The following is a 46,358-nucleotide window of genomic DNA, read 5'->3' on the forward strand; positions in this document are numbered from 1 at the left end:
GATATTGAACACGATTTTAGTGCCTTAAAGCGAGCCAGAATGTATGCTCCTGCTGGCACATCTTTAGATGAACTTATCTGTGCCTACTGCGCTCAATAGTGTCTCTTTTTTATTTGAAATGACTATAAATGCAGAGGGACAAGTCATTCGGTTGTTTGGCACATCCCAAGACATTACGGATCTGGTATTGGCCGAAACAGAACTCAGAGAAATGAGTACAGCCCTTGCTAATGCCGTGGAAGGCATCTCGCGGCTGGATCAACACGGAACGTATATCAGTGTTAATCAAGCCTATGCCAATATAGTGGGTTATCAGCCTGAAGAAATGGTTGGTATGAATTGGCAGAAAACGGTTGTTCCAGAAGATCTGGAAATGATGCTAGTGGCTTATCAAAAAATGCTAGCCGGAGGCCGAGTGGAAGTTGAGGCTAGGGGTATTAGGAAAGATGGCTCGATCTTTTACAAGCAGGTGGTCATGGTGACAGCCTGCGACGATCGCGATCGACCGATCGGGCATCACTGTTTTATGAAGGATATCACCGATCGCAAACAAGCAGAAGCAGCATTGCAACAAGAGTTCGAGCGTCAGGCTGTGGTGATTGCCACCCAACAGGAAATCGCCATCCGCAATCCCAATCTCGATGCAGTAATGGCGGTGATTGCAGAGAGGACTCAAGATTTGACCCGCGCCGATGGAGCAGTGATTGAAATCGTGGAAGGGGATGAAATGGTGTATCGGGCAGCCAGCGGTATCGCCACCAGCTATCTTGGATTACGGCTCAAAGTAGGGACAAGTTTATCGGGAAAATGTATTGCGACCGGCCAAATCATGATTTGCGAGGATTCAGAAACCGATGCACGGGTGGATCTGGCTGCCTGTCAGCGCATTGGTCTCCGGTCAATGGTGGTTGTTCCCTTGTTCTATCAGGGCGATCGGGTTGGCGTCTTAAAAGTCGTTTCAGCTATACCCTCTGCCTTTACAGAGTCAGATATCCAAACTTTACAACTAATGGCGGGGTTTATGGCCGGGAGCCTGCATCTGGCTTCGGAGTTTGATGCTAAAAACAGTCTCCTGAGTCAATTGCAGGAAAGCGAGGAACGGTATCGTTCTGTGATTACTACCATGACCGAAGGTGTCGTACTTCAGCTAGCAGACGGACAAATTACTGCCTGTAATGCTAGTGCTGAAAGGATTATGGGGCTCACAGCAGACCAAATGATGGGGCGTACATCCGTAGATTTAGACTGGCGAACCGTTGGCGAGGATGGCTCCCCGTTCCCGGGGGAACAGCATCCGGCAACGATCACCCTACGCACGGGAGAAGCGCGATCGAATGTGGTGATGGGCATTCACAAATCGGATCAAACCCTGACTTGGATTTCGATTAATTCTCAACCGCTGTTCCATCTCAATCAATCTCAACCCTATGGAGTAGTGACCACTTTCGCTGATATTACAGAACGCCAGGAGGCCGAGGAGATTCTGAAAAACCGGGCGGAACAAGAAAGATTAATGGCTATGACAGATGGGTTAACCCAAGTAGCAAACCGCCGCTGTTTTGATGAGCGATTGGAGTCGGAATGGCACCGACTGATGGAGGGCAAACAACAGTTGTCATTGATTATGTTGGATGTGGATTATTTTAAGCGATATAACGATTGCTACGGACATCAAGCTGGGGATATTTGTTTGGTGAAAGTGGCGAAAGCTGCGGCGGCTGCGGTTAAACGTTCGACGGATTTGTTTGTGCGCTATGGGGGCGAAGAATTTGCTGCTATTCTGCCAAATACGGATGCTGCAGGGGCGATCGCAGTTGCTGAGTCGATGCGAGATGCGATCGGAGATTTGGCCATCCCTCACGAGCAATCTGAGGTGAGTGCGATCGTGACTGTGAGTATGGGAATTGCTAGCATAGTTCCCTGCTGTGGCGAATCGCCGGATGAATTGATCGCCACAGCCGATCGAGCATTGTATGATGCGAAACGACAAGGGCGCGATCGCTACGCCTGTGGCGCATACCAGATGACAGTGCCAGATGTCAATCCAGTTGTAGAATAGGTAAAATATGTCGATCGCGCCAAACTTCATCCCTAAGTGCGTGTAAGCCGGGGCGTAGCCATCGCACAATTATCACAAGGACAGCCACAGTGCATCTCTACCTAGTCCGTCACGGCATCGCAGCGGAACCCGAAGAATACGATACAGACTCAGAAAGGCCCCTGACTAAACAGGGCGATCGTAAAACCAGAAAAATCGCCCAACGGCTCTACGATCTCGAAATTCAGTTTGATCTGATTCTCGCCAGCCCCCTACTGCGGGCCCAACAAACCGCCCAAATCCTGCTGTCACTCGGTTTGAGTTCCAAAATAGAAGAATCCGCCGCCCTCGCACCTTCAGCAGACATAGGAGACTGGCTGAGGTGGTACAAGCAGTGGCAGGAAACAGGCAACCGCAGCTTAGTCTTGGTGGGCCACCAACCAGATTTGGGTAATTGGGCAGAAACTTTGGTTTGGGGGCGATCGCAAGATGCCCTGATCCTCAAAAAAGCAGGTATCATCGGCTTAATCCTCCCCGAAACAGGCTCCCCAGTCGGCCGCAGCCAAATGTTCTGGCTCACAGGGCCCAAGTTTTTGCTTTGCTAGAAACAGCGAATCGGCCCCACAATCACAGGGCGCGCCAGCCCTCTTTGACCGGCATTCTCCGACTCCGCAACCGGGCGTGAGGAGATAAAATATCTAACGGTGCGATCGCAAACTCTATGGAAAAATCTCGTTTCTGAGCATCCTTGCGCCTCAGTAGCGAGTAAATGATTATTTGTCAAGACGGTGACACTATCTTGCTTTCTGGTAATGTAATTTGATTAGATTCAACTCACACAATACGGTATCGCAATGGTCGTCGGCGAATTCAAACCAGGTTTAGAAGGTGTTCCCGCCACCTTGTCCAGTATTAGTTATGTAGATGGACAAAAAGGGGTGCTAGAATATCGCGGGATTAGCATTGAGGAACTAGCTCTCAAAAGTTCCTTTGTGGAAACTGCATATTTATTAATCTGGGGCGTACTTCCGACACAGGAAGAACTAGAAGCTTTCGAGCATGAAATTCGCTATCACCGCCGGATCAAATATCGCATCCGAGATATGATGAAATGCTTTCCCGAAAGAGGACATCCAATGGACGCGCTGCAAGCTTCAGCAGCGGCCTTGGGGTTATTCTACTCGCGCCGAGCTTTGGCTAACCCAGCATACATTCGAGAAGCTGTAGTGCGGCTGCTAGCCAAAATTCCCACAATGGTGGCGGCGTTCCAGCAAATGCGACGGGGTAATGACCCGCTGTTGCCGAGGGACGACTTAAACTACTCGGCTAACTTTCTTTATATGCTCAACGAGCGAGAACCAGATCCGCTGTTGGCTAATATTTTTGATGCTTGTCTGACTCTCCATGCGGAGCATACAATCAATGCTTCTACATTTTCGGCAATGGTAACAGCTTCGACACTAACAGACCCTTACGGGGTGATTGCTTCTGCAGTTGGCACTTTGGCGGGGCCGCTGCACGGGGGAGCAAATGAAGAAGTGATTGATATGTTGGAGCAAATTGGTTCGGTAGAAAACGTGCGGCCTTTTGTCGAGAAGTGCGTTGAAAATAAGGAAAAGATCATGGGCTTCGGCCACCGAGTTTACAAGGTGAAAGATCCCAGAGCAACTATTCTTCAAGGGTTAGCCGAAAAGTTGTTTGAAAATTTTGGACATGACGATTATTACGACATTGCTATCGAGTTGGAAGCAGTGGTTGAGGAAAAAATGAGTCATAAAGGAATTTACGCAAATGTAGATTTCTATTCGGGTCTGGTTTATCGGAAAATGGGAATTCCGACCGACTTATTTACGCCTGTTTTTGCGATCGCCCGCGTTGCCGGCTGGCTGGCCCACTGGAAGGAACAGCTAGAAGCAAATCGCATTTACCGGCCTACTCAAATCTATACAGGGACTCACGGCGAACCTTATATTGCGATCGGGGACAGAACCGCATCCTCAAGCATAGCGATCGACCCAGACCGGTAAATGGCGATCGGACTTGTTTTTCATGCTTGAAGTTTTGAAGAAAAAATTGCTTTCGCCCTGCGAATTAGGAACCAATTTCTGTCTGGCAAAAGCTCTCGTGCTGGGTTGTACCCCTCTTGTCGGTTGTGCTGTTCGTTGGCGACAATAGTCACAAGTGACGATTTTCAGGAACTCCGGGCCTCAGACTTGCGAGTCTGAGGTTTTTTATCAAAAACCCGGTTTCTGCTTCCAGGAATATTGACCTGCCAAAAACGGAAACCGCCAACGCTCGCCTTGTAGATGCTCCCAAAATTGTAGGCTTCTGTTCTATTTCCGCTAATTGCTAACAACCAATCCGGGGCGGTAAATCCCTAAATTTTGCAAATACATTTGTTCTAGTTTGGGCATCGACGATTCCACGGAACCGCCAAAACGCCGAAAAGAAGGCCAGATGTAAGCGAGTTTTCTCACTGCTGACTCCAATCTACCCGCTTCTATATCTTCTAAAGCACCTTTTTCTCGGATTAACTCTACAGCTACCAGGTCTTGATTTTGGGGACTGAAATCGGTGAGGCTAAATTTTTTGGCGAATCTGTCCCAAGTTGTGCTCAGAAACTGATAACGCCCGGCCGCGTCGGAACACAGCTTTTTGCCGTAGCGCTGGCCGCATCTCATTTCTCTGGGATGGTCGCTGAAACTGACAAATGTGGTGCCTGTGTACTGGGTGCGATAGCCGTCGGGGCTAGCGGTGCCTTCGGCGGTGGCGATGGTGTCGAGAAAGGCTTTGACTCGATCGCGCTCAATGTTATTCTCTCTTCCGTCTGGTGAGTTGATAGCCCCAACTAACGGCGTGCGTTTAGGAGGCTCCGAGATTTCTGGCGAGATAGTTTGTCCCCACAACTTCGGGGTCATCCTACCCAAAAAAAACGACAAACAGATGCACAAACTCCACGAGACTTTAAAACGGAGGCGTTTTGACGGCTTGCTGCGCTGTCGCACCGGCCACTCCTGCAGGGGAATGGTTGCGGGTAAGATTCTTGTTTGCTGGCCGAAGGCGAACAAGGATTTGAGTGCTAGTAAAGTTTGCTTGTAGAAACGGGATCCAGCTTGGCGGGCCCTCATGGCTGCAGCGAAAGTCTGGACATCTGTCAGAGTTACTTCTGCCAGCGGTTTTGCTACAAACATCCGAAAACTATTGGCCGCCTGCCAGCTAAAGCGCTTGCTGCGGCTGGATTGGCGCTCCACCCACAGGCGAATTAGCTGGATGTCGTCCATGGGTTGCAGATGGCTTCCCAGATTTTCTGGTGCGTACAAGATTACCTCCTGATATCGCTTTTAGTTGAAGGTTCCCAGTTAGAATGGTTGAAATCCACAGGGATCAATGGAAACTCGCTTCAACCATACTAAGTGATACTATTAAGCGCTCACGGGGTCAAGTGTAACGGCCGATTTTTGTTCGAGGAGTTCAGCAAACCCGACTTAGTTGGGAGGCTACACCGTCCCTAATTCTTCAACGATGCTGCCAATCCTCCCGCGCTCTTGTCGCTTTCCCCACGCGCCAGCCACCGCCGACGATCAGTTTTAAATCGGCCTTGCGTAGCGCTGACGCAGGTAAACATTTTGTCCCCCCGCTTCTTCTTTGCCAATTTCCACAGCGGGCTCGCCCTGTACAAAGCTGGGGGCGATAGTTTTTTTTGCTAATGAAATCATGATTTTTACCAAAATTTAAAAAAATGCAGCAGGTGAAAAGTATAATTTTGGCGACTGCGGGGGGAATAAAGGTTAACTGCTAATTTTTATTAAAGTCAAAGCGCGCGATCGATAAATCAGCCTTCAGGGATAAATTGCCAGATAAATTTGAAATACGAGTTCCTTCTGCTGGCAGAGACCAGCCGCAGCTAAAACTCTGGATAATCTAAATGGCAATAAACGAGGGTGAAGGAAATTGCCCGGATTTGGGCTGGCATCTAACTCGAACCTGCTTTCAGCTTGTGGTTGGAGATGTTCCCCTCAGTCCGAGGCAGGATTTTTAACCCTTGCGATAAATAGGTATAAATTTGGAGAAACCAGAAGTAAATCGTCCCGAATAAATTCTGTATTCGGGACGCATCCTATTTCAAAAGCCAGATTTGTTCATCTGACTTTCTCGAAGAACAGCCACGATTTTTAAAGAAATCAGGTTTTTTTGACCTCAATCCTAAGAATGTGAAAAGGCGATCCTCTCCGAGGGCTGCGCTAACGAAAAAAGCAAAATTATTGCCTTCAAGCTTTGTTATTTTTTCCGCCTTTTGCCTTCTTGTTTTAACTAGAATTTTTGTATCAAAATTCGGTCTTTTAACCGCAAATTTACAGCGGATAAACACAGATAAACGCAGATCCATTCGATGGAGTCTGCGATTGAGTTCAATAGTTCTACTAACCTCTGTTAAATTAGTTAAATCTGCTCAATTATGTACACCGCAACGGCAGCAAAACTTCCTGATTCTGTCAAACCAGGAGTTGTACCTTAACCTCAAATTTCCTGTTGGTCTAATCTTAGGAATTGTTCCGATGTTTGGGTACAAAGGATTCATTCCCCGTTTTCGATGTTGAGAATCTTGTTTCGCGAACTTCGCATTTTGGAACCGTATCGGTTAGCCCAAACTTGGGTAAACTCGGCACCCAAAAACAGAATTTGAGCGGAATAATTAATCCAAAGCAGGATAATCACGAAGGAACCTGCTGCACCGTAGGTAGAGGCAATACCGCTGCTTCCGAGGTATGCTCCAATTAGGGATTTGCCAATCGTAAACAGCAGAGAGGTAATTGCTGCGCCAATCCAAACATCATTCCAGGCAAGATCGACATCGGGCAATAGTTTGTAAATTAAGGCAAAAAGCATCGTGACTACGCCAAAGGAAAGAGCAAAATCTACAATTTGCCAAAGGCCTACTGGTAAATGCAGCAAACCGTTCAACCACGAGCTGATGGCTGCTAAAACAGCGCTAATTACTAAAGATACTAGCAAGAGAAACCCTATACCTAAAATCATCGCAAAAGACAATACGCGGTCTTGCAGAAATCCCCAAATGCCACGTCCGGGAGGCGGTGAGACATTCCAAATAGTATTGAGGGCATCTTTGAGATTAGTAAATACGTTGGAAGCGCCCCACAAAAGTGTAGCGAGACCGACTAAAGTAGCGATCATGCCTGACTTGGGTTCGGAGGCTTTGAGGATGAGTTCTTGGACGGTTTGAGCGCCATCTTTGCCGATTAAACTTTGGAGTTGGCCGACGATTTGACCTCGGGCTGCGTCTTCACCAAAGACTAAGCCGACGATCGCAATTACGATAATTAGCAGCGGGGCGAGGGAGAAGACTGTGTAATAGGCTAGGGCGGCGGCTAGGGTTGGGGCTTTATCTTTTTGCCATTGAGTAAAAGTTTCTTTGAGCAGCGATATGCCTGTTTTTAAGTTCACGGTTTTGGGTTTCCTCATACTTAGTGTTTACCAAGGGATTATAATAGATTAGGGTCTTTTTAGCGTCTCCCACAAGTTAGATCGAGCGATTAGCAAATTCGGAAAATTACTTTTATGTCAGATTCCCACACAACTGTTAACAACACTGATATCAAATCTCCCAAAAAAGCAATTTCTTGGGCAAAACTGAGCGCATTAGTAGCAGCCGTCAATTTCTTGTTGGTGATTTTCCATTTCAGTTACCCGCAGATGCGCCCTGTTTATTTGAGCTATTTTCCGGCTTTAGTTAAAATTTACGATCCGATTAAAGGCATTGATTCGAGTTTGCCAAAGGCGGAATCTTTGCAAGCCTCTGACCAGTTTTGGCGAATTGATGCGTTTTTTATAGGTTATTTTTGGGCGGAATTTTTCATAAAAAGTCTGTTCCACAGCCGTCGCAAGCCGGGGGTAAGTTGGTTGGATTTTGTGCTGAGGCGCTGGTACGAGGTGTTTCTGCTGATTCCGATTTGGCAGGGGTGGCGGATTCTGCCGGTATTGCTGCGGCTGCACAAGTCGGGTTTGGTTAATCTCGATCGCGCCGTTGCTCAAATTACCTACGAACCGGTGGCTTATTTAGCCGATACGATGTCGGAATACATGATGGTGCGGTTTATCAATCAAGCTCAAAGTTCGATCGAACAGGGCGACGCAGCGCGGGTACTGCTAGATCCGCAGCAGCCCTACCTTCACGTCAATCAGGAAAATACGATCGAACGAATTACCAAGCGGATTTTCGATCTGACAATTTACAAGGTTTTGCCGCAGGTGCAACCGGGTTTGGAAGAATTGCTGCACCACAATTTGGAAGCGACAATCAAACAGTCGGATTTTTATCAACTCCTGCAAACTTTCTCTCCGATTAATATTTTGCCTGAAGAAATGACCGAACAGCTAGCCAATTATCTGGCTCAAACTGCTGTTGATGTGGTAGCAACTACTTACGAAGACGATAAGGGGCGAAAAATTATCGATAATTTCAGCCAAGAATTTAATCAAAGTTTGCGGCGGGAGTTGCAAGACGAGAAAACTCTCGGAGAATTGCAGTCGTTGCTGTCGGATTTGTTGGAAGAAGTTAAGTTGAATTACATTCAAGGCGGGTTGAATTCCGATCCGGAGCAAACTTTTACGGAAATTCACTCGTTGCGGGGGGTAAGGGAGGGTTGATCCAGCAATTAGTTTCGGGTTTGTGAATTGGATTTTTTTAACGAACCGCGAAGGCGCTAAGGGCGCGAAGGGGGAAAAGAGAAGAGTAAGAGTTCACAAGTTCTACGGGTAAGGTGCACAGTGCGCCTCCTACAAATACGGGTAGTGCGGATATCCGATGTCAATTTATCTGAATGGCTAAGCTAAAATAAAGGCGTTAGTCAAAAACATCTATCGTATTATTTATCTATTTTGAACAACTTTACTTCCCTGGAAATAGAAGTCGCCCAAACATTGCTGAGGTTAGCAATGTTGCTGGGATTAACACTTTTAATCGCGTTTTTCGTGGCGTCAGAACTAGCATTAGTATCAGCCGATCGCCATCAAATCCGCCAACTCGCCCAGTTGCGCGATCGCCCAAACGCCAAAACCGCCGAACTCGTCCACCAAGCGCAGAACAACATACCGCATTACCTGTCGGTGACTCAAACAGGCACAACGGCAGGGAGCTTGCTGTTGGGTTGGTTGGGTGAGGGTGCGACTGTACACTGGATTGAGCCGTGGATCGACAAATTGCCGATCGGTCATTTAGCCGCCTGGGTGAGCGCTCATTCGATCGCAATTCCCGCAGCATTTATATTAGTAACTTACGTCGAAATAGTATTAGGAGAACTAATCCCCAAAGTATTAGCAACCCACGCCCCGGAACGCACCGCTTTGCTGCTGATGCCAGCCATAGAAATCTGCTCAAAAATACTGTGGCCGCTGCTAGCAATTCTCAACGGTACTGTGTGGCTGCTGACAGGTTGGATTACCAGCCAAAAGTCGGAGCCCCTGCTGTCAACTTCCGAAGCCACTATCATTCAAAAAGATGCTCATTCAGCACTGATTTCCGGCATCTGGGAAGTGACAGCAGTTAACGAAAAACTCGGCTTAAACCTGCCTGCGAACCAAGCGTACCAAACAATCGCCGGATTCGTGATTCACAATTTAGGTAAAATGCCAACTCAGGGCGATCGCTTATTGTGGGGCGAGTTAGAAATAGAAGCAGAAAATGTAGTAGATGGCAGTTTAGAAACAGTGCTACTGCGCCAAGTAACACGCCCCTTATTTGAGACTCAACATCCACAACTCGTATTGAATTGAACTACTACAAGTAGGAACAATGATTTCTCAACTCTCGATCTTTCCTTCCATTTTCTTCCTTAGCGTACTTTGCGTCTTCGCGGTTCGTTTCAATCCTGAGATTTGAGACTAACAAATAATCCCAAATCTCAAAAACTGCACCTTTCTCACCCAACAGCAAGCTCGATCGCACCCCCAACCAACTGCTCGTAATCCTCCAACAACCAAGAAGGCAAACAACTATTCGCATCCTGAACTTGCAACTGCCCAGGGCGACAAAACAGCATCGCCGCCAACAAATTATTCACAGCTTCAGGCGCTCCAAAACCTTTACTCAACTCAGCAACCAACGAATTGAAAAATGCGCGATCGCTCTCATTCAAAGGATCATTCACAAACCCGCAGCCCAGCAGAGCCTTGTAACCCTTCCCGAAATCGCTCCGGTACAAAAGTTCTAATTGTTCGCCAGAAACCCTCAGCCACAAATCAGCAATTTGCCTGCGAATTGACCGCAAATCTGCTATTACCAATTCCGCCGTCGGGTCAATTTCATAAAGATTGACCGCAGCAGTTAATTGATTGAGCAACTGCGGCAAATAATCTTGTTTCACAATTGTTTGTTCCGATGCCAACAATGCGCTTTCAAACACATTTTCGTAATCCTCAATCAGCCACTTGGGCAAGCGGGTGCGAGGGTCGGGAACCCGCATTTTTCCCGGCACAAAATACAGCATCGCACCAAGCAAAGCATTGATAGCTTGAGGATTCACTAACCCTTTACTAATTTCAGTTAATTGCTGCAAAAACTTCTGTTCTGCTTCCGTCATTGACTCGGATTGCAACCCGCAGCTAAGTATTGCTTGATATCCCTTACGAACTTCGCCTCGGTAAACTGTTTCCAGTTGTTCTGAAGGAACAATCAGCCAAAAATCAGCCAGTTGTTTGCGGATTTGGCGTAGTTCTAAAACTACCGATACGTCAGAAGGATCTATGCGATAAAGATTGACGCATCCTAACAGTTGATTGGCAAATTGCGGAGATTGAATGTATTGCAATAACAAGTCAGAACTTGACTCGGACTTGACGGCAGCTTCTGTCTCAAAAACTTGTTCGTAATCTCCAATTAACCAGTGCGGTAAACGGTTACGAGCGTCGGGAATCCGCATAGTTTCTGGTGGAAAATATAGCATTCCCGCCAGCAAGGCATTGACAGCTTTAGGATGGACTAATCCTTTGCTAAGCTGAGTTAGTTGCTGCAAAAATATTTGTTCGCTTTCTATCATTGGTTGACGTTGAAAGCCGCTTTTGAGCAGGATTTGATAGCTATTACCGGGGGCGCTTTGGTAAGCTGTTTCGAGATTTTCGGCGGGAAGGTTCAGCCAATAATCAGCGATTTGTTTGCGAATTTGACGCAGTTCGGATATTAGTGAAATGTTTGATGAGTTTCTCTGGTAAAGCTGGACGGCATTCGAGAGTTTTTCACCCAAGTCGGCTGGTTTGGGAATGCTATCCTGCAAGCTGCGGGCTGCTTCTAGGTGGCTGCTTTGCCAGTTGCTAAAGAGTTCTTGGAATAATTTCGCGATCGCCCCCGAATATGCCACACTATCAAAACAGGCGGGATTAGCCTGCATTCTTTCCTTAATTTCCTGCCTTTTTTGCAGCCGCAACTGCGGGTTAGTGCCGAGATTAACAGCTAGCTGAATGTAAGATGCTTCGTCACGCGCAATTAAATCGGGCATTTGCAATTCCCGCAACATCGCCGCACCTTGGCGGAAGCGCAAAGCATTTCCCTCCACAACCACCGCCGGCAATCCTACTTGCAAAGGATCGATTAACGATGTAGCCCCAGCGTAGGGAAAAGAATCGAGATAAACATCTGCTAGCTGCAAAAACTCTTTGACATCCGCGCGGCTTGGCAGTTGTTTCACGAACCGCAAGCGGTTGTTATTCACGCCGTATTTAGCGCAGATAGCGTTCATATTGTTAACAAAAGGTGTCACTGGATAAGTCCGAGTCCAAGCCGGCCCGAAGGGATATAAAATCAAGATTGAATTCGGTACAGCAGCTAGAATTTTTACCCAAGTTTCTCTCAATTCCGGCAGAATCTTGTAGAAGTTAGCGCCGGAGACAAAAACAGTTGTGCTGTCGGAAATTCCCAGACTTTGGCGCGTAGGTTTGACTGTAGCTACTTCCGATTCTGTAGCGTATTTGAAACAAAAACCGCTACCTTCGAGTACAGCCAACTGTTCGCGATATTGTGCTTGATAACTAGCATCAGGCGCGGTAAATTTGCCTGCGATGTAGTAATCCATGTGCCGGATGCCGGTGGTTGTTGGGGAACAGAAAGAGGTTGTTTGTACCCTAGCTAAACGGTGCATTGCTAGGGAACCAACGGGTTTGTTGATAGCTGTTAAATTCGTACCAAAAAACAGGATATCTAAGTCGTCGGCGCGGATGGTTTGGACTTGCGATGCAAAGTCTTTCGGGAGTGCAACCAGCTTGTCGGCGCGACTTTGACAGTATTGTTCTAATTGGTGGCCGCTGGTGTTGAGGGCGTACAGGTAAATCTCGAACTGGTTGCGGTTTAAATGCTCGAAAACCGGGATGGTGGCGAAGGTTTCGGTTTGCGGCGCGAAATGGTCGCTGATGATGCCGAGGCGGATTTTTGTCCGCGCGGGCGATCGCGCCGGGAAGATACAATCAATCGAACAACCGCGATTTTTCAGTGCAAACTCGATAATTTCTGCTCGTTTGGTATAAATATCGCGCAGGTTTTCCGTCGTAAAGTACAGCGGAATAAAATTAGCAATTTGCGCGAATAACACACTAATATTCTGCCACAGAGGCGACTCAGAATTTTTGAACAAATTCCTATGTACGTAATCAATCCATCCTCGAATAAATTGATAGTAACTCTCTGCTTCTCCTTTTGTTTGAAAAAGGTTAGGACAGGTGAACATGAATTTGAGATATTCGTTGGCGAACCAGTTAGGAATTGTCGCGCGATCGTAGTCGATCGGCAATTGGTCGGCGCGACGGTACAGCATCGCTGCTAGCAGGTAATTGATAGCTTTCGGGTCGTTAAATCCTTTCGCCACATTGGTGGCTAATTCCCTCGCAAAAGTCTCTTCTGCATCGGTTAGCGGTTCATCTCTAATCTCGCTGGCAAGCAGGGCTTGGTGCTGTTTTCCTGTATCCCCCGCAAAGGCACTTGCCACTTGTTCGGCTGATAAATTCAGCCAAATATCAGCAATTTGTTTGCGGGTAGTTCGAGTGTTTACCGCAGCAGATGTGTTGCTTGACTCTTGCGATTGCCGAGCGGTAGAGCTGGAAAATCCGGTGGAAGGTTGATGAGATTCACCAAGTAATAATAGTGAAACTAATGCCTCTTTTAATTGGGCCGATTGACTGCATTTGAGTCCTTCTCGAATTTGAGCGATCGCCGCCTCAGATTCTCCGTCTGTTAGGAGTTTTTTAGCTGTCTCCAAAGCATAGAAAGCATAGTGTTCTCGGGCTTGATTCGATAACTTATCGGCGATCGCCCTTGGCAAATATGATTGAGAAATGTCGATCGATCTTCGCACATCAGCAATTAGCCCGCCCGACTTCAGCAAGCGAGTATTGTCTGACGAAGTATGCTGGCGATACCAAGCCAGCGGTTCCGGTTCGTACCAAATCGGATAATGCACTGCAACTCGCTTCCACATCTCCCAATCAGAAGCAGCACCAGCTTGAGGGCAAAAACCTCCCAAACTTTCGTAAACACTGCGTTTAACTGCGATGGGAGAAGCTTGCAAGCGACACATCACAATAATCTGTTCCAACCAATCAGTCAGTACCCCTGGAGTTTCTCTTTCTAACCAAGATACCCAACGCTGATTTCCCGCTTCGTCTGTATAAATGTGGCGGCAAAAAGCTGCACCCACACTCGGTTCTTTTTCTATACCTTCTCGCAAGCGGCTGTAAAATCCCGGCAATACAACATCGTCGTCGTGCAAAATGTGCACCCACTCACCGCGCGATCGCTGAATGCAGAGATTAAAGATAGCAGTTTGACCGATATCTTGCTCTGGATGTCGGTAAAAATTAACTCGTCCACCGCCTACAGCATTAACAATAGCCTCCATTTCATCTTGGATAGATTGGTTCGAGCAATCGTTAACAACTTCTATTTGCATTTCCTCAGCATTAGGAGCCTGTTGCAGCACACTTTTTAACGCTTGCTCCAAATATTTTACCCGGTTGTAAGTAGGAATCATTACAGACCAAAAAGGTCGGTGAATATTAGAAGCAACAGGAGAAATTTGCGCCACTTCTAAAGCCGCAGCCGGAACAACAGGAACAGCAGTAACATTTACCTGCTGTTTTTTTCCTCCAGCTAACAGTTGCATCCAGTCTGCCGCTTGATTAGCATCACTCATCCGATTTTTAACTTCAGAGTTCAATAAATTAAAATACGAACTGTGTAAAATTTTCTGGTGCAATCTTTGGACATCTTGCACTATTTCTCCCTTCAGCAAGTTTTCTCTTGTCAGTTGATTGAGGTGAACGCGCCAGTTGGATAAACTTTTGTTGACAAAACCAATTTTGTAGTGGCTCATAATTCTGAACCACATTTCAACATCAACTAATTGCTGCAATTCTACATCAAAAAATCCGACGCGATCGAAAACATCCCTTCTAATCAAAACTGTACTCGGTTCTCCAATTTTATTAATCGGATTGTTCAACAGATTAGGATCTGCCAGCAGTGTTTTGCCATCTTGTACTCGCTGCAAGTTTGACCAGTTTTGAGATATTTCTAAAGCACCTCTACCGATTGCTTGGCAAGCCGCATCGGAGTTAGCGTCTCCTGCTAGCAAAACTCCCCGCCGCGAAAACACCAAACCTATTTGCTCGTCTTGTTCTGCTAAATTTACCAGTTCGGCAATACAATCCGGTTCTAGCAAATCATCTTGACATAACAGCTTAATATATTTCCCTTTTGCCTGAGAAATACAGTGATTCCAATTTTTAACTAATCCAAATTTCTCGTGCACAGAAAATTTGAACTCGCCGGGAAACTTGTCAGTGAGTGACTTAGCAATGGCCATTGTGCGATCGGTCGAACCGTCATCTGAAATAATAATTTCTAGATGGGGATAAGTCTGAGCCATAGCGCTAAAAAGTGCCTCGCTCAGATATTTCTCGCCGTTATAAGTAGGAATACAAATGCTAACTAAAGGCTGCATTCTTTCGATCGGGTTTAACTGTTCGTGCAGCTTTTTCACTAAATACTGGCTGAAGCAAGGATCGCGATCTATTAAATTTTTCCATCTTGATACCATTAATTTAGACGCTGCTGCTTCAATCTTTAACTGTTCTTCATCACTCAGTTCAAACGCCCAACTTTTTAATTCTTGATGCCAGACTTTGGTGTGACTTATATATATATTGTGATAGCCCTGAGCCATCATTTTTAAACATAAGTCAATATCGCTGAATACAATGGGTAAATTTTCATCAAAACCGCCGCTGCTGGTAAATACTTCCCGGCGACACATCAAGCACGATCCGGTAACAGCGGAGACATTATTAGTAAATCCTATGTGTACTATGTCCTCATACTCTAATACCTTCTTAACTCCCTTGTAGGCATGACTGGCAATCCCGTTCACACCTAAGATAAATCCTGTATTTTGGATAGAATTATCAGGATATAGCAACAGCCCTCCCACAGCGCCAATTGACTGTCTTTGAGCTTGCTCGACCATACCATTGAGCCAGTCTTTCTCCCTGATTTCGGTATCGTTATTTAAAAAGAGTAAGTAATCTCCTTGTGCTTTTTGTGCGCCAAAATTATTCAGGCGAGAGTAATTGAATGGAATGTCTAATCGGTAGCATTTAAACTTATTTGGTTGTAAAGTTAGCCACTTGTTGATAATATTATTTGTTTCAACTTCTCCACTGCCATTGTCTATTACCACCACTTCGTAATTAGGATACGAAGTTAGGGAAAAAATTGATTGTAAACATTTATTTAAAATACTCCCAAAATCCCTGGTAGGAATGATAATACTAACCAGTTTGTAACTCTCGATCGCGTACCGAACAGTATAGTGACCGGGGTAATTTTGATGCGCTATAACTTGTCCGGCTTCCCCTCTTCTGTTAATTGTATCTGTGATGGCTCTCGCTGCTGCTTCGTAGGCATAAGGTTTAGCATCCCTAGAAGCAGAGGCAGATTCGGGGTGAAATCTCCAGTGGTAAAGGATTTTAGGTATGTGGAATATTTTGTTAGTTTTTTCTGTAAGCCTCAAAACCAGATCGTAATCTTGACTGCCATCATAATCAGCTCTAAAGCCACCGATTTCGTTAATTAGCGATCGCCGATAAGTACCCAGATGGCAAGTATACATCCGAGACAAAAATGAATCGGGACACCAATCTGGCTTGTAACAGGGAAGACAAAAATTGTTGCGCTCGTCTACCTTATCTTCATCTGAATAAATCATGTCTGCATCGGGATGCTGGTTCAGCAGCATTACCACTTCCTGCAAAGCATCTGCTGTGAGCAAATCGTCGTGATCTAGCAGCGATATAAATTCACCAGTTGCTAATTGCAGTGCCGAATTTGACGCACGAGATATGTGACCGTTTTGACTTCTAATAATTCCCTTAATTCTTGCATCTTTTGCCGCATATTCTTCTAAAATTCGCTTGACATGAGGCTGGGTAGAAGCATCATCAGCAATGCACAATTCCCAGTGAGTGTAAGTTTGATTGAAAACAGATTGAATTGCTTCTCTCAAAAATTGCTCGGGTGTATTGTAAACTGGCATCACAATACTGATAAGCGGCTGATAGCTCAACTGATTTGTAGAATTCATTTCGGGGAAACCTCTGTGTTAAATAATTGATTTTGAGCTGGCTGGTGTTGAAAAATGCTGCTGTTAGCAGCCAATTAGCTAAGGTACGAGGGGAGCATCTCAGTTTGGATTTTATAGCGTGCGAGCTTAATATCTCGCACAGTAAATTTTTTCAATGAGATGCTCCCACTCGGTAAGCCAGCCAAAACCCGTTTCCTACCTTGCTGTCGGGATCTTCGGTACCTAGCAGTTGCCAATTCACAGCCGGAATGCCGTCATTAGCTGTTTTGAGATTCTCAAAGAATTTTCTTAGAGTTGTTGAGGTAAATTTCCAGTAGTGTCCGCCTTTACCACCATATAAATTCTCCGCTGGAGCAGTCTCAATCGTCCATTTTTCTCGGTGTGCTTTAATTAATTGCGCGTAGGTAGATAGGGGGCGATTGTCTCCGGCGAGAGCATCCGGCTGCGGGACAATCATCACCACATATCCCCCTGGCTTGAGAACTCTTTGCCATTCTAATAAAGCAGATATGGGATCGGGAATGTGTTCAAACACGTGGCTGGACAAAACAAAATCCTGGCTGTTATCTTTGACGGGAATATTGTCTGCTTCGCCGTACATATCGATTTTTGTCGGTTGCTCTCCCATGTTAACTTGGTTGTCTTGAAACAAATCCTCGTCAAATTTTGGAGCAACATTAATTGCATTCACTCCGTAGGGATTGTGCGAGGCTGCTCCCAGTTCGACTCCTGAGAGTCCTGTCAATAACTGGAGGGTTGGTTGGTGCAGTGGAAATTTCATGGCAATCTTTGACTTGCAGTACAATTTTAAATATTTAGCGTCGAATCAAGAATCCAGCAGTTGCAAAAGTAAAGCCAAATTTCTGTTCGCGCAAATCATCTCTTTGATAATCATCAGGGTAAATGGCAAAATATTCTTCCATTGCTTCGTATGGCCCTTCTCCCCATCCGGGCAAAACGGGGTGTCCGTTGATATTACTATCTTCAACTACGACGTAATCGCCTGTTTGCAGTAGCGGTCGCAGCAGTTGCATCTCGCCCAAAACGTGCTGCTTTTCATGGTTGCTGTCCAGGATAGCAAATATCGGCCCGGGAAATTCTCTGCGTAATTCGACTATTCTTTGAGAAACTTGAGGGGCGGTTGAGGATGACAGCATTAACTCGATGCGGGGATGATTTCTTACTTGGGGAGTGAGAGATGTATGGTCAATATCTACCGAAAACACTTGAGATTTGTTATTAATTTTTTCAAGGAGCGAGGCAAAGAATAAAGTACCTCCACCATAGAAACTGCCAAATTCTAGGATTAAACTAGGTTTTAAATCCCAGATAATTTCTTGGTAACTCCACATATCGCAGGGAGATTTTAGTGCTTTGACTCCTGCCCATGTGGTGGTATTCCAAATTTGGTTGTTGTAGTACCACAAATGATAGCGCAGACCTGCATCTGTTGTGGAAGCAAGCTGATTTTTTGAAAGTTGATATTTAATTTTCCCCAACAAACATAAAGCATCTGAATTGTCTGGCTGACTGTCAAGAATTTTGGTACAAATTAACTCTGCCTGAAAGTGGTCGCCACAATTATATAAATTAGTTGCCGCTATAATATTATCTGCGAGGTTGTGCATATCAGTTAAAAAGCTAGTTATTTCAATTTTCCTATGCGGCGTTTTTTCTGTGCCGAAGATGGCGATCGCCTCAAGTAAGCTTGGTAGAGTACATCAGCCAACCGCATCCGCACTCAGAAAATCTGAACTGTTGCCGCGCTGAGTCGGGTAGTTGCCGGGGCTTCACTACCGCTATACATTTGTTCTGCCTCAAAAACAGCAAGAGATTGCACCCATATTACCTCTAACTCAAGCATCGATCGCGATGCGCGCTTGATTGAGACGACGATCGTCCATCTCCCTCTTGGCCTAAACTCGTTACCCACTCAATCGGCACATTGACAAAAATCACTCGATCGTGTAGAGAAAAATTTACCTTTTGCGACGAAAGCATTTCATCACCTGACGCAGTGAAGCCACGTTCGGTTTCCACCACCATGCAAGCAAGATCGCCCTAACGGGGATTCCGCCCACACAAAAACAAGTTACAATTACGTTAAGATTGATGAACATAAATAAAAAATCCCAAACTGTAGGGACTAAATAATTAGGAGGATCGACCTCGGTGAATAAACGGTGGAGAAACGCTGGACTGTACGCACTGCTGGCTATTGTAGTCATTGCCCTAGCCACGGCATTTTTTGACAAACAGCCCCCAAGCCGGGAAGTTTGGAAGTACAGCCAATTCATTCAGGAAGTCGAAGGCAAGAGAGTAGACAAAATAAATATCAGTTCCGATCGCAGCAAAGCCCTCGTAACGGCTCAAGACGGCAACAAGGTACTCGTCAACCTGCCGAACGACCCCGAACTGATCAACATCCTGACCAAAAACAACGTAGACATTTCAGTTCTGCCCCAAAGCGACGAAGGTTTCTGGGTAAAAGCCCTCAGCAGCCTGTTCTTCCCGATCCTGCTGTTAGTGGGACTGTTTTTCTTGGTGCGGCGCGCCCAAAACGGGCCCGGCAACCAAGCCATGAACTTCGGCAAATCGAAAGCTAGAGTTCAAATGGAACCTCAAACTCAGGTGACATTCGGCGACGTGGCCGGCATCGAACAAGCCAAGCTAGAACTCGCAGAAGTCGTGGACTTCCTGAAAAATGCCGATCGCTTCACCGCAGTCGGAGCAAAAATCCCCAAAGGCGTGCTGCTGGTAGGCCCTCCCGGAACAGGCAAAACCCTTCTCGCCAAAGCAGTTGCTGGCGAAGCAGGCGTTCCCTTCTTCTCGATTTCCGGTTCAGAATTTGTGGAAATGTTCGTAGGTGTGGGTGCTTCCCGCGTCCGCGACTTGTTTGAACAAGCTAAAACCAACGCTCCTTGCATCGTATTTATCGATGAAATTGACGCGGTAGGCCGCCAGCGGGGAGCTGGTTTGGGCGGCGGTAACGACGAACGGGAACAAACCCTGAACCAGTTGCTGACCGAAATGGACGGTTTTGAGGGCAATACAGGCATCATTTTGATTGCTGCCACGAACCGCCCCGACGTGCTGGATGCTGCGCTGCTGCGTCCGGGCCGTTTCGATCGCCAAGTTGTGGTCGATCGCCCCGATTTCTCCGGCCGCCTGGAAATTCTCAACGTTCACGCCCGTGGCAAAACCTTGTCGAAAGACGTGGACTTGGAAAAAATCGCCCGCCGGACTCCTGGTTTCACAGGTGCGGATTTGGCTAACCTGCTCAACGAAGCAGCTATTTTGGCCGCCCGCCGCAACTTGACCGAAGTTTCGATGGATGAAGTCAATGATGCGATCGATCGCGTGCTCGCCGGCCCAGAAAAGAAAGACCGCGTGATGAGCGAAAAGCGCAAAACTTTGGTAGCTTACCACGAAGCCGGTCACGCTTTAGTTGGTGCTTTGATGCCCGACTACGATCCCGTGCAGAAAATTAGCATTATCCCCCGCGGCCGCGCTGGCGGTTTGACTTGGTTCACACCGAGCGAAGATCGGATGGATTCTGGCTTGTATTCTCGCTCTTACTTGCAAAATCAAATGGCGGTAGCTTTGGGTGGCCGCATTGCTGAAGAGATTGTCTTCGGCGAGGAAGAAGTCACGACTGGCGCTTCTAATGACTTGCAGCAAGTGGCAAGAGTAGCACGACAAATGGTAACTCGCTTCGGTATGAGCGATCGGCTAGGCCCTGTAGCTCTGGGTCGCCAACAAGGGAATATGTTCATGGGTCGCGATATCATGGCCGAACGGGACTTTTCTGAAGAAACCGCAGCCACGATCGACGATGAAGTCCGCTTGTTGGTAGAGCAAGCTTACCTGCGCGCTAAAGACGTGCTGGTTGGCAACCGCCACGTCCTCAACTCCTTGGCAGATATGCTAATAGAAAAGGAAACTGTGGATGCTGATGAATTGCAAAATTTGCTAGCCAACAGCGATGTCAAGATGGCAACAATTGCCTAATTGATTTGGGATTTAAGATTTAAAATTTTGGATGGAATCTAAAGTTTGAAATCAATAATTGGGGTGATTCTGGGATTGTCTGGAATCGCCCCGATTTTTTATAGTAGGGTGCGTCGCTGCGACAATTCTCGCTATTTGCAGTTATCCCAGAGGGACGCACCCTACCCCTATCTACTAAACCTTGATTGTCCTGCCTGATTTTGGCTGACGAGCTTTGGCAACAACGGCACTGCTCATACTTTTTACCATTAGCAATAACATGACCGACAAACCCAGGCCTACTACATCATTAAGCAAGAACAACCATAAAGGCTCTATTTCTGGACTCTGCCTCTGCATTCTTGAAAATTCACGGTTCAACATATTTGAGGCAATAGTTAAAGCATAGAACCCTCCGATCAGGGGATTTATATACTCGGCAAACTTTGCTAATTCTCCCCCTTCCTGATTAAATCTGTTGGCAAATGTTGAGAGTGCATTCCAAATTCCCCATATACTGTATATCGGTATGAGAAATCTTGCCATCGCTCCTCCTGGGGTGATAGGATAATCATTGAAAAGAACCTTGAGATCGACGTGCAAGCGATATAGCCAGACTAGAAAAAGCACGAACAAAATCGAGGCGACAAGAATTGTAACAATCCACAAAATCTGCTGCAAACCTTGAAGCGGCGCCTCAATCGTTGGTGCAATTGCTTTCACCGAAGTTAAAAGCAGGGAAACGATGTTTAACGAGACGTTAGCCCAAGCGAACTGCATTAATAATCGACTAACTCCGTGGGACTTGAGAGGAGTAGCTGCATCAGAATTCTTCATGAGGTCTCCCAGAAAATTTGCCGCAGGAGGCTGCACCCACAGCAGACACGACTATATTAGTTTACATTTTTTTGTAGAGAGCAGCAACGTGGAGATGGTGTTAAACTTAGATCGATTCAAGCCACATTCCGCACCCTACGGTGTCACACAGTATAATTACTCAGAAAAATCTAATTTTAAAGTAATAAATTATGCCTTTCCTAAAATTTACATCCGTCAATCTACGGTATAAAATTATAATTTATAGCTTAATTTATCCATAAAACTAAGTAAAAACCGATTGTGACAGTTGAGGGTGCGAAATGTGGGATTCAAGCCAGCAGTTGGCTGTAGCGATCGCACCTATTCATCTTTGGTAAACTTCTAGCCGAGGTACGCTGGGTCATTAGACCTCTTGCAAAAATCGGAAAATACCCTGAAATCATCTGCGTCAATCAGTGTTTATCTGTTTGATATCTGCGGTTTCTCTATCGAGCCAGTGACTTCTGCAAGAGGTCTATTGGTAATTGGCAAGCGATTTTGTTACTTAGATTGTCGGTTAAAAACTTAACGTGGCGCTTCTTGTAATTTGGTATATCTCGAAGTTAGTAATCAGTCTTAAAATCCTATGCGAGTCAGAACTATCTAAGTTACAAATTAGGGTGCGTCCTCAATCTAAAATCTAAAATCGCATGAATCATCAATCTTGGTTGACACTACTCAAAAAACACCGGGCGATTGCAGTCATCCGTTCCTCCGAAAAGGAACTCGCTTGGCAGATGGCATCGGCGGTAGCAGCAGGCGGATTTTTGTTTATTGAAATTACTTGGAACACTCACAAAGCTGCTGAATTAATTGCCGAACTCCGCTCGGAATTCCCTACTTTTAGTATTGGTACTGGCACTTTATTAAACTTAGAACAGTTGCAGCAAGCCATAGATTGCGGCGCTCAATTTTTGTTTGCTCCGCACACAGATGTAGCTATGATTAAAACAGCAGTTGATGCCGGAGTGCCGATCGTCCCCGGTGCTTTTTCTCCCACGGAAATTGTGACAGCGTGGCAAGCAGGCGCTACCTGCGTTAAAGTGTTTCCGATATCCGGTTTGGGAGGTGCAGCTTACCTGAAAAGCCTGCAAGGCCCTCTGGGACACATTCCTTTAATTCCGACTGGCGGGGTGACAGTGGAAAATGCGAAGGTATTTATTGACGCTGGGGCGATCGCCGTTGGTTTGGCGGGAGACTTATTTCCCAAACAATTAGTGGAAAATGGAGATTGGCGGGCGATCGGTCAAATTGCCCGAACTCTCACCCAAAAGTTAACAACTTGTTAAGCCCTCTTTCCCAATCTAAAATCTATAATCTACAATCTAAAGTAGTACAAGCTAATCTAAAATCTAAAATTTCAAGTCTAAAATCGTTTTGGGTGTGAGGAATGAACAGCATTATCAACTCAACTTACTTTCGCCGCGCCGGCATTTTCTGTGCCGGCTGCGCCCTCACAGTTACTGCATTTTGTGGCGGGCAAAATCCTGCAATTGCCAGTTCGCAGCACAACAAAATTGCCAATAGAATTATGCAGTTGCAGCAATCCAGTCAGCGCTGGATAGAAATTGATTTGTCAAGACAAAGATTAATAGCTTGGGAAGGAAATACACCCGTTTACGCGGTGGTTATTTCCAGCGGCAAATCATCGACTCCCACCCGCACGGGAACCTTTGCCGTTCAAACCAAATACCGCGTTGCTAGAATGACTGGGGATGACTACGACGTGCCCGACGTTCCCTATACAATGTATTACGACGGAGGAATGGCAATTCACGGCGCTTACTGGCACAATTTGTTTGGCAATCCCGTCAGTCACGGCTGCACGAATGTAGCAGTAAATCACGCTAAATGGCTGTTCGATTGGGCCTCGGTGGGGACACCGGTGGTGGTGCACAAATCTTAGGTTTAGGGTATGGGGCATGGGGCATGGGGCATCGGGCATCGGGCATCGGGCATCGGGCATCGGGCATGGGGCATGGGGCATAGTCGAACATGATTAGAACTTATGCACCGGTAGTCAGAAACCGGGTTTTTTTGCGAAATACTGCGTTACAGCCCGCAGATTCGGTCAAAAACCCGGTTTCTTCGATCGGAGTTCATCAGTTTTGGTTTTTTTTAGCTTGCTTACTTAACTGCGGCTTTCAACTACAATCCCAATTGTATAAAACTTTACTAAAATCTAATTGTCTGAGTGCTGATTCATCAATAAAAAAGTTACCTATACCACTGTCTCCCCACATGATATCTACTGTATCATTTTCATCAGTATCCATTTGGAATAGAAGAATATCTGGCTTTTTTTCCCCATCGAAGTTACTACCATATCTTCTTATGTCGCCTTGTGTAAAATCAGGATAACCACCTATTTTATGACCAAAAGGAGACGATATTTCTAGGTACTCATCCCTAATTTCATCATTTAGAAATAAATCATCAATTTCTTCTCCTAACAGTTCGGTAAATTTGTAGTCACTGGTACTAATCGGCGCATATTTTTTAGTAAATTGCAAGCCGCAACAGCCATCAATAGGAAAAGCTTCCGGTTTAGGCAAAAAATCATAATTGGTAATCATGTTTTCAACTGTGAAGTCTGGCTGAGGAAAATAGATTATTTTGAATCTGCCTTCGAGTGCGGGATTATCTACATTGGCGGGATTGCCCAAATTTAAACCATATGCGCCATCGTCGGCTATATAAAACTGCAAAATTCCCCGATCGGGAAAACCATCTAAAGGCGGTATTTCATCAAAGTTGAGTTGCGCTAGCAAAAATAAATATTTACCGTCAGGAGTTTTTGGATAGTCAAAGCCTTTAGGTAAATAGGGCAATCCCCCAAATTTACTCTGCCACCAATTAACGTCATCATTATTCTGGGTTTTAATTTCGATGTAAGGTTTAATGGTAGCTTCGATTCTGTCGCGATACTTTTCTAGTTCGGGAGAGAGTGGAAATTCTAGTTTATAATTCATCTGCTTTTAACAATCAATTTGTTTTGAATGCAATCAGTAGAGTGCGCCGAAGCGCACGTTACCTGTAAAGCCTATTCCTAACTTAGCTGCACCACTGGTTTATCCTCTAACAAGGTTTCATTGGTCAGCAAATCTTCCACGGTAATGCGTAAAAAGCGCTGTTCGTCAACGCGGAAGAAGATTTTGATGCGATCGCCCCCCGGATACCCAGGCGGTGTCAATTGCGCGATACTGCGAGCTCCGTCTTTGTCATTTAGCGGCTGTACCGAGGTTTGGCCGGCGATTTGGCGAGTAATCAGCCTGTCGCCATCAAAATAAATCTCCGTGCCCCCAGTTTCCGCTCCCAATTCGCCGATAATTAATTCTATACTCGGCTGATTTTCTAAAGAAGCTCCCAAGACTAATTCTACCGGTTCACTCATCGGATAAGACTGTCCCGATTTAATTAAACTGTGCCAACTGTGGCAATTTTCGCGGCGGTTCCAGTAACGAATTCCGTAACTGTGATAGAGAAAATCTTTGATTTCTATGCCTTGACTCAGTTGCAGAGCACCTTGGGCGATCGCCTCAAAAGGTTTGTCGCACCGAATCTTTGCCGGCTCGAAATATTGCTCAACCCAACGCTGCACCGCAGGAATTTGAACAGTACCGCCAACGAGCAAAACTGCATCGATGTCGCCAATTTCTAAGCCTTGGCGGCGCGCTTGCTGCAATACTTGATTCATGCACTCGTCGAGGTTGTCAAAAAACTGATGTTCGGCGAGGATAGATTCAAAGCGCGATCGGTCTAATTCTAATTCGTAACTCTCAAAATTTTCATCATCAAAATAAACTTCAACCGCCTGATTTACCAAGGATAACTGAATCTTTAACCGTTCTGCCAATCTCGTTGTAATCGGAGATTTGGCCAGTCCTTTTGTTTTGACAAAATAGTCAACCAGCCAATTATCAATATCAGAACCGCCCAAATTTTGTCCGGCTTTAGCCAAAACCCGAGCAACTTTTGCCTTTTGTGCCGAAGATTCAGCTAATAATTTTTCGCCCCATTTGAGCAGAAAACCCAGGGGCTTTTTGCCAGCCGAAATGTCGAGGCGCACTAAAGAAAGGTCGAGAGTTCCGCCGCCGAAATCAATGACTAAGAGAATTTCGCGATCGGCTAAACCGTAGCCCAAAGCAGCCGCCGTCGGTTCGTCCAACATCCGCACCTGTTCTACTTGCAGAGATTCAGACACTTTACCCAACCAATGGCGGTAAGCTTCAAAACTATCTACAGGCACTGTAAAAATTAAAGAATCTACCGGCAAGGGCAGTTCGCGAATTGAGCTAACAATTTTGCTCAAATACCACTCACCTACTCGTTCAAAATCCACAATTTGCCCGTCTAGTTCCGGCACAAAACCCTGAACCGAAGTGCCAATTCCTCGCTTGAAATTGCGAAAAGACCGAGAATCTCCACTCAAATCGAGACCTCTGTCGCGGACTTGTTGACCGAGTATTATTTTATTTTGAGCAGCGTCCTCAACGTAGAGCAAACTGGGAATTAGGGGCGGGTTTTGAGCCGAAATTGCCGACAATCCCGGTAATTTCAAAGTTTCTGGCTGCTGGATGGCCTGATTCCAGCGAGCGACGACGGTGTTGCTAGTTCCAAAGTCAATGGCGATCGTCATTGGGCCAAAATACACAGCTATTAGGGATTAGATTATATTATGGTATTTTGAGCCGCAAATGCAAAGAGGCGATCGAATTGTTCTTACATGAACATTTTGTTGCAACTGAAAAGGCACGCCACTTTGATAAGCGGCACAAAACTCCCCTGTCTGCAGCAGCCAAGCTTTTACCTTCGATCTCAATACAATTTTTCAAATGTCGCGTAAAAAATGCTGGATAATGGCGATCGCAAAACAGCACTCTTAGCTCTCACATTGCTTGTTCCTGCCGCCAGTATTGGTGCAGTAACAGCATTGTATATTGGCGGAAGCTGGGGACAAACACTGTCAGTTTTGTGTCAAGTTTGGTTGCTGGTTTTCCCGATCGCCTGGTCTGTTTTAGTCGATCGGGAAAAACTGCATTTATCCCTCCCCAACCGCCGAGAATTGCTGGCTGGAGCTATTTGGGGAATATTCATGTTTGCGGTGATTGTGGGTATCTACAGCCTTTTCGGTCAGCACTGGATCGATCCTGTAACTGCAAAAGAAAAAGCGCAGCAATTGGGTATTAGCAGCCCTAATATTTACTTGATGATTGAAGCATATTTTGTGCTAGTCAATTCACTAATTGAAGAATTTACTTGGCGGTGGTTTGTCTGCAACAAATGCCAGATTCTGATACCTGGAAAAAAAGCAATTTTTCTCAGTGCACTATTTTTCACCCTCCACCACATTTTTGTAATCGCAGCCTACAGCAATTGGCACGGTGTGATTTTAGGCTCGTTAGCTGTCTTCGTCGCCGGAATAATTTGGTCGCAGTGTTATCTGACTTACCGTTCGCTTTGGTCTAGTTATCTCAGCCACGCGATCGCCGATTTAGCACTAGCAATTATTGCTTGGCAAATTCTTTTTAATTAGCTAATTTTTTAGCGATAATCGCTGGTAATTATACAGGAAAATTTGACACTTTTTCCAACTCGCTCTCCCGAATATCTCCTCCCATCATCTGACATAATTTCTTTGCGAGTAAGCGATTTAAAGTTCCCAACCCGTACTGCCCTACCGCAGACTTGTCCCCAGGAGTATCTGTGTTTTGCAAAAAGCATTTTGGGAGCATCTGTGTTTTGCAAAAAGCATTTTTTTTATTATAGAACCCATTTGATATCTTTTGTAAAATCCTTACAGGGCAACTATTCTAGCCTAAATCTAGGATTCTACTGATTCGGCCCAAACCTAGTTGTGGTAATAAGTCTGGAATAGATGTCAAATGGGTTCTATAGTTATGAAAATTACTTTTGTCCTTCCTACCCTCGGTCTTACGGGTGGGATGAGGGGAATATCCTGTGGCGTATTTGCCGCTGCCACCTGGTACTGAGTATAATAAAGAACCTAGACAAGACCAACTCAAAGAATTTTACAGCAAATGCGATGCTTGGCTGTTTTCCAGCAGCTCCGAAGGCTTCGGTTTGCCAATTTTAGAAGCGATGGCTTGCGGTAGGTACTCCAGTCATCGCTACGACCGTTGGTGCAGCTCCAGAATTGCTGGCTGGCGGGGGCGGAATTCTGGTCAAGCCAGAAGACCCAGAGGATATGGCAAAGGATATGGCAAAGGCGATCGAGCAAATTTGTCAGTTATCTGATGCCGAATGGCGGGTAATGTCCGAGACTGCTTTGGAAACGGTGATCAATTATACTTGGAAGGATGCGATCGACCTGTTCTAGGCTGCACTGGACACTGCTCTGGAAGGTCAGCCACAATTAACGAAGAATGCGTAAAATTGAGGTGGATTTAAAAGCTCGGGGTTGGGCGATCGTTTAATCGAGAACTTCGATCGGGCAAATTGAGTTCTCTTTCTGCAATTTTACTGCAAAAAAAACTATGGTTGCATTAATCCCAATTGCTCTGTTCGGCTGGCTTCCGATCGTTTTTTATCTGTTTGTGAGGTTTCCGCCTCACCGGGCGGTAATTATCAGTTTTATTGTAGCGTGGCTATTTTTGCCACAAGCTTCTTATCCCATCCCCCTGTTGCCCCCTTATGACAAAGTTTCGGCATCTTGCTACGCGATTTTGCTGGCTACTCTGGTCTACGATACTTCGCGCATCACCACTTTTAAACCCGGTTGGTTAGACGTGCCAATGTTAATTTGGTGTTTGTGTCCCATTCTTTCACAAGTTACTAATGGCGGCAGCCCGATTTCTCCGACTTTCGTCCAAATCGTTACTTGGGGTCTACCTTATTTTGTAGGACGCTTGTATTTCGGTAGTTTAGACGGGCTGCGACAACTGGCGATCGGCATGTTTGCCGGTGGGTTGGCCTACATTCCTTTTACTTTAATTGAAGGGGTTAAAGGCCCAATTCTGCACCAAATGGTTTACGGCGTCAATGCCTTTGAGGACTGGGGTCAAGCAAGGCGTATGGGGGGGTGGAGACCAGTAGTATTTATGCAGCACGGTTTGATGGTGGGCGTGTGGATGATGACAGCCGCCTTAATCGGAGTTTGGCTTTGGCAAACTGGGGCGCTGAAAAAGTTTCAGGGCCGCAACATCAAGACTCTAGTAATTGTATTAACTATTGCTTTTTTCCTGTGCCGTTCTACTGGCGCTTACAGTTTATTTGTGTTCGCGTTAATCGTATTATTTTCAGCGAAATTCTTTCGCACCTCTTTGCCCCTGTTATTCATAATTGGATATATAGCATTTTATCTGTACATAGCAGCATCGGGTCAATTTTCGAGTCACGACGTGATTGACTTCATCACTCAAATATTTGGCGAAGAACGAGCATCCTCTCTGAAGTTTAGATTTGACATGGAAGAAATATTGGGGGCAAAAGCACGGCAAGCATTTCTTTTTGGTTGGGGAGATTCGGGTGGAAACCGCGTGTACAACGAGTACGGTAAAGATATCTCGGTGACCGACAGTTTATGGATTATTGCATTTGGGGTCCACGGTGTAGTCGGTTTAGCTAGTTTATTTTCTTCATTGTTGCTTCCTGTTGTCGTCTTTTGCCTGTCCAAGTATCCCGCCAGAACCTGGGTTCATCCCAAAGTAGCGCCCGCTGCGGTCTTGGCAGTGTCCTTAACTATGTACGTGTTTGACTGTGTTTTGAACGCTATGACTAACCCGATTTTTGCGGTCATTGCTGGAGGACTATCGAGTTTGCTTTTAAAAGCTCCAGAAAGTCTTAAAACCAAGAAAACCATGTCCCCGCCCAGAAGAAAGTCGTTGGTTCACCAAAAATCAGGATGATTTTGAGGAAGGCGAGCCGATCGCACTCACAGCTTAAATATATCTGGCATTCGCTGCATACACAAACTAAAAAACCTACCTTTTTTGCCTCAAACCTAGTTCGGGAGTTGCGCTCTATTTTTCAATTGCTCAACATTAATTTACAATCTTTTAACTATTCGCACGAAATAGTCTTGTTTAGAAAATTGTGCTGCGAATTGTAAACAAAAAAATGGCTTGATACACTTTTTGCTAAAATTAGGTGATTCTTTACACAATCTTTAAAATTTATTACTAGACAGGTAGGGTATACGGGCATATACTGAGTAAAGTATATTCACCCCCCCGCGACAAAAAAGTGAAAATACGAGGTTGCAGTGTGGGTTAGAGTTTGAGTTGCAGTTTCATATATAAAGGGTGAAAGGGAATAAGAAATGAAAACAGTTAATTTATTGAATGTGTCCATAGATAACCTGTCAATAACAGAATTGTTTGAAAAACTCGACAGCGAAGGTGGTGTCGTATTTACACCCAACGTAGACCACTTGATTAAGTTGCAGTATGACCGCGACTTCTATGAAGCTTACAATCAATCTAGTTATCGAGTATGCGACAGTCAAATATTGATGTATGCCTCAAAATTCTTGGGTACCCCAATTCAAGAAAAAATTTCAGGTTCGGACTTGTTTCCTGCATTTTATATGTATCACAAGGATAACGAGAAAATAAAAATATTTTTGCTCGGAGCAGCGGTCGGTATTGCGAAAAAAGCCCAGGAAAAAATTAATCAAAAAATTGGTAGACAAATAGTAGTTGAAGCACTTTCTCCTTCTTTTGGATTTGAAAAGAATGAGGAAGAATGCGAAAAAATAATTGACGCGATCAATAAATCAGGAGCTACAGTTCTGGCCATAGGAGTGGGTTCTCCAAAGCAAGAGAAGTGGTTGATTAAATACCAGAGCAAATTTACACATATCAAAATTTTCTTAGCCGTAGGTGCAACCATTGATTTTGAAGCTGGTTGCAAAGCAAGATCGCCCAAATGGATGAGCGAAGTTGGCATTGAATGGGCGTACCGACTGTTAAGCGAACCGAGAAGGTTGTGGAAAAGATATTTGATAGACGGTCTGCCTTTTTTTCGATTAATAGTCGAACAAAAATTAGGGTTTTATAAAATGCCTTTCTTTCATTGACAGCAAAAACATGAAGCTAGAATGGTAAGGATGCTCCTAAAAACTGGCTCGACAAATCATACAATTTTAGATTGAAGAATTGATGAAGAATTGGGAATGATTTACTAAAGATTAGTTTGGAGTTGGCCTGTAGTTGCATTTTTGGGAAAATTGGTATCAATAACGTCAATAAAGCTGAGTATGAGCTTTAGCGTTTGACTTCGGGTTTGTAAGAAAGATGCAAGCTGTGGATAGCCCGATCGCCCTTTCTGCCAAAAATCTGCATTTTTTGCTGGACAATGCCAGTAAAATCGGAAGGAAACCTTTTTTGGAAATCCCTAATTAGGGATGCAACGGATGAATCTGCCTTCTTTCTTGTGGTTGTGGAAAATAGCGGCTTGGTCAATGGGTATTTCCCTCTTAGCTTACCTGTTGCTGGCCGTTACTGGAACATGGATGTTTGCCGCCCGCAGTAGCAAACAGCAGCGCCCAAAATGGCTGCGTCCCTTTCATTTGGCGACTGGTACGGGAATGGCGACTTTGGTAATTTTACTGCTGGGAATTGGCGTAGTCGGTACGCTGGGATACTACGGAAATTTGGGTCACTCAGGTCATTTACCGGCCGGGTTAGCTGTGGTGGCTTTGGTGTTGGTTTCTCTTGGGAGTGGTTTGCAAATTGGCCCTAAACATCCTTGGGCGCGCCCCATCCACATTGGCACTAATATATTTTTAGGTGCTGGATTTGTGACTGTGTTGCTCACGGGATGGACGATCGTACAAAAATACTTACCGAAAGTTTAATGTTAGTAGTAAGGACGACCGTCCTCTGATAACAGATGCGGACGGTCGTCCTCATTACTAACCTGCTGCTTTAGCTGTGAAATCTAAGATATGTTGAGCGGTAATTTGCGGTTTTTCTAGGTGAGGAACGTGTCCGCAATCCGGTATCCAAATTAATTGAGAATTGCCGATCGCACTTTCAAACTTTGCCGCATCCGCCGTCCCCAAAATTCGGTCTTGTTTTCCCCACAAAATCAGCGTTTGCTGCTGAATTTGCGAGAGTTTCCCCCCAAAACCTCCGTAACCGCCGCTTTTGGTAAAAGCAATTAAAGCTTGATTCCAGTTAGGCGTTTCTAAGTGCAAAGCAGCGCAAGTTTGAGCATCCACCGTAGCAAAAGTTCGATCGAAATAAGCATTGACGCTAATTTTTTGGCGGATTTTAGGGTTTCGCAAAAATGAAGTTGCCAAATATCCTAAAGGAGGAATGAGAAATTTTCCCTTGTTAGAAGTGACGGCAAAACCTGCACTGTCGATCAGCACTAATTTTTTGACAGCTTCGGGATAATTGAGGGTAAAATCAATGGCGGCGGCACCTCCCATCGATGCGCCCACTAAGATTACAGGCTGCGAAATTAGCGATTTCCAAAAAGAGTAAAGATGAGTGCCAATTGCCATGGCGCTAAATGCCAAATCCGCCCCTCTTTCTGTAAAGCCAAAACCCAATAAATCGATCGCCCAAGTTTCATTTTTTTCAGCAAGCAGCGGCAGCAGGCGGCGAAATTCAAATACGGAACTGTCGAAGCCGTGAATTAGCAAAATCGGCGTGTTGCCACTCCCCTGACGCACGTAAGTGGTGGCTATTGGCTGCGGGCTCAGAGGGGTTGTAATTGCTGACTGTTGAATGCTTTGGGCTAAGGCGATTGAGGTAGATTCTGTGAGTTGTGCGATCGACTTTGGCAGAAAACTTGCTGGCATAATTCTTGATAAATTGTTAATTCCTAGCGGCGGTGTTCCCGCGATCGCTCGAACACTTAAGTATAGCCTTTCTCAAAAAGGTAACAAGTCAGTCGATTTTAGATTTTAGATTGGGGGATTGGGGAGATTGGGGGATTTAGCAGTCAATACCTCATTTTTCGCTCGAATTGGTATATGCTCGATCGGCTTCTAGGACTTGGGTCGATCGCCCTGTAGTCTCACTCCGTCCGGCTAAGGCTGAGTTTGTTAAGCAAATGCTAAAATATTTGACAATAGTTGCCAATAATTTCTTTTTCGTTTACTATGCTTAAGGACAACAGGTATTGGTTGCTAGTGATTGCAGCGCACATGAGTATCTAACGCGCATCTAACGCAAGAGACATAAAACTAGGGGCCCGCGAAAAATCTGCCTAATTATTAGGCCTGGAGAATAGTATTTTCCGAACTATGCAACGGGAAATAGTTCGCTAGAACGGGGAATTTCGCCCTGTCTGCGATCGCGAGCCGAGCGTATTGAGAATATATCTCAAGTTGCTGGACAAGCCAGTCCAAGCAAGAAGTTACTAAAGTCGATCGACTTCCAAAACAGATGAAACAACAATACAGCCAACAAAACCAAGAGTCAAACCCGCGACATTTCAAGGGTTTTACCTTTTATGGAGAAACAGCAGAAGCCTCAGAAACCGAAAACAGCACAGAAGCTCAGATAGAAGTTCAACCAGACTCAGCCAAGAGTAAATCATTCCCCCTAGCAATGGCAAGCGTCGGCGAAAAGCTGCGAATAGTCACACTCAGGGGTTCAGAAGGCTATGTGCGTCGCCTCATCGGCATGGGATTTGTCTCCGGTACCGAACTTCAAATTATCAGTCACTCCGGCGGTTCGGTAATTGTGGCAATTGGCGAAAACCGCATCGGTTTGGGCGCAGGTATGGCACAAAAAATTATGTGTACGAATTAGGAAAAGTGCCATAAATCTACAGCAATCCTATTTGATTTGCGAACATTTTTTTAACTGCCGGGGGCATCAGAAAAAATAGAGATATTCACAAATGCTGAGAGGGTTGCTGCCTTCAAAAAGTTGATTGAATTTGTACAAATTTAGGCTAAATCAAAACAACAAATGAACGACAAAATACAATTGGGAGATTTAGCTGTTGGTAGCACAGGCAAAGTGGTTGGCTATGAAAAAACAGCCCGCGGCTACAAAGGCAAATTGTTAGCAATGGGATTGACACCGGGAACCGAATTTACTGTCACTCGCCACGCACCTCTAGGAGATCCCGTAGAAATCCTAGTGCGGGGTTTCAAGCTCAGTTTGCGGAAAGATGAAGCCAAAACCCTATTTGTAGAGGAGATGAAATAATGGCCAAGCAAATTATTGGATTGGTGGGCAATCCCAACTGTGGAAAAACTACCTTATTTAACGCTTTGACAGGTGCTAACCAGCGAGTGGGAAACTGGCCGGGAGTAACCGTCGAACGCAAAGAGGGAAAATATACTCATGATGGTTTACCAATTACGATTGTTGACTTGCCGGGAGTTTATTCTATAGATGCCGAAGATGGAGATACGGGCCTTGATGAATTGGTAGCACGAGATTATTTGCTATCTGGCGAAGCAGATGTGATTGTTAATATTATTGACGCTTCCAACTTAGAGCGCAATTTGTATCTCACCACCCAAGTCTTAGAGATGCGCGTGCCGATGATTGTAGCGCTAAATATGATGGATGTTGCCAAAGAACGGGACATCCGAATTGATGTTAACAAACTTGCAGAACGATTGGGCTGTATGGTGGTGCCGATGAGTGCTTCGTCAAATGACGGAGTGTCTCTGTTGCGGGATGCTGTGAATAAATCGCTACAAAAGCCGATCGCACCATCTGCCTATGTCGCTTATCCGGCTGTGATCGAAGATGCGATCGCCCAACTCATCCCGCATATCGAACAACACAGCCCCAATCGTCAAGTTGATGCCCGCTGGACAGCCCTGAAACTATTAGAATATCAGGATGATGTCGCCCCAGAACTCGCAAACAAAGACTTAGAACAAATAGTCGTCCCCCACCGCCGCAGAGTCCACGAAACCCTCGATGACGACTTAGATATTATCATCGCCGACAGCCGCTACACCTACATCCGCACCCTCACCCAAGGCATAGTAGAATCTTCCAGAGAAGTCAAAACCAACATTTCCGATAAAATCGACCAAATTGTGCTCAATCGCTGGTTAGGCATCCCCGTATTCTTGATGGTGATGTACTTAATGTTCACCATTTCGATTAACGTTGGTGCAGTGTTTATTGACTTTTTTGACATTTTGTTGGGGACGATTTTTGTAGATGGTTTAGCTCAGCTTTTAGAAAGCCTCAATTCCCCTGGATGGTTAATCGGAGTGCTGGCAAAAGGTGCTGGTGGCGGCATTCAAACTACATCGACTTTTATTCCCCAAATTGGGATGATGTTCCTGTGTTTGTCAGTGTTGGAAGACTCTGGCTACATGGCGCGGGCAGCCTTCGTCATGGACAGATTAATGCGATTTGTCGGACTTCCCGGCAAATCCTTTGTACCGATGATGGTAGGTTTTGGATGCAATATTCCCGGAATTATGGCGACGCGGACATTGGAAAATAAGCGCGATCGCATGATGACGATTATGATGAATCCATTCATGTCTTGTAGCGCCAGATTAGCAGTTTACGCCTTATTTTGTGGCGCATTCTTCCAAGTCGGCGGGCAGAACATGGTATTAGGGCTTTATTTATTAGGAATTTTAGCTGCAGTCTTCACCGGATTAATCTTAAAAAACACCATCCTGCAAGGAGAAGCTGCACCCTTTGTTATGGAACTGCCACCCTACCACATTCCCAAACTCAAAGGCGTACTGCTGCGGACTTGGGACAGACTGAAGGCTTTTATCAAAAAGGCCGGAATTGCGATCGTCCTCATGGTAATTGTACTCGGATTCATGAGCTCCGTCGGCACCGATGGTTCCTTCGGCAAAGAAGATAGCAAAGATTCAATTTTGAGCGCAGTTGCCCGCTCAGCAACACCAATATTTACTCCGATGGGAATTACCAAAGAAAACTGGCCGGCCACCGTCGGATTACTAACAGGAGTATTTGCCAAAGAAGTAATGGTTGGCACCTTAGACTCTCTCTATACAGAACTAGCAGACGAACAAAAAGCAGCCAGTGCAGAACCGGAAAAAGAAGAAGAATTCAACTTCTGGGGAAATATCGGCAAAGCATTTTTCAGCATACCAGAGAATCTCACAAAACTTCCCGGTCAACTTTTAGATCCCCTCGGCTTAAGTTCAGCCAATATTACAGACCAAAAACAGGCAGAAGAAGATCAAGGTATTTCTAGTAGCACCTACGGACAAATGTCGCAAAGATTTGGTTCCAATCACGCAGCCTTTGCTTACTTATTGTTTGTATTGCTGTACTTTCCTTGTGTTTCGGCAACGGCTGCATTGTACCGCGAAACTAATTTAGGTTGGACAATATTCGCCTGTGCTTGGACTACTGGTTTAGCTTATTGGGCGGCGGTTCTCTATTATCAGGTTGTGACCTACGCAGAGCATCCAGAATCTTCAATTATTTGGGTAGTGAGATTGGCAATAGCTATGATCCTGACAATTTTGGGATTGAAAATGGCTGGTGCAATCAAGCCCAAACGGCGCGAAGCAATCAGTCAATAGTTATTCGGTACCATCATTTTACGAGTGCAGTGCGAGTGTCCCCGAAGAGCGAATTTCCCCCTCGCGAACGGGGACGATCGCACTTTCAACCCTACGCTAACAAAGAAAGGAGAAAAACTATGATTTTAAGCGACATCCAACAGTTTATTGCGGAAAACAAAAGAGCTTCTATCGCTGATTTAAAGCTCCATTTCCGCATGGACGGCGATGCTTTGCGCGGAATGTTGAACCGCCTAATTCGCAAAGGCCGCATCAGTAAAATGGCAGAGGCGAAAAAGTGCGGTGGATGTCACAGTTGCAGCGAGGATGCTACGGAGATTTATGTGTGGGTAAGTCCCGATCAATCAGCACCTGTAGAGGAACCAGTTTCTGCAAATTGCCATTAATTTAATTAATTAGAGATTTTAGAAAGAACTATGATAATGGGAGCATCTCAGTTTTACAAAAAGCATTTTTTTTATTATAGTGCGATCGCTTCAAGAACTGGCGTATTGTACAACTCGCGATCGGGGAGGCTCGCACTATATTCGATCGACTTTTGAAGTCTCGCACTGCAAAAGCTGCTTGATTTTCAACTTCCTTACGCACTCCTGTTTCGAGGCTGTTGGCAAATCCGATTTTTACTGTGTGCATCACCAATAGCAATAAGCTGACGGAAAAACCTCAGAACGGTACAATAATTCTCAGGCTCAAAGGTTCTTGGAAGTAGGGTTGCAGCTTTCTTGGGCTGTTTTTGCGTCCGCCCGCAGGTTTGTTTTTATTCATATGGTTACTGCAAGTAATACTCATTAAGTTATGATAATACATTCCCCGGTAATTGTCATGCTTGGAAGTGCGATCGCACCTGTAGTGCTTTCAAGCAATCGGTACCTCGTTAAATTGGGGAAATTAGGCAAGTAGATTGCTTTTCAGGCCAAAATCTGTTAATAACTTTGATTGATGGTAGCGATACACCCTTAATATCTAAAATCTAAAACCGGTTGGCGACTGTGTAGAGATAGCCAAAAATTCAATATTTCTTCCCCGACTTGTTCTGGATAGAAGTGATGGAAAAAATGCCGCCCGTCTGGACATTCCCAAAAGCGATCGCCTTTTTTAAGAAATTTTGACCAGCGGCGCATCACAATAGGAGATACCACAAAATCAGTTTTGCTGCTGCATATCAACAAAGGTACTTCTACACCCTCATCGCGGGAATTATTCATCTTAAATAAGGAGTGAGGACAAGGAGAACAGGCTAAGTCATCCTCAAAATATGGTATAAATTTTTGACTGATACTTTGATTTTGACATCCCAGCATATCGTCTACCATTTGAGTCAAAACTTGTTTGCTACTCCACGGAAAAGCTGCAAGATGCGTATAGTAATGTGCTTGCCAATTAACAGAAGATGGCAAACCGACAGCTAAAAGTCCCAAAGAACTAACTTTGTGAGGATAGCGGCGCGCATACATTAAACCGACTAATCCGCTGGTACTGTGGCCGATGAGATGAATTGGGCGATCGCGCATTGTTAAAAAATCGTGCAAAAGCTCAACAGCCATATCCAAAGAGCAACCTTCGTCTTCAGTTTGCTGGTATTCCCATACTTGCACAGGTACAGAATCATTTAAATAAGAAAGCAGCGAGCGATCGAAGCATAGCAAACTCGGACTTACACTTAACCAAAGCACATCATCTGAACTAAATTTCATCTATTTTCAGTTGGAGATAGAGTTATTTATTACTTAAGCATAACGTTTAAATGTAGGGTGCACCCGCGCACCTTACTTCAACTGCTAGGGCGTATTTTATTGCGTCCTTTATCTCCCCGACTCAAAAAAATAAGGGCGAAAATCCCCTCAAAGCGGTTCTCCTTAAGGGGGATTTAGGGGGATCAGGAGCGAAAAAATTAGTTTAAAAATACACCCTAACAGTCTACAATCTAAATTCTTTCTTGAGTTGAGATACCCAAGATTTAATTCGCGCTTCCGTCAGATCCGATTGATTGTCTTCATCAATAGCAAGACCCAAAAACTTGCCATTGACTACAGCTTTAGATTCATTAAAATCATAACCGTCTGTGGGCCATTGACCGACTGTTTCGCCACCTTGTTCAGAGATTTTTTCAGCCAAAATCCCCATTGCATCCATAAAATTATCCGGGTAGCCTTCTTGGTCGCCAGTTCCCAAATAAGCTACTTGTTTGCCGCTAAAATCAATATCATCCAGTTCTGGGAAAAAACCTTCCCAGTCGCTTTGCAGTTCGCCGATATTCCAAGTCGGACAAGCGATAATCAGACATTCGTACTCGGCAAAATCATCATTGTCAATGCTACCGATTTCGTGAAGAGTCACGATATCGCCGCCAAATTCATCTCGGATCATTTCAGCGATCGACTCAGTTTTACCAGTAGTAGTTCCGTAGAACAGACCAATTGCTTTTGACATTTTTACTCCGAATGTGAAATTTGATAGTGCTTGATATTTCTGGTTTTCGATTCACAAATTGGCATTTCTTGCCTGCAATTGAGACAAAACCAGTAGGTGCGATTGTGGCGAACCTGAGAAATAAGAGAGTCAAGGCAGCAAGGGCAATTTTTTTTCATTTGGTTAAAGTTGAAAATTCATTAACCAAGCTGATTCGCTCAGATCTGGGTCTGGTTCGCAGTCAATTAGTAACAAGTTCAGCATTGTTTGTACTTTGAGAGTGCGCGGGATCTCGGCGGGTACAAACACAAATACTCCGGGCTTTAAAGTGACTGTTCGATCGCCCACCGTGAGAGTTCCCACTCCTTCTAAAACCGCTAGGGTGATATCTTTGGAGCGATCGAGGTCGGGTATTTCAGAATTTTTACCCAAACTCATCAGTTTCTGGCTATCGGCTGGTTGTCCGTCGCTGATTCGCGACGCTGACGCGGAAACTATTGCTGCTGTCACGGTGATTGACCTCCAGGTACTGTTAAATTCCGGCAGTTATTGCAATTAATATTCAATAAGCTACCATGCAATTTAGATAAATTGTCAATAATTTAATATTAAGATTTGTTACAAGAGTTGACCGATCTAGATATACAGGCAGTAATTTTAGCCCGAACTTCAGGCGCGGCGGTAGTTTTGGGCGATCGGAGTGCAAGGGGCGATCGCACCCGCCGCCCAATACTTGCTAATTATTTGCAGTTAAATATAAAAAATCATCAGTTATTAGCAGCAGCTAACTAATAACTGATGACTGATGACTGATGACTAATAACTAATGACTAATAACTAATGACTGATGACTAATGACTGATGACTAATTATTCTTCGCCCCTACGCCAACATACATAATCGACGTATCCTCATTAATTTGGATTTTAAACAACCCAGACTTTTTGTAATCAACATAGTTAGCGAGATTAGAAAGTAGCACTTGAGAAACCTGTTGAAAACTCGCCAGGGAAGGAAATAGTTGTTTTCCCCCCGTCAGATTTTCCCAAAAACCGTGCATTTCGGTTAAAACATAACCCATTTCTCCAAACATATCAAAACCTTTAATTTCAATATTCCCAAAACCAGTATTTCGCATTACTGCAGACAGTTCCTCCGGGGTAATAAACTTTTCCCAATCGTGAACCCCCCGCCTAATTTCTTGCAAAATATTTTCCATCAGCCCAATCATCACAACTTGCGAAGAAAAAGTTCGGTTGATGGTATCAAAAAAGAAAAGTCCTCCGGGTTTGAGAATTCGGTGAACCTCTGACACAACCTTTTTGTAATCAGCAACGTGTTCTAAAACATCTACGCAGATGACGACATCGAAGGTATTGTCCGCGTAGGGCATATTTTCGGCAAAACCTTGCCTGTAGTCAATCTCAAAACCGCTGGTAACTGCATGATTTTGAGCTGCTACGATGCACTTGTCCGATCGATCTATTCCAGAAACCACAGCGCCCCTCTCGGCCATAAACTCGCAGGAAAAACCGCCGCCACACCCGACATCCAAGGTTTTGAGCCCTTGCCAATTAGTCGCGTGTCTGTCAAAAAACTCAAATCTGGGTTTATTTAGATGGTAGAGAGCATAGATTTTAGCATTTTCGTCCCACCAATTATCAGCATTTTCGTCGTAAAATTCTAGATCGTTTTTTACTTCTATTTTCGTTGGCACGATTTTTTTAGTCCTAATTAGTGGAAGATATAGATGCAGACAGCGGTTGAAACCAGGTTGACAAAAACTTTCGTTTGCGTCTGCAGACTGAACAAGACAACGTAATTTTAACCGCCCGGTATTCAACCCACTATGCTAGGGTTTGGTTCCTATAGACCTGGTTTTAACTGCCCGGTCTTCTGTTTTGTTGCGAATCGTCACAATGTTTTAGTATAATACTTTTGGCATGAATTTCAACCAGATGAATCGCGTTTCTATTATCATTCCCGCCCTCAACGAAGCGACTTGTCTGGAACGCACTTTGCGCCAACTCAGCATTCTCAATCCTCCGGCTTGGGAGGTGTTAGTGGTAGATGGCGGCAGTCAAGACGATACAGTGGCGATCGCACTTTCCGCCATCACCAGAGTTATTTCTAGCAGTATAGCCGGACGTTCCGCGCAAATGAACCTAGGTGCAGAAACCGCCACCGGTGAAATTCTGTGCTTTCTCCACGCCGATACTTTAGTTCCTGACGACATTGTAGCAGTCATCCAGAAAACATTGTCCGATGCTAAAATTGTCGGAGGCGGGTTTATCTCGCTGATGGCTGGTTCGCAGCAAACAAGATGGGGTTTTTCGCTGCACAATTATCTAAAAACTTACTACGCGCCGCTGTTATTTCGACCTCATTTATTTTTTAAAGGATTGCGCTTGTTGTTTGGCGATCAGGTTATTTTTTGTCGCCGTACTGTTTTTTGGGAAGGCGCGGGTTTCGATGCGGCGCTACCAATTATGGAGGAAGCGGATTTGTGTTTGAAGTTGGCGCGCCGGGGGAGACTTAAGTTAGTAAATCGGGTGGTGGAAAGTAGCGATCGGCGGGTGGCGCATTGGGGCGAACTTAAAGCAACTGCCATCTATCTGGCGATCGGTTTTTTGTGGGGTTTTGGGGTTTCCGCGAGGTATCTCAAACTGTTTTATGAAGACATTCGCTGACTGGTAATTGTGCAGGGCTAGAAAAATGCGCGTTAGCGAAGCCCTCGAAGAGGATCGTCCAACAAACCTTCAAAGAATTTCAACACAGTATCGACTTTTTCCTTAGCCTTTTCGATTACCTGTGGTTCAGGAATTCCCCATCCCATTATTTCACTGCTGAGGGGGTCAAGTCCCGGCAGAAGTTCGTTAACCGTGACCAATTCTACCATCTTCACAACTGCCAAATCTTTCGGCTCTTTCGGCAGCATTGCCGATTCGGGATACTTCGTTTCTAGATAGTCAAGAATTGCTAGAGACTCGACGACAGTGAAGTCATCAGCGACCAAAACAGGGATGCGGTGAAAAGGATTCATTGCCACAAATTCGGGCTCTAAGCGAGCGCCGTCTAAGTGATTTCTACTAATTCAAAGTTGAGGTTTTTTTCTATGAGGGCGATCCACACGCGGCGGGAGTTGGGGGAAATGGGACTATGATAAAGTTTCATAAATGGTGGGGGTGGTTATTGAGAGGTAATAAAAGCCACATTTTGATTATGCACCTTCACTGTCATTTGATTTATTTTATTCAACTTTATCCTCTCCAGTTTCATCGTCTCCACTGTCGTCTAAATTTTTACTTTCATCGGAAACTTCATAATTATCCATAATTTCGAGCAATAAACGCTTTAGATTCTGATCCGGTGGGCGTTTTTCAAATTCTGCGTGCGTGTAAATCCACAGCAACACAACTTCTTTTTTTGTAATATCTAACAAATATATAAGTCGCCCCTGTTCAGCGGCTCCGCGAAGCTGAGGCATTTTAAACTCCAATTTCCACAGTTCCCATCCATCACGGCTACTGCCTTTTGGCCAAGGTTCTAAATGTCCCAACGGTGGACGGGGACGGGGGTCAACGCTCAAAATTCTGAGGAATTTTTGGAGTAATTCGACAAATTTTACTAATCCTGCCTGATTTTTACGATAGCGATCGCGGATCAGTTTTTGCTGAGTTCTCTCAAAGTTCTTCGAGAGCTTGATATGAAATTGCTCTGATTCGTTCACAGGCCTCCTCCGCTGTCATCGCCTCGATAGTTTCTAACTCTGCAAAAGTCTGTTCCAGGGCTTCAGATAGTGCTTTTTGATAAGCAATATCTTCCCGTTCTACTCCACTCAAAATCGCATTAATAAGTCTATTAAAGGCGTTAATATAAGCTACAAAACTATCGAGTTCACCTTTAAGTACAATCCAAGGTAAAGCGATAGCCAAAGAAAAAAGCCCCACAAATTTAAGCAACCTCTCTTTAATTCCTTGAGGGGGTTCAATGAAAGCATAGGCAAAAACTTTGAGTAATTCTTGCGTTTCAGCAGGAATTTTTTCCCAACGGTCTTCAATTATTACAGCTAAATTGTTTGCTTTTTGAGCCAGTTCCCAAAACCTTGAAGCGCTGGACGTGCGGGGCTGAAATATCTGCCGAATTTCGCTGGGGCTAATTGTGATGGTGGCTGACATTTGTCTGACCTCTGCTCACTTTACGATTAATCAGTCATTCTCAGTATATCATCAAAACAAACTTCTGGAAATCCTGTAATTGGCTGATTATTTACTTATTGTGACTTCCTGACGCACAGATGCGGTAATCGCCTCTACTAGGAATAGTCGCTCGCTAAGTGACAAATTAAGCGTTAATTTCATTAATTCTTGAAATGATAATTCTTTTGCATATTCGGAAGAATTATCATTTCGAGCGGGCGAAAAAACATCATCAGAACTTAAAGGCTTGAATGAAGTATTATGCTCTAAAGTTGTCCTCATGTCTGCGTGGAGAACCTCTAAAAATTTAATATCATTCCCTATATCGGCAGCCTCATCCTCATCCTCATCTACATCTTCAATTACTTGAAAACGTTCTTTATAGGCATTTATTTGATGTTCAATGGCTTTTATAATAAATCTTAAATCTTTAAATGATAGATTCATATTATTTCCATTCCCAAGGACGAATATTTAGCAATCCCTAACTAGACGGTTGCTTGAAGAAGCATATCCTCTACTTGTCTAATTTGCTCCCAATCAATTGCTGCAACCCAAAGACTTTCCTCTTCAGAATATTTCACCACGCCATCCACTTCTAATTCTTCGCTATAGAGGGTGAGCAATTGACCATTTTGCAATTTAATATTTTGGCGGCTCAAATCTTCAATTGTACCAACACAATTCAGACGAAGGCGACTCTGTTCATCAGCATTATGAAAGTCTGCAAAGATTCTGGGATAACTCATATTTATTACTACACTTAAGATGATTTTTTTTATGGGGTGATTTACGCAACTGACTCACTTAGATGAGCTGGTAGGGTGCGTCAGACGAAGTGATGGATTAATATAACCAGGGTTTGAGGATCTGACGCACCCTAATCTATGTACCAGTTGCTAAGTCCTAGATGGGTTAGGAATCGTTGGTATCAGCAGAAGACTTGCTTGTTCTGGTGTTAAGCCAGTGAGAGTTGCATGATTTAAACTTCTGCCAGAAGTACGGATGACATCTCCACCTTCCGACCGAACTTTAGCCACTGTGGTAACACCCACTTGTCCATGAGGGATTCCTAATGCTAATTCTGCTATAGACAATTCTACTGCACATTCTACAGAAATTCCCGTTATGCCGCTGGGATGGGTTCCTATGGCACGTTGAATATCTTCTGGATGATTGCGACCACCACGAACTACTAAGGCTTCGTTGGGAATGATCTCTACATTTATTTTAGTCATTTTCAAATTTGATTAAAATTTCTAGTTTTAATGTCACCGCAGGGTTGGGCTATTAGGTTGTGACCTTGCGTTTTTAGTAAAAAAATATATTATTTAATATATCTGAAAAAAGTATTTAACCGATCTTCAGAGTTAAAGTTATGCCTACAGTAAAAGCAGTTCCCAAAATAACAGGGCGGGCCCTAAAGCCCGCCCCATCAAACTATCGATTATCGACTAGCGATTAGTAATCGAAGTCGCCGCCGCCCATGCCGCCGCCAGCGCCAGCAGCAGCGCCATCCTTCGGTTCGGGCTTGTCAACAACGATGCACTCGGTTGTCAGCACCATGCCAGCAATAGATGCTGCATTTTGCAGAGCAGAACGAGTTACCTTCGCAGGGTCAACGATACCAGCTTCAAACATATCGACAAACTCATTTGTCGCTGCGTTGAAACCAACGTTGAATGGCTTTTCTTTGACGCGCTCAGCGATGACAGCGCCGTTCAAACCAGCATTTTCAGCAATCCGCTTCAGAGGAGCAGCCAGAGCCCGGGCTACAATCAAAGCACCGGTCAATTCTTCGCCCTTGAGAGTGCTATTAGCCCACTCTTCCAATTGAGGAGTCAGGTGAGCCAAAGTTGTACCGCCGCCGGGGACGATGCCTTCTTCGACAGCAGCTTTGGTTGCGTTGATCGCATCTTCAAGACGCAGTTTGCGATCCTTCATTTCGGTTTCGGTAGCCGCGCCGACTTTGATGACTGCAACGCCACCAGCCAATTTGGCTAAACGTTCTTGCAGCTTTTCTTTGTCGTAGGAAGACTCGGTTTCGTCCATTTGACGGCGAATTTGTTCGCAGCGGGACTTGACGGCGACTTCGTTACCTTCGGCAACAATTGTGGTGTTGTCTTTGGTGATGGTGATGCGGCGGGATTTGCCAAGCATATCCAGCTTGGTGTTTTCCAGTTTCAAACCAGCATCTTCGGTGATTAGTTGACCGCCGGTCAATACGGCGATATCTTCTAACATGGCTTTGCGTCGATCGCCAAAACCAGGTGCTTTGACAGCAGTCACGTTCAACACGCCGCGCAGTTTGTTGACAACCAGAGTAGCTAAAGCTTCTTTCTCGATGTCTTCTGCAATAATCACCAGCGGGCGGCCGGAACGGGCTACTTGTTCGAGTACGGGTACTAAGTCTTGTACCAAGCCGATTTTTTTGTCTGTCAGCAGGATGAAAGGTTCTTCTAGAATCGCTTCCATCCGTTCGGTGTCGGTGACGAAGTAGGGAGAAATGTAGCCTTTGTCGAAGCGCATCCCTTCGGTGATTTCGAGCTCGGTGGTCATAGACTTCCCTTCTTCTAGGGAAATTACGCCTTCCTTGCCCACTTTGTCCATTGCGTTGGCAATCATTTGGCCGACTTCATCGTCGTTACCGGCAGAGATTGAGCCTACTTGGGCGATGGATTTGGAATCTTCTACTTGTTTGGCGTGTTCGGCAATTTTTTCGACCAAAAAGCTGGTTGCTTTGTCAACACCGCGTTTGAGGGCGATCGCATTTGCGCCGGCTGCAACGTTCCGCAGGCCTTCTTTGACCATTGCGTGAGCTAGAACGGTAGCTGTTGTGGTGCCGTCGCCTGCTGCGTCGTTGGTTTTGGAGGCGGCTTGACGGATCAAGGCAACGCCTGTATTTTCTACGTGGTCTTCTAGTTCGATTTCTTTGGCGATGGTAACGCCGTCATTGACGATTTGAGGAGCTCCGAATTTCTTTTCGAGAACTACGTTGCGACCTTTGGGCCCGAGGGTGACGGCCACTGCTTCGGCCAAAATGTCCATGCCGCGTTCGAGGGCGCGACGTGCATTTTCGTTGTAGATTATACGCTTAGCCATAGTTTTTGGGGATGAAAAGGTTTGAGATTTTTGATTGGGGAGGGATTTTAGTCATTTGTCCTGTGTCATTAGTTGTTTTGCGGCCTTGGCTTTAAACTGATGGCTGATGACGGCAGGACTGATGACTGATGATTAATTAGTTAACGATCGCCAGAATGTCTTTTTCGGCTAGCAAGACGTATTCGTCGGTGCCGAGTTTGATGTCGGTGCCTGCGTACTTCGAGTAGAGAACTTTGTCGCCAACTTTGACTTCCATTTCAACGCGCTTGCCGTCGTCATTGCGCTTGCCGGGGCCCACGGCCGCGACTTCGCCTACTTGGGGCTTTTCCTTTGCTGTGTCGGGCAGAAGGATGCCGCCGGCGGTTTTTTCTTCGCTAGCGCTTACTTTCACGAACACGCGCTCGCCTAAAGGTTTAACGGTAGAAACACTCAGTGATACTGCTGCCATAAATAAATCTCCAGATTACAGATCCTAGTCAGTTAGCCTGCCGGGGTCGCTATCAAAGCAACTGCCGACTGCTTGCTACTGACATATTAGCACTCTCGACTCCTGAGTGCTAATTTAGCTTTAGTTAGGGGCGATCGCAACTTATCTGTCTGTACGGGTTCCCGAACAGAAAATGAGGGGGAGAGGGGGAGAGATGGAG

General features: G+C 45.1%; 46 protein-coding genes and 2 pseudogenes. 21 read left to right on the plus strand and 27 right to left on the minus strand.

What is annotated here, in order from left to right:
• The 4 genes and pseudogenes from IQ263_RS13695 to IQ263_RS13710 all read left to right on the plus strand — a co-directional run.
• A pseudogene (locus IQ263_RS13695) lies at positions 1–99 on the plus strand (IS630 family transposase); the annotation flags it as partial.
• 19 nt (positions 100–118) lie between these two features.
• The gene (locus IQ263_RS13700; protein ID WP_228050034.1) at positions 119–2,059 is read left to right on the plus strand and encodes a GGDEF domain-containing protein; all 1,941 of its coding nucleotides are present in this window, start codon (positions 119–121) and stop codon (positions 2,057–2,059) included.
• An 89-nt stretch (positions 2,060–2,148) separates the two neighbouring features.
• Complete coding sequence (gene sixA, locus IQ263_RS13705) at positions 2,149–2,643, plus strand: phosphohistidine phosphatase SixA (protein ID WP_194067911.1); 495 nt, start codon at positions 2,149–2,151, stop codon at positions 2,641–2,643.
• A 249-nt stretch (positions 2,644–2,892) separates the two neighbouring features.
• Positions 2,893–4,065, plus strand: coding sequence for a citrate synthase (locus IQ263_RS13710; protein WP_194067912.1), 1,173 nt, complete (start codon positions 2,893–2,895; stop codon positions 4,063–4,065).
• 315 nt (positions 4,066–4,380) lie between these two features.
• Here IQ263_RS13710 and IQ263_RS13715 read toward each other — a convergent pair whose 3' ends face one another.
• The 4 genes from IQ263_RS13715 to IQ263_RS13725 form a co-directional block, all read right to left on the minus strand.
• Positions 4,381–5,358, minus strand: a complete 978-nt coding sequence (locus IQ263_RS13715) for a glycoside hydrolase family 24 protein (RefSeq protein WP_228050035.1) — start codon at positions 5,356–5,358, stop codon at positions 4,381–4,383.
• Positions 5,359–5,625: 267 nt separating this feature from the next.
• The gene (locus tag IQ263_RS29325; RefSeq protein WP_255515881.1) at positions 5,626–5,754 is read right to left on the minus strand and encodes a hypothetical protein; all 129 of its coding nucleotides are present in this window, start codon (positions 5,752–5,754) and stop codon (positions 5,626–5,628) included.
• 401 nt (positions 5,755–6,155) lie between these two features.
• Positions 6,156–6,425: a hypothetical protein gene (locus IQ263_RS13720; RefSeq protein WP_194067913.1), complete on the minus strand. Its 270-nt coding sequence runs from the start codon at positions 6,423–6,425 to the stop codon at positions 6,156–6,158.
• A gap of 188 nt (positions 6,426–6,613) precedes the next feature.
• Entirely contained in the window at positions 6,614–7,501 is an 888-nt protein-coding gene (locus IQ263_RS13725) for a YhjD/YihY/BrkB family envelope integrity protein (protein ID WP_194067914.1), read from the minus strand.
• Positions 7,502–7,615: 114 nt separating this feature from the next.
• Between IQ263_RS13725 and IQ263_RS13730 the strand changes: the two genes are divergently transcribed.
• Positions 7,616–8,704: a hypothetical protein gene (locus tag IQ263_RS13730; protein WP_194067915.1), complete on the plus strand. Its 1,089-nt coding sequence runs from the start codon at positions 7,616–7,618 to the stop codon at positions 8,702–8,704.
• A 231-nt stretch (positions 8,705–8,935) separates the two neighbouring features.
• A complete protein-coding gene (locus IQ263_RS13735) occupies positions 8,936–9,829 on the plus strand; it encodes a CNNM domain-containing protein (RefSeq protein WP_228050037.1) in 894 nt (297 codons plus the stop codon).
• A gap of 146 nt (positions 9,830–9,975) precedes the next feature.
• Here the strand turns inward: IQ263_RS13735 and IQ263_RS13740 are convergent, their stop codons facing one another.
• The 4 genes from IQ263_RS13740 to IQ263_RS13755 form a co-directional block, all read right to left on the minus strand.
• The gene (locus IQ263_RS13740) at positions 9,976–16,677 is read right to left on the minus strand and encodes a glycosyltransferase (RefSeq protein WP_194067916.1); all 6,702 of its coding nucleotides are present in this window, start codon (positions 16,675–16,677) and stop codon (positions 9,976–9,978) included.
• A 151-nt stretch (positions 16,678–16,828) separates the two neighbouring features.
• Positions 16,829–17,458, minus strand: a complete 630-nt coding sequence (locus IQ263_RS13745; RefSeq protein WP_194067917.1) for a methyltransferase domain-containing protein — start codon at positions 17,456–17,458, stop codon at positions 16,829–16,831.
• A gap of 34 nt (positions 17,459–17,492) precedes the next feature.
• Entirely contained in the window at positions 17,493–18,305 is an 813-nt protein-coding gene (locus IQ263_RS13750; protein WP_194067918.1) for a cephalosporin hydroxylase family protein, read from the minus strand.
• Positions 18,306–18,528: 223 nt separating this feature from the next.
• Positions 18,529–18,717: a hypothetical protein gene (locus IQ263_RS13755; protein ID WP_194067919.1), complete on the minus strand. Its 189-nt coding sequence runs from the start codon at positions 18,715–18,717 to the stop codon at positions 18,529–18,531.
• A gap of 132 nt (positions 18,718–18,849) precedes the next feature.
• Here IQ263_RS13755 and ftsH3 point away from each other — a divergent pair, with 132 nt between their 5' ends.
• Positions 18,850–20,688 carry an ATP-dependent zinc metalloprotease FtsH3 gene (gene ftsH3 / locus IQ263_RS13760; RefSeq protein WP_194067920.1) on the plus strand — a complete coding sequence of 613 codons (1,839 nt, stop codon included), beginning with the start codon at positions 18,850–18,852 and terminating at the stop codon, positions 20,686–20,688.
• 174 nt (positions 20,689–20,862) lie between these two features.
• Here ftsH3 and IQ263_RS13765 read toward each other — a convergent pair whose 3' ends face one another.
• On the minus strand, positions 20,863–21,504 hold the full coding sequence (locus tag IQ263_RS13765) for a hypothetical protein (RefSeq protein ID WP_194067921.1): 642 nt from the start codon (positions 21,502–21,504) through the stop codon (positions 20,863–20,865).
• A gap of 671 nt (positions 21,505–22,175) precedes the next feature.
• Here IQ263_RS13765 and IQ263_RS13770 point away from each other — a divergent pair.
• Both IQ263_RS13770 and IQ263_RS13775 read left to right on the plus strand, forming a co-directional pair.
• Positions 22,176–22,814: a bifunctional 4-hydroxy-2-oxoglutarate aldolase/2-dehydro-3-deoxy-phosphogluconate aldolase gene (locus tag IQ263_RS13770; RefSeq protein WP_194067922.1), complete on the plus strand. Its 639-nt coding sequence runs from the start codon at positions 22,176–22,178 to the stop codon at positions 22,812–22,814.
• A gap of 101 nt (positions 22,815–22,915) precedes the next feature.
• Positions 22,916–23,431: a L,D-transpeptidase gene (locus IQ263_RS13775; protein WP_194067923.1), complete on the plus strand. Its 516-nt coding sequence runs from the start codon at positions 22,916–22,918 to the stop codon at positions 23,429–23,431.
• Positions 23,432–23,669: 238 nt separating this feature from the next.
• Here IQ263_RS13775 and IQ263_RS13780 read toward each other — a convergent pair whose 3' ends face one another.
• Both IQ263_RS13780 and IQ263_RS13785 read right to left on the minus strand, forming a co-directional pair.
• Positions 23,670–24,497, minus strand: a complete 828-nt coding sequence (locus IQ263_RS13780; protein ID WP_194067924.1) for a YwqG family protein — start codon at positions 24,495–24,497, stop codon at positions 23,670–23,672.
• Positions 24,498–24,574: 77 nt separating this feature from the next.
• Positions 24,575–26,164: an Hsp70 family protein gene (locus tag IQ263_RS13785; RefSeq protein ID WP_194067947.1), complete on the minus strand. Its 1,590-nt coding sequence runs from the start codon at positions 26,162–26,164 to the stop codon at positions 24,575–24,577.
• Between the two features lie 210 nt (positions 26,165–26,374).
• Between IQ263_RS13785 and IQ263_RS13790 the strand changes: the two genes are divergently transcribed.
• The 6 genes and pseudogenes from IQ263_RS13790 to IQ263_RS13810 all read left to right on the plus strand — a co-directional run bounded on the left by IQ263_RS13790 (position 26,375) and on the right by IQ263_RS13810 (position 31,345).
• Complete coding sequence (locus IQ263_RS13790) at positions 26,375–27,061, plus strand: CPBP family intramembrane glutamic endopeptidase (protein WP_194067925.1); 687 nt, start codon at positions 26,375–26,377, stop codon at positions 27,059–27,061.
• 425 nt (positions 27,062–27,486) lie between these two features.
• Positions 27,487–27,588: pseudogene (locus IQ263_RS29330) on the plus strand (hypothetical protein); the annotation flags it as partial.
• 94 nt (positions 27,589–27,682) lie between these two features.
• Positions 27,683–27,865: a hypothetical protein gene (locus IQ263_RS28545; RefSeq protein ID WP_228050038.1), complete on the plus strand. Its 183-nt coding sequence runs from the start codon at positions 27,683–27,685 to the stop codon at positions 27,863–27,865.
• 157 nt (positions 27,866–28,022) lie between these two features.
• On the plus strand, positions 28,023–29,393 hold the full coding sequence (locus IQ263_RS13800; protein WP_194067926.1) for an O-antigen ligase domain-containing protein: 1,371 nt from the start codon (positions 28,023–28,025) through the stop codon (positions 29,391–29,393).
• Positions 29,394–29,806: 413 nt separating this feature from the next.
• Positions 29,807–30,565 (plus strand): WecB/TagA/CpsF family glycosyltransferase, encoded by a 759-nt coding sequence (locus tag IQ263_RS13805; RefSeq protein ID WP_194067927.1) that lies wholly within the window; start codon positions 29,807–29,809, stop codon positions 30,563–30,565.
• 336 nt (positions 30,566–30,901) lie between these two features.
• Entirely contained in the window at positions 30,902–31,345 is a 444-nt protein-coding gene (locus IQ263_RS13810; protein WP_194067928.1) for a DUF4079 domain-containing protein, read from the plus strand.
• Positions 31,346–31,402: 57 nt separating this feature from the next.
• Here the strand turns inward: IQ263_RS13810 and IQ263_RS13815 are convergent, their stop codons facing one another.
• On the minus strand, positions 31,403–32,299 hold the full coding sequence (locus IQ263_RS13815) for an alpha/beta fold hydrolase (protein ID WP_194067929.1): 897 nt from the start codon (positions 32,297–32,299) through the stop codon (positions 31,403–31,405).
• Positions 32,300–32,450: 151 nt separating this feature from the next.
• Positions 32,451–32,582 carry a hypothetical protein gene (locus tag IQ263_RS29335; RefSeq protein WP_255515878.1) on the minus strand — a complete coding sequence of 44 codons (132 nt, stop codon included), beginning with the start codon at positions 32,580–32,582 and terminating at the stop codon, positions 32,451–32,453.
• 306 nt (positions 32,583–32,888) lie between these two features.
• Here IQ263_RS29335 and IQ263_RS13820 point away from each other — a divergent pair, with 306 nt between their 5' ends.
• The 4 genes from IQ263_RS13820 (at position 32,889) to IQ263_RS13835 (ending at position 36,387) form a co-directional block, all read left to right on the plus strand.
• Entirely contained in the window at positions 32,889–33,257 is a 369-nt protein-coding gene (locus IQ263_RS13820) for a FeoA family protein (protein WP_194067930.1), read from the plus strand.
• A gap of 162 nt (positions 33,258–33,419) precedes the next feature.
• Positions 33,420–33,662, plus strand: coding sequence for a FeoA family protein (locus IQ263_RS13825; protein WP_194067931.1), 243 nt, complete (start codon positions 33,420–33,422; stop codon positions 33,660–33,662).
• Positions 33,662–36,001, plus strand: coding sequence for a Fe(2+) transporter permease subunit FeoB (gene feoB, locus IQ263_RS13830; RefSeq protein WP_194067932.1), 2,340 nt, complete (start codon positions 33,662–33,664; stop codon positions 35,999–36,001). The genes IQ263_RS13825 and feoB overlap by 1 nt, the downstream gene beginning before the upstream one ends.
• A 119-nt stretch (positions 36,002–36,120) precedes the next feature.
• Positions 36,121–36,387, plus strand: coding sequence for a FeoC-like transcriptional regulator (locus tag IQ263_RS13835; RefSeq protein ID WP_194067933.1), 267 nt, complete (start codon positions 36,121–36,123; stop codon positions 36,385–36,387).
• Between the two features lie 28 nt (positions 36,388–36,415).
• Here the strand turns inward: IQ263_RS13835 and IQ263_RS13840 are convergent, their stop codons facing one another.
• The 4 genes from IQ263_RS13840 to IQ263_RS13855 all read right to left on the minus strand — a co-directional run bounded on the left by IQ263_RS13840 (position 36,416) and on the right by IQ263_RS13855 (position 38,920).
• Positions 36,416–36,634, minus strand: coding sequence for a hypothetical protein (locus IQ263_RS13840; protein ID WP_194067934.1), 219 nt, complete (start codon positions 36,632–36,634; stop codon positions 36,416–36,418).
• Between the two features lie 323 nt (positions 36,635–36,957).
• A complete protein-coding gene (locus IQ263_RS13845) occupies positions 36,958–37,695 on the minus strand; it encodes an alpha/beta fold hydrolase (protein ID WP_194067935.1) in 738 nt (245 codons plus the stop codon).
• A gap of 223 nt (positions 37,696–37,918) precedes the next feature.
• A complete protein-coding gene (fldA, locus tag IQ263_RS13850; RefSeq protein ID WP_194067936.1) occupies positions 37,919–38,431 on the minus strand; it encodes a flavodoxin FldA in 513 nt (170 codons plus the stop codon).
• A gap of 162 nt (positions 38,432–38,593) precedes the next feature.
• Entirely contained in the window at positions 38,594–38,920 is a 327-nt protein-coding gene (locus tag IQ263_RS13855) for a cupin domain-containing protein (RefSeq protein ID WP_194008199.1), read from the minus strand.
• A gap of 105 nt (positions 38,921–39,025) precedes the next feature.
• Here IQ263_RS13855 and IQ263_RS13860 point away from each other — a divergent pair, with 105 nt between their 5' ends.
• Positions 39,026–39,202, plus strand: coding sequence for a hypothetical protein (locus IQ263_RS13860; protein ID WP_194067937.1), 177 nt, complete (start codon positions 39,026–39,028; stop codon positions 39,200–39,202).
• Positions 39,203–39,275: 73 nt separating this feature from the next.
• Here the strand turns inward: IQ263_RS13860 and ubiG are convergent, their stop codons facing one another.
• The gene (gene ubiG, locus IQ263_RS13865) at positions 39,276–40,127 is read right to left on the minus strand and encodes a bifunctional 2-polyprenyl-6-hydroxyphenol methylase/3-demethylubiquinol 3-O-methyltransferase UbiG (protein WP_333092190.1); all 852 of its coding nucleotides are present in this window, start codon (positions 40,125–40,127) and stop codon (positions 39,276–39,278) included.
• Positions 40,128–40,368: 241 nt separating this feature from the next.
• Between ubiG and IQ263_RS13870 the strand changes: the two genes are divergently transcribed.
• A complete protein-coding gene (locus IQ263_RS13870) occupies positions 40,369–41,100 on the plus strand; it encodes a TIGR04283 family arsenosugar biosynthesis glycosyltransferase (protein WP_194067938.1) in 732 nt (243 codons plus the stop codon).
• A 32-nt stretch (positions 41,101–41,132) separates the two neighbouring features.
• On the opposite strand, the gene IQ263_RS13875 is transcribed toward IQ263_RS13870, so the two are convergent.
• The 9 genes from IQ263_RS13875 to groES form a co-directional block, all read right to left on the minus strand.
• The gene (locus tag IQ263_RS13875) at positions 41,133–41,453 is read right to left on the minus strand and encodes a glutathione S-transferase family protein (RefSeq protein ID WP_255515879.1); all 321 of its coding nucleotides are present in this window, start codon (positions 41,451–41,453) and stop codon (positions 41,133–41,135) included.
• A 32-nt stretch (positions 41,454–41,485) separates the two neighbouring features.
• Entirely contained in the window at positions 41,486–41,584 is a 99-nt protein-coding gene (locus IQ263_RS29340; protein ID WP_255515880.1) for a glutathione S-transferase family protein, read from the minus strand.
• Positions 41,585–41,660: 76 nt separating this feature from the next.
• A complete protein-coding gene (locus IQ263_RS13880; protein WP_194067939.1) occupies positions 41,661–42,140 on the minus strand; it encodes a hypothetical protein in 480 nt (159 codons plus the stop codon).
• Positions 42,094–42,588 (minus strand): hypothetical protein, encoded by a 495-nt coding sequence (locus tag IQ263_RS13885; protein WP_194067940.1) that lies wholly within the window; start codon positions 42,586–42,588, stop codon positions 42,094–42,096. The genes IQ263_RS13880 and IQ263_RS13885 overlap by 47 nt, the downstream gene beginning before the upstream one ends.
• Before the next feature lie 87 nt (positions 42,589–42,675).
• A complete protein-coding gene (locus IQ263_RS13890) occupies positions 42,676–43,056 on the minus strand; it encodes a hypothetical protein (RefSeq protein WP_194067941.1) in 381 nt (126 codons plus the stop codon).
• A 41-nt stretch (positions 43,057–43,097) separates the two neighbouring features.
• Complete coding sequence (locus IQ263_RS13895; RefSeq protein ID WP_194067942.1) at positions 43,098–43,358, minus strand: hypothetical protein; 261 nt, start codon at positions 43,356–43,358, stop codon at positions 43,098–43,100.
• 150 nt (positions 43,359–43,508) lie between these two features.
• Positions 43,509–43,847 carry a flavoredoxin gene (locus IQ263_RS13900; RefSeq protein WP_194067943.1) on the minus strand — a complete coding sequence of 113 codons (339 nt, stop codon included), beginning with the start codon at positions 43,845–43,847 and terminating at the stop codon, positions 43,509–43,511.
• Positions 43,848–44,070: 223 nt separating this feature from the next.
• Positions 44,071–45,711, minus strand: a complete 1,641-nt coding sequence (groL, locus tag IQ263_RS13905) for a chaperonin GroEL (RefSeq protein WP_194067944.1) — start codon at positions 45,709–45,711, stop codon at positions 44,071–44,073.
• Between the two features lie 136 nt (positions 45,712–45,847).
• Entirely contained in the window at positions 45,848–46,159 is a 312-nt protein-coding gene (groES, locus tag IQ263_RS13910) for a co-chaperone GroES (protein WP_194008182.1), read from the minus strand.
• Between the last annotated feature and the right edge of the window lie 199 nt (positions 46,160–46,358).

It is taken from the genome of Tychonema sp. LEGE 06208, assembly GCF_015207505.1.
Lineage (GTDB): Bacteria > Cyanobacteriota > Cyanobacteriia > Cyanobacteriales > Microcoleaceae > Microcoleus.

Excerpts from the sequence above, each read along its gene's own strand:
- IQ263_RS13700 (WP_228050034.1), top strand. The coding sequence starts at position 119 with ATGACTATAAATGCAGAGGGACAAGTCATTCGGTTGTTTGGCACATCC.
- IQ263_RS13710 (WP_194067912.1), top strand. The coding sequence starts at position 2,893 with ATGGTCGTCGGCGAATTCAAACCAGGTTTAGAAGGTGTTCCCGCCACC.
- IQ263_RS29325 (WP_255515881.1), bottom strand. The coding sequence starts at position 5,754 with ATGATTTCATTAGCAAAAAAAACTATCGCCCCCAGCTTTGTACAGGGC.
- IQ263_RS13720 (WP_194067913.1), bottom strand. The coding sequence starts at position 6,425 with ATGGATCTGCGTTTATCTGTGTTTATCCGCTGTAAATTTGCGGTTAAA.
- IQ263_RS13730 (WP_194067915.1), top strand. The coding sequence starts at position 7,616 with ATGTCAGATTCCCACACAACTGTTAACAACACTGATATCAAATCTCCC.
- IQ263_RS13740 (WP_194067916.1), bottom strand. The coding sequence starts at position 16,677 with ATGAATTCTACAAATCAGTTGAGCTATCAGCCGCTTATCAGTATTGTG.
- IQ263_RS13745 (WP_194067917.1), bottom strand. The coding sequence starts at position 17,458 with ATGAAATTTCCACTGCACCAACCAACCCTCCAGTTATTGACAGGACTC.
- IQ263_RS13750 (WP_194067918.1), bottom strand. The coding sequence starts at position 18,305 with ATGCACAACCTCGCAGATAATATTATAGCGGCAACTAATTTATATAAT.
- IQ263_RS13765 (WP_194067921.1), bottom strand. The coding sequence starts at position 21,504 with ATGAAGAATTCTGATGCAGCTACTCCTCTCAAGTCCCACGGAGTTAGT.
- IQ263_RS13770 (WP_194067922.1), top strand. The coding sequence starts at position 22,176 with ATGAATCATCAATCTTGGTTGACACTACTCAAAAAACACCGGGCGATT.
- IQ263_RS13775 (WP_194067923.1), top strand. The coding sequence starts at position 22,916 with ATGAACAGCATTATCAACTCAACTTACTTTCGCCGCGCCGGCATTTTC.
- IQ263_RS13780 (WP_194067924.1), bottom strand. The coding sequence starts at position 24,497 with ATGAATTATAAACTAGAATTTCCACTCTCTCCCGAACTAGAAAAGTAT.
- IQ263_RS13785 (WP_194067947.1), bottom strand. The coding sequence starts at position 26,164 with ATGACGATCGCCATTGACTTTGGAACTAGCAACACCGTCGTCGCTCGC.
- IQ263_RS13790 (WP_194067925.1), top strand. The coding sequence starts at position 26,375 with ATGCTGGATAATGGCGATCGCAAAACAGCACTCTTAGCTCTCACATTG.
- IQ263_RS13800 (WP_194067926.1), top strand. The coding sequence starts at position 28,023 with ATGGTTGCATTAATCCCAATTGCTCTGTTCGGCTGGCTTCCGATCGTT.
- IQ263_RS13805 (WP_194067927.1), top strand. The coding sequence starts at position 29,807 with ATGAAAACAGTTAATTTATTGAATGTGTCCATAGATAACCTGTCAATA.
- IQ263_RS13810 (WP_194067928.1), top strand. The coding sequence starts at position 30,902 with ATGAATCTGCCTTCTTTCTTGTGGTTGTGGAAAATAGCGGCTTGGTCA.
- IQ263_RS13815 (WP_194067929.1), bottom strand. The coding sequence starts at position 32,299 with ATGCCAGCAAGTTTTCTGCCAAAGTCGATCGCACAACTCACAGAATCT.
- IQ263_RS13820 (WP_194067930.1), top strand. The coding sequence starts at position 32,889 with ATGAAACAACAATACAGCCAACAAAACCAAGAGTCAAACCCGCGACAT.
- IQ263_RS13825 (WP_194067931.1), top strand. The coding sequence starts at position 33,420 with ATGAACGACAAAATACAATTGGGAGATTTAGCTGTTGGTAGCACAGGC.
- feoB (WP_194067932.1), top strand. The coding sequence starts at position 33,662 with ATGGCCAAGCAAATTATTGGATTGGTGGGCAATCCCAACTGTGGAAAA.
- IQ263_RS13835 (WP_194067933.1), top strand. The coding sequence starts at position 36,121 with ATGATTTTAAGCGACATCCAACAGTTTATTGCGGAAAACAAAAGAGCT.
- IQ263_RS13840 (WP_194067934.1), bottom strand. The coding sequence starts at position 36,634 with ATGCACACAGTAAAAATCGGATTTGCCAACAGCCTCGAAACAGGAGTG.
- IQ263_RS13845 (WP_194067935.1), bottom strand. The coding sequence starts at position 37,695 with ATGAAATTTAGTTCAGATGATGTGCTTTGGTTAAGTGTAAGTCCGAGT.
- fldA (WP_194067936.1), bottom strand. The coding sequence starts at position 38,431 with ATGTCAAAAGCAATTGGTCTGTTCTACGGAACTACTACTGGTAAAACT.
- IQ263_RS13870 (WP_194067938.1), top strand. The coding sequence starts at position 40,369 with ATGAATCGCGTTTCTATTATCATTCCCGCCCTCAACGAAGCGACTTGT.
- IQ263_RS13875 (WP_255515879.1), bottom strand. The coding sequence starts at position 41,453 with ATGAATCCTTTTCACCGCATCCCTGTTTTGGTCGCTGATGACTTCACT.
- IQ263_RS29340 (WP_255515880.1), bottom strand. The coding sequence starts at position 41,584 with ATGAAACTTTATCATAGTCCCATTTCCCCCAACTCCCGCCGCGTGTGG.
- IQ263_RS13885 (WP_194067940.1), bottom strand. The coding sequence starts at position 42,588 with ATGTCAGCCACCATCACAATTAGCCCCAGCGAAATTCGGCAGATATTT.
- IQ263_RS13890 (WP_194067941.1), bottom strand. The coding sequence starts at position 43,056 with ATGAATCTATCATTTAAAGATTTAAGATTTATTATAAAAGCCATTGAA.
- IQ263_RS13895 (WP_194067942.1), bottom strand. The coding sequence starts at position 43,358 with ATGAGTTATCCCAGAATCTTTGCAGACTTTCATAATGCTGATGAACAG.
- IQ263_RS13900 (WP_194067943.1), bottom strand. The coding sequence starts at position 43,847 with ATGACTAAAATAAATGTAGAGATCATTCCCAACGAAGCCTTAGTAGTT.
- groL (WP_194067944.1), bottom strand. The coding sequence starts at position 45,711 with ATGGCTAAGCGTATAATCTACAACGAAAATGCACGTCGCGCCCTCGAA.
- groES (WP_194008182.1), bottom strand. The coding sequence starts at position 46,159 with ATGGCAGCAGTATCACTGAGTGTTTCTACCGTTAAACCTTTAGGCGAG.